Source organism: Desulfurivibrio dismutans (assembly GCF_029210385.1).
GTDB classification, from domain to species: Bacteria; Desulfobacterota; Desulfobulbia; order Desulfobulbales; family Desulfurivibrionaceae; genus Desulfurivibrio; species Desulfurivibrio dismutans.
Genome location: NZ_JARGDQ010000010.1, coordinates 1 through 57422 on the forward strand (window position 1 = coordinate 1; position 57422 = coordinate 57422).

Below are 57422 nucleotides of genomic sequence, written 5' to 3' on the forward strand. Positions count from 1 at the left end.
ATGCAACGAGCCAAAATAACCATCATCGGCGCCGGCAACGTCGGCGCCACCGCCGCCCACTGGGCCTTGAGCCGTAACCTGGGCGATATCGTGCTGCTGGACGTCATGGAAGGCATCCCCCAGGGCAAGGCATTGGACCTGCTGCAGTCCGGCCCGGTGGACGGCTTCAGTTGCCGGGTGACCGGCAGCAACGACTACCGCGACTCGGTGGATTCCGACGTGGTGATCATCACCGCCGGCCTGGCCCGTAAGCCGGGGATGAGCCGCGATGACCTGCTGGCCAAGAACGTGGAAATCGTCAAAAGCTGCGCCGAGCAGGCGGCCGCTTTCTCCCCCAACGCGGTGCTGATCGTGGTCACCAACCCCATCGACGCCATGGTTTACACCGCCTACAAGATCTCCGGCTTTCCCCGCCAGCGGGTGATCGGCATGGCGGGAGTCCTGGACTCCGCCCGCTACCGGACCTTCCTGGCCGAGGCCCTGGGGGTGGCGCCGCGCGACGTCAACGCCATGGTCATGGGGATTCACGGCGACAACATGCTGCCCCTGGTCAGGCTGGCCAACGTGGCCGGGGTGCCGGTGAGCGACCTGCTTGATGCCGAAACCATCGCCAGCATTGTCCATCGCACCCAGCACGGCGGAGCCGAGATCGTCAACCACCTGAAAACCGGCAGCGCCTTCTACACCCCGGGCCTGGCCGCCGTTGAGATGGCCGAGGCGATCGTCACCGACAGCAAGCGGGTAATGCCCTGCGCCGCCTGGTTGGAAGGAGAATTCGGCATCAGCGGCTGCTTTTTGGGAGTACCGGTGGTTTTGGGCAGCGGCGGAGTGGAGCGGATCGTCGAATTTCCCCTGCGGGAAGACGAACGGGCCGCCCTGGCCGAATCGGAAAAAATCGTCCGCGGCCAGATGGCGGCCACCGGGATCGGTTGACCGAGGACCGAGGACGCCAGGTAAACCATGTGGTCAGCAAGTTATCAAGGCCGCTGCCCACTGTCTTTGGCGAGAGGAACATGATTACCGCGCAATCGACCATAGAACGGCAACTGGCGCAGCTTGCAGCCGCCTCTTTCCATCCCCTGGATTTGATGCCCTATCAGGACCAGGCGGAAAAGCTGCTGGCCCTGGTCTTGAACGGCCTGCCCACCGCCCCGCCCGAGATCGCCGCTTCCCTGGCGGAACTGGCCGAGTCCCTGCGGCGGGTACCGTGCGCCGAGGCCAAGGTGCTGGTTTTTGGCGGCGGCACTGGTCTGTCCAATATCATCGGCGGCGACAGCCGTCACCCCGGCTGGCCGGCCGCGCCATTTACCGGCCTGAAGCAGCTTTTCCCCCGGACCCGGGCAGTGGTCTGCGTCACCGACGACGGTGGCTCCACCGGTGAGTTGCTCAAGGACCTGCCCCTGATCGCGGTGGGCGACCTGCGCCATGTCCTGCTCTCTTCGGTGAGCAAGGAAAAGCTGCAAAAACAATACGAGCTCACCGAGGACGAGGCCATGGCCACGGTGGCCAGGTTGCACCGGCTGTTCAATCATCGCTTCAAACTCCTGCCGGACAGCCCGGAGGCAGTGCTGGCCCAGTGCGGAGTGAAGCTCGCCGAACTGCCGACCTTCATGGAACGCTCCCTGTACTGGTTGCTGGCGGAAATTTTTAACAATGAACATCTGCATCCCCTGCGGCAGCGGGCCCACTGCCTGGGCAACCTGTTGCTGGTGGCCGCCATCTACCAGCAGCCGGCCATGGACCGGCCCGATAATCCGGCGGGACCAGTGACGGCAGAACGGCGACCGGCGGCCCCGGAAGCCGCCCGGGCGGATGGTGAGGCCTTGGCTGCCGTCGGCAAAGAACCGGCAGCGGTTGAGCCACCGCCAGCGGCCGTCCTGGGTGGCCTGCGGTTCCTGGCCGATATGCTGGGAGCCCAGCCGGATGCGGTGCTGCCCTGTACTACCACCCCGGCGACATTGAAAATCCGTTACGACAACGGGGTGCTGGTCAGCGGCGAGAGCAAATCAGCCCAGGCCGGTCGCCGCTGCCCGGTGGACCGGGTTTACGTGGAGTTCTCCCGCCAGCCCGAGGTGCCGCCGGAAGTATTCGCCGCCATTGCCGAAGCCGACATCATCCTCTTTGCCCCCGGCAGTCTCTTTACCAGCATTATCCCGGTGCTCCAGGTACCCGGCCTGGCGGCGGCGGTGCGAAACAACCGGCGGGCCCTCAAGGTGTTGCTCTCTAACCTCTGGGTGCAGGCCGGTGAAACCGACCTGGTGGCGGGCGAGGGTGATCGGCGATACCACGTTTCCGATCTGCTGCGGGCCTATGACCGCAATATCCCGGGCGGTATCGCCGGGCTTTTTCAGCAGACGATGGTGGTGGGCATGCGGGAGATCCCGGGCAGCATCCTGCAGAACTACGCCCTCGAGGGCAAGGTGCCCATCTACCTTGACCGGGAACGGGTGCGCCGGCAGGGAGTTGCCCCCATCGAGGCGGCCATCGCCTCCCAGTCCGATTTCGATGGCAGCCTGGTGCTGCAGCACGATCCGGCGGCGGTGGCCACGGCGGTGCGGGTGCTGTGGGGCCTGCAACGGGGTAAAAACGATGGCGGCAAGAAAATGGACGCCGATGAATTAAGCGATGCCAGTACCACAGAATCATACCCCCTGATGCTTAACCCCCGGCGACAAACCCCGGACCACCGCTGGCGGCAAATGCGGCAACGGTTGCGCCAACTCAAGCTTGCACCGCAATGGCAGCCGGTGCTGGCGGAAATCCTCTGGCGGCACCGGGACATCCTGCTGGCCCACCTTGATTATGTCGCCGGTCTGCAACTGGTGCCGGTGGATCAGTGGCGCCGCTGCCAGGAGTGGGACAACGTCTTTTCCTTCTACGAACCGGGCGACCGAACGATCCGGGTGCGGGCCGACATCAGCCCCGGCAGTCGCCATTTTGAAATTGCTTTTTTGGTGGCCTTGGGCCAGTCCCTGCTGGGCAACTACGCCGCCGCCAAGGAAAAGAGCCCGGTGATGGCCGGCAGCCGCCCGGTGGGCTACATCTTTTCCCTGACCATGCAGCCGGACAACGAGCGCCGCAGCTTTTTTACCACCGATGAACTGGTAACCTACCTGGAGCTGGCCCGCATGTGTCGGGCCGGCCGGGAACCAACACTCTTCACCCGGGTGGTCAACGGCAACGAGGGTTTCACCCCGCCGGGTCTGCTTTTCGGCCTCACCTACGCCTGGTACCTGGACAACCGCTTTGCCCCCCACATCGAATACAAGATGTCCATCACCGGTGCCGAAACTTCCGACCTGGTTCCCGAACAACTCCGCATCTCCGCCCGCCGCCAGGGCCTGATCGAATTCTTCCGCCAGCGGGTGTTCCGGCAGTAGTCGCCGTCAGAAGATGGTCAAAGGGTAAACAAAGTCTAGTCGTCTGCCAGAGACCAGCCGGTGGATCTTACAATAACTGCGTTAATCAGTTATTAAGCGTGGCCTGCGACAAGCCTGGCGCCGGCGGTGCAATTTTACCGGCGGCCGGTAAAGGTGGCCTGAACGATGGCGGGGCTTATTTGCCCCGCCGGCAGTCGGGCCAGAGGATGGTGTGGAGTTGTAACTGCAAACGGGCGGGCAGGGAGTCGGCCAGCAGCCAGGAGGCCAGGTCGGCCGGTGGCAGATGACTGGCCACGGGGGAGAAAATCAGGTGTGGATGTCCGGTCAGGTGGTGCTGGCTGATGATTTCTTTGGCCCATTCGTAATCGCGGCGGTCGCCGACTACGAACTTGATCTCATCCCGATCAGTGAGGCGGCGGAAATTATCCTGCTTTAATTGTTCGTTCATGCCGCTGCCGGGGCATTTTACGTCCATGATGCAACGCACCGCCGTCGGCACCCGGGCCAGGGACAGGCTGCCGTTGGTTTCCAGCAGCACCCGTCGCTGGTCGGCCAGTAAGGCGTCGAACAGCGGGTAAACCCCTTCCTGCTGCAAAGGTTCGCCGCCGGTGATCTCCACCAGTGGGGCCGGCGATTTTTCCGGTGTCAGTCGGCGGATTTCCGCCAGTACCGCCTTCAGGTCCATTTCCCGCCCCGGCTCTTCGTAGGTGTACCGGGCGTCACAGTACGAACAGCGCAGGTTGCAGCCGGCCAGGCGGACGAAGATACAGGGGTAGCCGGCCCAGCTTGATTCCCCCTGGATACTGTAGAAAATTTCGCTGACCTGCAAACTGGTTTGCACAGTCATCAGTCTTCCGAATAACTGACCCCGCAGGCGTCGGTTTCCAGTACCGTGACTTTGTGGGGGCGGTAGCGTTCGCTGCTGAGGCTTTTTTTCAATTCGGCGAAGATATGCCGGGCGATGTTTTCCGAAGAGGGGTTGTCCCGCTGGAAGGCCGGATGCTCGTTGAGATCCCGATGGTCCAAGTCGTCGGTGATCACCTTCAGGGCCGCTTTGAGGTCGCGGAAATCCAGGGCCATGCCCAGCTCGTCCAGCTCGTCGGCCCGCATGGTGACCTTGACCTTCCAGTTGTGGCCGTGGGGTTTTTCGCAATTGCCGGGGTAATTGCGCAGATGATGCCCGGAGGAAAAATGGGTGGTGGTAAACACTTCGTACATAAAGATCACTCCTTTTTCAGTAACCGTTCACCAGGAGTATTAAATACTGGTTTAACGGGCCGTAACCGTTCAGCAGTACCGCAGGTTCGGGCAAGCAGACAGGCGCCGCGTACCCCCTGTACGTAAGCCTGGCTGATCGCCCGAAGATGCGGTGCTGCTGAATGGTTACCCTTTTTCACCAAAGACCGCTTGCAAGGCGGCGGATTTTTGAATATGAATGGCTCTTCCTTTTTCGTCGACAGTTTTTATATAACCCAAGTCGATCGGAAAATACAGCAACAACCGGCACCACGATTTACCAGCATAACTTATTTGTCAAGGAGCAGTTGAGATGGCCGTAATCGTCCCCTTTCGCGCCGTGCGCTACAATCCGGAAAAAATCTCCAACATCGAGGAGGTGGTCAGCCCGCCCTACGATGTGATCGACGCCGGCGGTCAGGCGGCCCTGCTGGAACGCAACCCCTACAACATGATCCGCCTTGATTTGAGCAAAAACGTCAAGGGCGAGGGCATGACCGAACAGCGTTATGCCGGCGCCGCCGAGCTTTTCCGGCAGTGGCAGCGCCAGGCGGTGTTGCTCAGGGAGGAGCGACCGGCGTTTTATATCTACGAGGTGGACTATCGCCGCCCCGACGGCCGTACCCTCACCCGGCGCGGTTTCTTAAGCCGGGTGCAGTTGGCCGAATTTGCCGAAGGGGTGGTCAAACCCCATGAAAAAACCTTTGCCGGGGTGACCTCGGATCGTTTGCGCCTGCTGGACACCTGCCAGGCCCAGTTTAGCCCCATTTTCTCCCTTTATTCCGACCCGGCCGGCGAGATCATGCAACTGCTGGCCCGGGGCAGCACCGAACCGCCGCTGTATAGTGTGCCGGACCATAACGGCTGCGAACACCGGCTGCGGCTGGTCACCGACCCGGCGGTACTGCAGGCGGTGGGGGAAAAATTCCAGGACAAGGCGCTGTACATCGCCGACGGCCACCATCGCTACACCACCGCCCTGCAGTACCGGGCCCTGGTGCGGGAGCGGCGGGGCCAACTTGATCCGGCCGATGCGGCCAATCACACCATGATGTATCTTTGCGGCATGGAGGATCCGGGTCTGAGCGTACTGCCCACCCATCGCCTGCTGCGTCTGCCGGGTTACAAAACCAGCACCGATTTGCTGAATGCCCTGCAGGACTATTTCGAGGTAATGGAAATCAGCAACGGCGGCCGGGAAAGCCTGCTTGATGAAACCCTGGCCCGGATGGCGGAAGGGGAGGGCGGCAACACCTGTTTCGGCTTTTATCACCCCGGCGAGGACCGCAGCTTCCTGCTGACCCTGAAGGACGGGGTGATGGACCGGGAGGCGGCCCACCAGCCCCCGGCTCTGCGTGATCTGGATGTGGTGGTGCTTTCCGACCTGATCATTGACCGTCTGCCGGATCTGGACAAAAGCCGCTGCGTGCAGGGTGAGCTCATCGATTACTACAGCAACGCCGCCGAGGCCCTGGACGTGGCGGTCAAGGAAGCCGTCCTCGCCGCCGAAGCCGGCGGCCGGACGGAAGCCACCCCGGTGCTGTTCCTGATGAACCCCACCAAAGTGGACCAGGTCCGCCGGGTGGCCGACGAAAACCTGGTGATGCCCCACAAGTCCACCTTCTTCTACCCCAAAGTTCTCACCGGCCTGGCCATCAACCCCCTTTCCGACTAGGTAAACGTTCAGCAGTGCCGCAGGTTCGGGCAAGCAGCCAGGCGCCGCGTACCCCAGGTACGCAAGCCGGGCTGATCGCCCGAAGATGCGGTGCTGCTGAACGTTTACAAAGCGGCGGCGATGGCGTCGCCCATGTCCTCGGTGTTGACCGCCTGGCTTTTGTCGCTGGTGATGTCGGCGGTGTAGGTGCCGGCGGCCAGGGTGCGGCCCACCGCGTTTTCGATGGCGTCGGCGGCCTCACCCATTTGAAAGCTGTAGCGCAGCATCATGGCGGCCGACAAAATCTGGGCGATGGGGTTGGCAATGCCCTGGCCGGCGATATCAGGGGCCGAGCCGCCGGCCGGCTCATAGAGGCCGAAGCCTTCCTCGTTGAGGCTGGCCGAGGCCAGCAGCCCCATGGAGCCGGTCATCATGGCGCACTCGTCGGAGATGATGTCGCCGAACATGTTGCCGCAGAGCAGCACGTCGAACTGGTGCGGGTTGCGGATCAACTGCATGGTGGCGTTGTCCACGTAGATATGGTTCAGGGTCACGTCGGGGTAGTCGGCGGCCACTTCGGTGACTACCTCGCGCCACAGCACCATGGTGGTGAGCACGTTGGCCTTGTCCACCGAGGTCACCAGGTTGCGGCGCAGGCGGGCGGCTTCGAAGGCCCGGCGGGCGATGCGTTCGATCTCCCGGCGGGTGTAGACCATGGTGTCGTAGGCCTTTTCCTCCGGGCCGCTGCCCTCCCGGCCCTTGGGCTGACCGAAGTAGATGCCGCCGGTTAGTTCCCGCACCACCAGGAGGTCGAAACCTTCCCCGACAATGTCCGGGTGCAGTGGGCTGGCGGCGGCCAGCGAGGGAAAAACCTTGGCCGGCCGCAGGTTGCAGAACAGCCCGAAGGTCTTGCGCAGGGGCAGCAGGGCGGCCCGCTCCGGCTGCTGTTCCGGCGGCAGGCTCTCCCACTTGGGGCCACCCACTGAACCGAAAAGGATGGCGTCGCTGTTGCGGCACAACTCCAGGGTGGCTTGGGGGAGGGCGTGACCGTGGTAATCAATGGCGCAGCCACCGACATCGGCGTACTCATAACTTAAGGAAAAACCGAAGCGGCGTTGGGCGGCGTCCAGCACTTTGATCGCCTCCCGCATCACCTCCGGCCCGATGCCGTCACCGGGAAGAACCGCGATTTTTTTCATTGTAGCGTCTCCATGTTAAGTGTTATCTTCAAGTTTTAGCCTGTTTTGCAGGTTGTTTTATCCCGGCTCTGGTGCTCCGGTTTGGCGCCGGAGGTAATCCGCCACCGGCCGTTTGCCAACATACAGGATAAACATTGTTTTGTTCAAGCAGCTTGTGAAGCAAAAAACTTCCCGATTTTAATTGCTTTTCAGGGCAGTTTTGTGAGAGTATTGCGCAAGTAGTGGTGCGGCCTGGCCGCATGTGGGGAACGATATCGTAACAGTTAAATGGATGGAGGTGAAAGTTATGAAAAAAGCGTTAGGTTTGGCGTGTGGACTGCTGCTGCTGTTTGCTGCCGGTTGTGCTACCAATCAGGTTGATGCCGTTGACGAGGCCCGGTTTAACCAACTGGAAACCAGGGTTGATACACTGGAGAGCCAGATTAAAGGTTTGACCGGTAACACCGAGTCGATGAAGGCCGAAATGCGGGAGTTGTGGGATATTGCCGAAAAGGCTAGGGAATGTGCCGCCAATTCACGGGCAATTGCCGAGGATGCGGCCGACAAGGCGGAAAAATGCCTGGAGAGACAGGAAAAAGCCTTTGAGTTGCAGCAGATGAAGTAGTCTTAGTTGTTTTTGTGTCAACATTGGGGCGATCTGCCGGTAACATCAGGTAGATCGCCCTTTTTTATGCCGTGGTGTTTTGCCAGTGTTATTTTGCCAACCGGCCGATGGGTACGGGAATTCCTCTGCCCTGCCTGGCGACTTCAGCCACCTTGCCGCTCTCAACCTGGTTCAGCCATCCTTTCTTGCTCAGCATTTGTTCCGCTTCCTGCCAGTAATCCCGCCAGTTTTTGCCATCGTACCGGTCATGGTGAATTTCAAGGAAAATTTGTTCATCCTGGCGGCCGATTTTCACCGGCTGATGAATGATTTTCATCGGTGTACCGATAGCCGCCATGCGGAACAGCACTGGAATATCCTCAGGATAAAGCCGGGCACAGCCCAGGGTTGCTCGTCGGCCGATGGACCAGGGCCGGTTGGTGCCATGGATAAAATAGCTGCCGCCGGAAAGCTGCAGGGCATAAGCTCCCATGGGGTTGTTGGGGCCGGGAGGTATGATGGCCGGCAAGTGGGGGCGCTGTTCCCGGACTGATGGCGGTACCGTCCAACTGGGATCGGTCAACTTCCGGGTGATGGTGAAATCTCCCAGCGGGGTACCGCGGTCGGCGGTGCCGATGCCCACGGGGAAGGAAATCACCAGCCGGTCATTGGTCAGGGTATAGAAATAATACAACCGCTTTTCCGGGAGATTAAGTACCATGCCATGTTCATATGGTGTTTGCGGCAGCACCCGGGCGGTGGGCAGCATCACCGGAGCGCCATCCCCCGGCAGGAAAGGGTCCAGTTCCGGGTTGATCCTGGTGACCTCGCGGTAGCCCAGGCCGTGGTCCCGGGCGATTTCCAGCAGTGATTCGCGGCCTTGTACCCGGTGTTCCCGCATTTGTCCCACCACCGTCCAGCGTTCCGGGTCATAGGACTGGCTGGTAGCGGCTGAAAGAATGGGCGATGGTAAGTCTTCCCGCATCGCCGTTTCGCCGGCCGCCCCCGTTGATGCTTCGTGATCGCCTGGATCACCTCCCGCTGCTTCGGATTGAAACCCGTAATCAACTGCGGCTGAGGCGTTCAGCGGCCGGTTGAAGTCGGCACAGGCGACGGATGCGAAGCATAACAATAAACAGCTGATGGTGTGTGATAAGCGAAGCATTGTTTTTTAACTTTTTCTACGATCGGGATAGCAGTTCAGTAAAGGCTTGGTCGATTTCCGGAAACCGGAAGACAAAACCATGTTGTTGTAAAACCTCCGGGATTACTCTGGTACCGCTCAGCAGAGCCGTGCTCATCTCACCCATCATCAGGCGCAGGATGAATCCCGGCACCGCCAACAGGGTGGGGCGCTTTAACGCCCGCCCCAGGGCTTTGGTGAACTCGGCGTTGCTGATGACTTGCGGGGCGGCGCAATTGACCGGGCCGGCAATTTCCCGGTGGTGACAGAGAAAAGCAAAAATCGCGGTCAGATCATCCAGGTGGATCCAGGGAAAGGGCTGCTGGCCGCTGCCCATTCGGCCGCCCAGGCCCAGGCGAAAAGGGGGGAGCATTTGATTCAGAGCGCCGCCGACCCGGCCCAGCACCACTGCCAGCCTGGCGATTGCCACCCGATGGCCGTGCTCGGCGGCTTTCATGGCCTCATGCTCCCAGGCCGTACATACTTGGGCGAGAAAGTCATTGCCCGGCGGGGCTTTTTCCGTTTTCGGCCGGTCATCGTGGCTGCCGTAGTAGCCGGCGGCGCTGGTGTTGATCAGGGTCATGGGGGTGGGAGAGCTCTGCATGGCCGCCACCAGATTTCGGGTGGAGAGAACCCGGCTGTCCATGATCTGTTGCTTGACCTTGGCCGTCCAGCGGGTAAAAACGCTGGCGCCGGTAAGATTGATGATCACCTCGGCGCTTGCCGCTTCTTCCTGCCATTTGCCCGGCCGGGTCGGGTCGCCTGCCACCACCTTGATCGGCGCCGGCAGGCGGTCTGCCCGGTCCGGGTGACGGACCAGCACCCGCAACTGGTGATTTTCCTGCAACAGGCGAGGAATCAGGGCGCTGCCGACAAAGCCGGTGGCGCCGGCTAAAAAGATTTTCATGGTGCAACCTCCGGAAAAACGGTCATGCCGGTAATGGGTGTTGCTGGCCGCCCGCTGGCGGTTTTACGTCTTAGCATTCTAGCGGCACCAAGTTCCGACGGTCAAGCACAGGGGAGTGGCAAGGGGGAAAAAGAAAGGGTTACGCGGGGGCGCAACCCTTTTTTATTTGGCTGGGGGATAGGGATTCGAACCCCAACAGGCAGAGTCAGAGTCTGCAGTCCTACCATTAGACGATCCCCCAATATCGCGAACGGGAAACGGTACTTATAAAAAAACTGGCCTGGTCTGTCAAGAGTAAAACCGGTCTGCGGGCACTTCCTCGCGGTTTGCAACGTGTTTTACTTCTTGATTTCGTTGGTCGACTTAGTCGGTGGCATGATCTTTTGCAACTCTTCCAGGAGTTTGTCGATCTGGTAAGGCTTTTGAATAAAACCGGCCAGCTCGCCACCGTGGAAGCGCTGGACGATTTCCTGGGCACTGTAACCACTGGCCAGCAGAACCGGAATATCCGGCTGGATTTTACGCAGTTCCTGGAAGGCCTCCGCGCCGTCCATCACCGGCATGTTCATGTCCAGCACCACGCAGTCGATCCGTCCCGGCTGCTGCTTGAAAATGTCCACCGCCTCTCGGCCGTCGCCGGCGGTCAGCACGTCAAAGCCCTTGGCACGGAGGATGGCGGCGCCGGTATCACGTACCATCTCTTCATCATCAACCAGCAGGATGGTACCGCTGCCCCGCCAGTCCGGGTCGATGCGCGTCTCTGCCGTCACCGCTGAAGACGCTTGCTCGGCATCTTTGGCTATGGGGAACAGGACTTTCATCACCGTGCCCCGGCCCGGTTCGCTGTATACCCGGATAGCGCCGTGGTGGCCGCGGATAATGCCCAGGACGGCCGCCAGCCCCAGCCCGCGGCCGGTGAATTTGGTGGTGAAAAAGGGATCGAAAATGCGGGCGGCGGTTTCAGCATCCATGCCGCAACCGTTATCTTCCACTTCCAGGAAGGCATATTGTCCCGGCGGCAGTTCCTCGTTGAAGTTCTGCCGGAAATATTCTCGGTCGCAGGTCACGCTTCCGGTGCGGACGGTTACCTCCCCTTCGCAACCTTCAAGAGCCTCCGAGGCGTTGGTAATCAGGTTCATGATCACCTGCCGGATCTGGGTGGCATCGCCGGTGACGGGCAGGGGCGAAGATGCCAGCTGATAGTTGATTTTGGCCTTCTTGTCCACCGAGACGGCCAGCATTTCGGCCAGCTCCCGGGTTACCTCCGACAGGTCAAGCTGTTGGGAGACCAGTTGGCCCTTGCCGGAACAGGCCAGCATCTGCCGGCAAAGTTCGCCGGCCCGCTGGGAGGCTTTGATGATGTCGGCCAACTGTTTTTGGGCCGGGGCGTTCTGGGGTAGTTCTTGTTTGGCCAGTTCCGCATTGCCGACGATGGGCACCAGCAGATTGTTGAAGTCATGGGCGATTCCGCCGGCCAGCACGCCGAGGCTTTCCAGTTTCTGGACATGCAGGATCTTTCTTTCCATTTCCTGTTTTTCCTTTTCCGCCGCCATCCGCTCGGATATCTCCCGGCGCAACTGTTCGGTCATGGCGGTGCGCTGTTGTAACTGCTCCTGCATGGAGTCGTGATAACGATGCAGCTTGGCGGCCAACTGATTGTAGCTCTGCGCCAGCGACCCGATTTCATCATTACCGGCGTCCGCCAAGGTGGGCAGTTGCACGCTGTCGTCTTTTTGCCGGCAGACCTTTTCAAAATTGGCGGAGATAATGGCCAGCCGGCTGCCGATCAGCTTTCTGACCAGCACAAAAACGGCCCCCAGCAGCAAAAACAGGGAAACCGCAATGATGACCAGATCGCCGATGATGGCGGCCCACATTTTGGCCCGGATCTCATCAATGGGAATCCCCACGGTATCGGTGGCCACCACCTGGCCCAAAGGCCAGTTGAAGCCGGTTTCCATTCCGTAACGGGCTACCAGGGAGGGAGGAGCATCCGCCGGGGCGCCATGGCATTTGAGACAATCTTCCTCGGTCCGGCGGGGCTTGAAGTGGGCCAGATACTGCGTATCGTTTAACCGCACGGTTCCCTGCCATGATTCGGCCCCGGGATTAAGGTTGAAATAATCAATTATCGCCAGTTCTTCCGGGGTGGCCCGGTTCAGAGGATTGCGGGGGTCTTCGGCGGAAAATTTGAGAATAAGTTCGGGAAAATGGTAATTGACGTCGGCAAAAATGGAGCGGGAAACATAGGAGGTGGACATGGTTTCGGGGATGAATTCCTCCCGGCCCACCAGTTGGTACATTACCGGTCTGATTTTTTCATCCACATACCGGCGGATGGAGAGATTGAACTGCAGCGCCAGAGCCGCCTGCTGGTGCACGCTGTCATCGATGAAGCGCTTAGCCAAAGAATGCGTTCGCTGCAGCAGAAAGGCGCTGCAGACAAGGGTGAAAAGCGCAATAATCAGAAAAAGCTTGGTGCCGATGCTCTTCATCGCTTAACTCCCCGGCGGGCTGAATATCGGTCGCCGATCCTCTCCGGCCCGCTCCGTAACAGAACCGGAGGCGGGCCGGGGGAGGATTTTTTGAATACCGGTAACCGGCGGCTGCCGGCGCCTGAAGGGGCTTAAAAATCCTTGAAATCATCGTCGTCGAAGGGGATGAGCTCTTCCGACTTGCTGCGTTTTTCCCCCTGTTTCCGGCTGGCGTCGTCGCCGGTCGATTTGGCCGGCTGGGAGGTTTTTCGGGTCCGGCCCTTGTCGTCATGGGCCTTGGCGGCATCAGTTTTGCCGGGCAGCTTGGGCGGCGTTTTGGGGCTGCGGCGGCCCGATGATGGTCCGGACCGCCTTTGTTCACGCCGACCGGCGGCGCTTACATCCTCCACGGCGGCACCCACCAACTCCAGCAGATCGACCACGTTGGCCTCCATCTGGGCGGCCATGGCGTTGAGTTCTTCCGAGGCTGCCGCCGATTCCTCGGCATTGGCCGCCACCCGCTGGACCACGGTGTCCATTTCTCCCATGGCGGTGTTGAGCTGGGAGATCCCGTTGTTCTGTTCGTTGCTGGCCGCCGCGATTTCGCCCACCAGGGTGGCGGCTTTGGCGGTGCTTTGGGATACTTCGCCGAAGGCTTCATTGGTGCGGTCCACCAATTGGCTGCCGGCGCTGACCTTCTGCACCGTGCCGTCGATGAGTTGGGCGGTGTTCTGGGCCGCTTCCGCCGCCCGCATGGCCAAATTTCGCACTTCATCCGCCACCACCGCAAAGCCGGCTCCGGCCTCACCGGCCCGGGCCGCTTCCACCGCCGCGTTCAAGGCCAGCAGGTTGGTCTGGAAGGCGATCTCGTCGATGGTCTTGATGATCTTGCTGGTTTCCTCGCTGGCCTTGCTGATTGCCTGCATGGAACCGGTGAGTTCGGTCATCGACTGCTCGGCCCGGCTGACCACCTGGCCGGCCTCCCGCATCAGGTTGTCGGCGGTGGCGGCGTTGTCGGCATTCTGCTTGGCCATGGAAGAAATTTCTTCCAGCGAAGCGGATGTTTCTTCCAGCGAGGCGGCCTGCTCCGAGGATCCTTCCGCCAACTCCTGGCCACCGGCGGAAACCTCGTTGGAGGACGCCGCCACCTGGGTAGCACCGTTGAACATCTCCCGGGCGATATGGTTGACCGGCCGGATTACCGCGATGGTCAGGGCGCTGTAATTGATTACCACGATCAGCACCAGAATGATGGCGGCAATGCCCCCCAAGATAAGAAATACGTTACGCATGCCGTCTACCACTGCGGTGGTGTCGTTGGCAAAGACCATCACGCCGATCTGCTGGTCGCGGTAATCCCTGACCGGAAAGGAGGCCAGAGAATGATTGTTGACCTGGCTTATGCTTAGGTCGCTCCGTCCCTGATCAAGCAATTCCCGGGTGACCAGGCGGTGGGTTTCGCCGCCGCTGGTGTCGGAAACCATGACGTAGCGGTTGTCGACCACCGGATGTTGCCGGCTGTCTTGCAGTTGTCGGGCTACGGAAAGCAGATCGCTGTTCATGTAAAGCAGCATGTGCTGCCCCGGGCCGGCAGCGGCCTCAAAAAGTTCTTCAAAATTGGCCAGCATCTCCACCGAGCCCAGTTGCCGTCCGTCGGCGGCACGAATGGGGGCCACCCCCCGGACCACGAAGCCGCCCCGACCGACTTCAATGCCGGTCACCGGTCGGCCGCTGCGATTGACCTCCATCACGGTGGGGCGAAATCCGGAAATATCATCGGAAATATCAACCCAAGCGCCGTCCTGTTGCACTTGTCGCTCCCTCCACAATCGCACCAGGCTGCGGCCGTTGGGGAGGTGGAAGTGGAGCTGCATGGGCGTACCGGCGGTGGCGGAAAAGCCTTCCAGCGCTCCCGCCAGTTCCCGGCGAAGCATCTCCCTGGCTTCCTGGGCGTAGGGGTCGTTGGGATTATCGATGTTGCCCTGGTGGGCGATGGCATAGGCTTCCAACACCTCCGGGAAACGGGTAAAGACGGCGGCCTTTTCCAGGGCGTCCTGGCCGGCCCGGGCCACGGCCCTTTCAATCTCGCCCTGTTTGTCGATGGCGGTGCTGCTGATGAAATCCCCGCTCAGCCGGTCCAGTTCCCGCTTGACCAGAGGGGCGGCCAGCAGGGAGGAAATCAGCACCGAGGCCAGCAGGGGAATCAGCATCTTCTGCTTCAGGGAAAAGTCAAAGCCCTTTACCATGGTCATGTTCCTCCTCTCATGTTTTAGGTTTTCTCTCAAGAGCCCACATAAAGAAAATATCATTTAGGTGTGACAAGCGGCACTGTTGTTACAAGGGATATACCCGGTTGCGGCCGGCCCGCTTGGCGGCATACAGGGCTCTGTCCGCCGAGTTTACCAGCGATTCGGCTTCGGCTTCGGTTTCGGTACAGGCGGCCGCCCCGATACTGACGGTGAGCCTGATTTCACGCTGGTCGCAAGTAATAAAACGCAGTTCTTCCACCCTGCGGCGCAGGCGCTCGGCGGCTTTTCGGGCCGCTTCCAGGTCGGTGTCCGGCAGGATCAGCGCCAGTTCTTCCCCCCCGTAACGGCAGACCCGGTCGATGGTCCGGGCCTCTTTTTGCAGCAACCGGCTCAACTGGCGAAGAATGGCATCCCCCGCCCGGTGGCCGTACGTGTCGTTGACTTTCTTGAAATGATCGATGTCCAGCATCAGCAAAGCCAGGGGGAGGCCGGTGCGCTGGTGGCGGGAAAGTTCTTCTTCCAGCAGGGAGTAGAACTGGCCGTGGTTGTAGAGGCCGGTCAGAGGGTCGTAGATCGACAGGCGGCGCACGGTTTCGTAAAGTCGGGCGTTTTCGATGGCCAGCCCCACCTGGTTGCCCACCGCCAGGAAGGTTTCCAGTTCGGCCTGCTTGATGACCCGGCCAGGGGGCAGGTAGTAGAAAAACACGCCTACCACGCGCTCCTTGGACCGCAGGGGCAGGATCAGGTGGCCATGTTCCGGCATGGGCCCAGGATCGATGGTGCGGCGGGGGTCAACAACGCACCGTTCACTGATGACGATCTCGCCCCGGGCAGCCAGTCCGCAGAGGCACTTGCCGACCTGCATTTTACGGTGGGCAACGATGAACCTGTCGCCAACGCCACGCTGGGCGGCCAGTCGCATGGAGCCGTCCGGTTCCACCAGGAAAATGCCCAGCGGCCACTGCTCATCCAGTTCGATCAGCCGGGCCATGGCGTCCATGATGCGCCGGAAGAGTTCATCCTGGACCAGGGTTTCGCTGATGGCCGCCGAAACCTGCTGCAGGGTGGTCAAGCGCCGGTTGCGCCGGGCCAGTTCCTCCTTGTTGGCCTGCAGGTCATCCAGGGCCTTGAGCCACAGCTCTTTCATTCGCTGACCCTGGCGGATGCCCTGGCGCAGCAAACGGTTTTCCCGCTCCAGGCGGGCCAGGCGCCATTCCGGCGAGGATTTATCCGGTTTGTGGTCGGTGGGGTCGGTCATCGCTCACTCAGCCCGGCGTAGATGATGTCGGTGCCGCAACGCAGATTCTGCAGATACTCAAGCGCCTCCGGCACCATGGTCGGGCCGATGATGGAGCCGTGCTGGGGCAGGATGGCATCGATGGGCAAACCTTGCAAGCGCCGGGCAAAGCCGCGGGCCGCCAGGTTGGAGGCCATGTATTCGGTGTGGAAAAGATCCAGCGCCGGAATATGATCGGCAAAGGAGTCAACCACCAGTTGCCAGTTGAGATCGATGGCGGCCCAGATATCGCCGGAAAAGAGCAGGCGGGCGCCGGCGTCGTAGGTGGTAAAGGCCCCGGGAAAGTGGAGAAAGGGGGCGGGGATGAAGCGCAGGGAGCGGCCGGAGGGCAGCAGGTACTCGGGGTTTGCTTCGACGTCGTAATAATCGTACGGCGGCGGATCGTAGTGGGGCAACAGCACCTGGGTACGGGGGGTGGTCAGCACCTTCATCGCCGGGTTGACCGCCAGCCACTGACCCATGGAGGCCGCCACATCGGGGTCCTGGTGGCAGAGAATCATGCCCGCCAGGGACTGCGGCGGCATGATCTGGGTTACCCGCCGGTAGACCTGATCGAACAAATGGCGGCTGCCGGGGTCCACCAGCAGGCCGTGGTCGCCGTCCCGGATAAGGTAAATGTTGCTGCGAAAGGAGGTGTCTTCCGGTACGCCCAACCAGTATACCGCATGTTCCCCTTGCCGGTACAAAACGGTGGGTTCATCCAGGCGCTCCAAGGCTTGCTGCAGATTGAGACCGTTGCCGGCGGATTGATCGGGCATGGGGCACGCATGATTTGTTCAAGTTAAGGGTAGCTGGGACAACTATCAATTAAGTTGATACTACCGGAAAAGCGTGCCCGGGACAACCGCTTTCACCCGGTTGTTCCAGTGGCTGGTTCCGGACCTCCGAATTCCCGCAATTCATCCAGTCGCAGCAGTTGGTCGACGGTCGGCAGCACCCGGGAGTGGCTACCGTTACGGAGGACCGTTGACGATAACCGAACAATTGACTATGATAGCAGTCATTAAGTGATTTGATGATCATCAAAGTAGTCATTATTTAGCCGATGGAGACCGAGATGACTGCAACCAGAACCTACTCCAAATATGCGCGTGAGGCGATGTCCTTGTTGGGCAAGCAGATCCGCCTGGGACGCAAGCAACGCCGATGGAGTGAGCACGAGTTGGCGGAGCGGGCGGGGATTGCCAGGGCTACCCTGCAGAAGATCGAGAAGGGTGACCCGGGTTGCGCCGTCGGGCTGGTGTTCGAGGTGGCTGCACTGGTGGGCGTGACGCTGTTTGAACCTGATTTGCCCGGACTGGCTGACCGGCACGAGCGCCTGGATGATAAGCTGGCACTGCTGCCCAAAGCGGTGCGTAAAAGCCCTGCGGTGGTAATTGATGAGTTCTGAACTGCGCGAGGCCTACGTCTGGGTATGGCTGCCCGGAGCCACCGAGCCGGTGGTGGCCGGGCGCCTGGCCGCCGCCGGCGGGCAACTGGTGTTCAATTACGGCCAGAGCTATCTGGCCCGGGACAACGCCATTTCTCTGTATGAGCCGGAACTGCCGTTGCAGTCTGGGGTATTGCCCCTGTTGCCCGGCCTTGGTATGCCCAACTGCCTGCGCGATGCGGCGCCGGACGCCTGGGGCCGGCGGGTGGTCATCAACCGCCTGTTGGGCCTGCGGGGAGCCAGGGCGGACAGTGCCCAACTGGATGAGTTGACCTACCTGCTGGAGTCGGGCTCCGACCGGATCGGGGCGCTTGATTTCCAGCGTTCACCCACCGAATATGTTCCTCGCCGTGCCGCCAACGCAACGCTGGATGAGCTGTTGGCCTCGGCGGAGCGGGTGGACAGGGGTATTCCGCTGACGCCGGAGCTGGATCAGGCCCTGTACCACGGCAGTTCCATCGGCGGCGCTCGCCCCAAGGCGCTGATTGAAAGCGGGCAACGGAAGTTCATCGCCAAATTTTCTTCCACCACTGACCTCTACAACGTGGTCAAGGCGGAGTTTCTCGCCATGCGCCTGGCCGAAAAAGTGGGCCTGAATGTCGCTGCGGTCAGTCTGGTGCGGGCCGCGGGCAAGGATGTACTGCTCATTGAGCGTTTTGACCGGATTGCGGCTGGCAAGACCTGGCAACGAAAAATGATGGTTTCCGCCCTCACCCTGTTCGGTCTCGACGAGATGCTGGCGCGCTATGCCGGTTACGAAGAACTGGCGGAAATCGTGCGCCACCGCTTTACCGGGCCCGCCGACACCCTGCGCGAATTATTCGCCCGGCTGGTATTCAACATCCTCTGCGGCAACACCGACGACCATGCCCGTAACCACGCTGCTTTCTGGGATGGCCGGATGCTGACCCTGACTCCGGCCTATGACCTCTGCCCCCAGGCACGGGCCGGCAACGAGGCAACCCAGGCGATGTTGATTTTCGGCGAGGAGCGTCACAGCCGTATTTCGGCCTGTCTTGCCGCCGCCCATCACTTCCTGCTCTCGCGCCAAGAGGCGCTGGGCATGGTTGAGAGCCAGTTGCTTGCCCTGGGAGCGCACTGGGCTGAAGTGTGCGAGGCGGCAAAACTGCCCCCCATCGACCGCGCCCTGCTCCAGGGACGCCAGTTCCTCAACCCCTATGCCTTCGATGACCTGGAGGGTGATGCCGCTTACCTGGCTGGACTGGCGGCGCAGATACGCGCCGACGGTGAGGTATAGGCAGATATTTTCACTGAATCGAAGAGATCAGCGGTTCAACTTCGGCAGTGCCCAGGATATAGTCGATATTAAGCAGGATTTTAACTTTGCCCGCCAACTTGGCCATGCCCATGATGTGGTCGGTATCGTTAAAGTTGGCGACTCCCAGGTTGGGGGGCGGTTCGATATTTTCTTCCTTGATGTACAAAACCTCCGAAACCGAATCCACCACCAGCCCCACCACCATTTTTTTGCTTTGCCCGTGGTTGATCTCCACCACGATGATGCAGGTTCGTTGGGTGTTGTCACCTTGGTTTAGATCAAATTTCTGTCGCAGGTCGATTACCGGTACCACCTTACCCCTGAGATTGACAACCCCTCTCATGTAATCAGGGGATTGGGGGATGCCGGTGATGGGCATCAGGCCGATGATTTCCCGGACCTGGAGAATGTCTATACCGTAATCTTCCCGGTCCAGGCTGAAGGTTAGAAATTTACCGTCATTGTTTTGATGCAGGGCATTCTGACTGGCTGAGTGGTTACTTTCTGTAAATGTCATGACAATAACTCCTTGGGGTCTTGATTGTTCTCCTGTTTCCGGCGCTCGACGGTAAGCTGGTGCTGCACGGCAGCCTGCCGGTCCCGGGCTTTTTTCCCTTCCACCAGGGTCATCAGCTCAGCGACAAAGTCGGTCATCTGGTGGGCCATGGCGGAAAGCTCTTCGGCCGCGGCGGCGGACTCTTCGGCATTGGCGGCGGAGCGCTGCACCACGGTGTCCATTTCGTTCATGGCGGCGTCGTGTAGGCCCTGGCCGATTCGGGTCAGGGGGCGGGAAATTGAACGGGTAATGATGAAGGCGGCTAAAATGCCCAGCAGAATTGCCCCGACGCTCAAGCTCAGCACCAGGCTGCGGCCGCCGAAAACCATCTCCTGGGCGAAATTGCCGCCGCTGGTCATCTCCCGTGTCTCGTGTTCCACCATTGCTGCCACCGCCGCGATCAGTTCGTTCTGGGCCGGTCGGATGGTGTTCAGCAGCATGTTTTGGGCGCCGCTCAATTCTTCATCGGTGGCCAGATTCAGGTAGGTATTAACCATCTGGTAATATTCATGGTAGTTGTTGCGGGCGCGGCTCAGCACTTCTTGACCTTCCCGGGAGGAGGTGTCTGCTTCGAAAGCCGCAAATCGTTCCTCAATGGTCCGGTGGGCGGTGTCAATGTGGGCCAGCTCTCCATCACGTTCACCTTCATCAAGGATGTAGATGAGGGGCAGATTGCGGGCGATGAGGTTGATCTCGTCAATCACCTCGTTGGCTTCCTCGGTTTTGGGAAACCGGACCTCCACCACCTCGTCGATGACCTCCTGCAAGGTGCCCAGACGCATGGTGGTAAAGATGGCCACCACCGCCAGAAAGACGATGATCAGCCCGAAACCGGTTCCCATTCGGGCCCCTATTCGCATATTTTTGGTTAAGTCCAATTTGTCGGTAAGTTCGTTCATCATGTTCCTCCTTGCAGATGGACTACGGCCATCATCTGCTCAAGGCCGTAGAGGTAAATTGGATATCTGTCGTTGACGTTAAATAATTACCAGGCTGCCCGTCCATGCCCTTAACCACGTATTGTGATAGGCCAATGGTACGTACGGACCCATGGGTAGTTTTTTCTGGTTGTGGTAGGTGTTTTTACGTATGGTTTGTGTGATTTATTGTTTTTTGGTCGTTTTTGGTGGTGGTTCCTGGGTATGATCGCGTTGGTTTGGCCCTGTATATCTTGACTTTTTTCGTTAAAACTGATTACTGGAACATCACTCATTCAGTGGTGCGACTGTGTTTAAAGGGGTTTACCTGCGGACGGATGGGGCTGTGTGGCAAATGGGGGAAATCGAGCTTGTGGTGGGGGGAGTTTGCGAATAACCGCGTGAGCCCTGATAGACGCCAAGGTCCAGGCTGAACGGGCTTGAGGGCCTTTGATGATGAAAAAGAAGATCAGGCTGGTGGCAGCCGATAGTCAACCCTTGATCCTGGAAGGGATCAGACGAATGGTGGCCAGTCAGGCCGACCTGGAAATGGTTGGCGGGGCGGCCGACGGCCGGGAGTTGCTGCGGCTGGTCAAAAAACTGAAGCCGGATTTGGTTCTCCTGGATCTTTCCATGCCCAATCTGGACGGCCTGGAGGCTCTGCCCCTGCTCAAGGAAGCGTTGCCCACGGTCGGAGTGGTTGTGCTTTCCACGCACGACAAGGAAACTTACGTCCAGCAGACATTGGCCGCCGGTGCCCTGGGGTATGTCCTTAAGACCGACAGTGACGCTAGAGTTCTTGAGGCCCTGCGCCTGACCGCCGCCGGGCAGTATTTTATCAGTCCATCCTTGCGGGAAGAGGTTATCAAAACGTACCTGAATTCCACCGGACGGGAGGAGGTCCCGGAAACCTCCGCCTATGACACCCTGACGGCCCGCGAACAGCAGGTGTTCCGGCTGGTGGTGGGGGGCCGTATCAGCAGGGAAATTGCCGCCACCCTTGGCATCAGCCCACGAACGGTGGAAAAACACCGGGCCAACATTATCCGCAAACTGGAAGTGCGTGATACTTCGGCCATGATCCGCTACGCCATCAAGGTCGGGGTGGTGGACCCCGATCTGTGGGACCATTGAGCGGGGTCCAGCCTCAATCCCTCTGCTTTGTGCCGCAGCACCTGCCTTTCGTTCAGGCCGCGCTGGCCATTTCCGCGGCTTGGGCCAGTTCCTGTTCCCCCAGCACCCGGTCGATATCCAGCAGAATCTTGACCTTGTTGCCGACCTTGGCAATCCCGGCGATGAAACGTTGGTCCAGTTCGGTGCCGAAGGAGGGGGCGGGTTCAATGTCGCCGGTTCTGATGTTCAGCACCTCGGAGACCGAGTCCACCACCAGCCCCATCGCCAGCGGAGTGCCGTGCCGACCGCTGATTTCCACCACCACGATGCAGGTGCGGTCGGTGGGCTCCTCGGCGGCCATGCCGAAGCGCCGACGCAGGTCGATAACCGGGATCACCTTGCCCCGCAGGTTGATCACCCCCCGAAAATGTTCCGGCGTGCGAGGAATGGCGGTCACCGGCATCAGCCCGATGATCTCCCGGATCTGGATGATGTTGATGCCATATTCCTCCAAGCCCAGGCTGAAGGTCAGGTACTTGCTGATCTGGTTGCTGTTGGCCGCCAGGGCCTGTCGATCGTCATTCTGCCGCTCGGCATAGGTGGTGGTGGTCATGGTGGTTCTCCTTGTGGGTCACGGTTGCAAACGTTTTTTATCTTTTTTCCCTTGTCCAGAATTTGGTTGATTGAAGGCAGCATCCTCGACCGGGGCTGCACTGCGGGGCAGCCAGACGCTGACCGTGGTGCCTCGCCCCGGTTCGCTGGTTACCGCCACGGCGCCGTCGGCCGCCTTGACGATGCCATGCACCACCGCCAGGCCCATGCCGGTGCCTTCCCCCCGGTTCTTGGTGGTGAAGTAGGGCTCGAAGATCTTATCCTTGATGGCCGGGTCGATGCCCTCGCCGTGGTCGGTCACCGTCAGCAGCAGGTAGTCCCGGTCGGCTGCCAGTTCGGCCGGTAGCGCCGCGTGCCGTTTCAGTTGCCACTCAGCCAGGGAGATGGTAACGATTCCGCCGTGCCGGCGGGTGGCGTGGGCGGCGTTGGTGGCCAGGTTGATGATCACCTGCAGCATTTGAGTGGGGTCGGCCTCCACCGCATCGTGGTCGGTGTCAATCCGGTAATGTAGTTCAACGCCGGCGGGCAAGGCCGAGCAAAGAAATTTGACCCCCTCCTTGATTACCCCGCCCAGGTGCAGGGGTTGCGGTTCATGGGGTTGCCGCCGACTGAAGTCGAGGATCTGTTTGACCAGTTGCCGGGCCCGCAACGCCGCCTGGCGGATCTGCTGCAGGTTGCGGTGGACGGGATCTTCCGGGGCCAGCCGCGCCAGCGACATCTCGGTCCGCATGATGACGGGAGTGAGAATATTGTTGAAATCGTGGGCGATCCCGCCGGCCAGCACCCCGATGGACTCCATCTTGCGGGCCTGAAAAAGTTGGGCCTCCATCTGTTTACGTTCGCTGAGATCGCGGAAGACCACCACCGCGCCACGGCCGGCCGCTCCGGTGTCCGGCAGCGGGGTGACGGTAAGTGAAACCGGGAAACCCTCGCCGTTGCGGCGCCAGAACCATTCCTCCTCCGCGTGGCGTTTTGCACCGTCCTGCAAGGTTTGCCAGACCGGGCAATCGGTTGCCGGGTAATCCGTACCGTCGGGCCGGTGATGATGAAAAAGCCGATGCTGGTTCCGGCCCAAGATTTCTTCAGCGGAAAAACCCAGCATTTTCAGGGCCGCCGGGTTGATAAAGGTGCAGTGCCCCGCCGCGTCGACCCCGTAAACTCCCTCGCCCATACTGTCCAGCAGCAGAACGGCATCGATTGATTTCATGTAAATTTTCCGTGATGGTTCAAGAGGGCTTCCAGTTGTCCGGCGGGCAGGGCCCGGGCGAAGATCCAGCCCTGGTAAGAGGTGCAGTGGTGCCGGTGGAGAAATTCCAGTTGCTCTTCGCTCTCCACCCCTTCGGCCACCGCTTCCAGGTTCATGCTGGCGGCCAGGCCCAGCACCGCCTTGACGATGATGCGGTTGCTTTCATCCAGGGTAAGGTCGCTGATGAAGCTGCGGTCGATTTTGAGCTGGCTGATGGGCAGCGATTTCAGGTAGGCCAGGGAGGAATGGCCGGTGCCGAAATCATCCAGGGCCAGGCTCAGGCCCAACTCGCTTAGGCTGTGGAGTTGGCGGGAGGCGGCGTTGATGTTGTCCATGGCCGCCGTTTCGGTGATTTCCAACTCCAGCCGGTGGGCCGGGGCGCCGGTGGCGGCCAGGATGTTGGCCAGGCGGTTGACCAAATCCGGCTGGCGGAACTGCTGGGGCGAGAGGTTGACCGCCATTTTCAGCTCCCGCCCGGCGGCGTGCCAGTCCGCCAGTTGCCGACAAGCGGTGTGCAGCACCCAGTCACCCAGGGGGACGATAAGGCCGGTGGCCTCGGCCATGGGGATGAAACGGTCGGGTCCGACCTGGCCCAGCTCCTCGTCGTGCCAGCGCAGCAGGGCTTCCACCCCGATGATCCGGCCGTCGGCCACCGCCACCTTGGGCTGGTAGTGCAGTTCCAACCGGTTTTGCTCCAGGGCCGTTTTAAGTTTGTGGTGCAGCACCAGGTCGTCCTGGTGGCGGCGGTTGAGTTCCCGGGCGTAAAATGAATAGGTGCCGCGGCCGGCCTTTTTGGCCTGGTACATGGCCATTTCCACGTGGCGCAGCAGGGTTTTGTCATCATCGCCGTCGTCGGGGAAGCAGGCGATGCCGGTGCTGCCACTGATTAAGATGTTCGGCGTGCTGTCGGTGTGGACGGGGGTTTCCAGGGCGGCCAAAAGCTGCCGGGCCACTTCGGCGCTTTCCCGGCATTCCTTGATGTTCGGCAGCAGGATGACGAATTCGTCGCCACTGAAGCGGCCTACGGTGCCGTCGCCGTCGGCCAGGGTTTCTTGCAGGCGCCGGGCGATAACCCGCAGCACCTCGTCGCCGGCGGCATGGCCGAAGTTGTTGTTGATCGCCTTGAAGTTATCCAGATCCAACTGCAGTACCGCCACCGGCCGTTCTTCTTTGGCGGCCCGGTGCACCGCCTGGCGCAGGCGGTCCTGGAACAGCTCGCGGTTGGGCAGGCCGGTGAGCCGGTCGTGGGTGGCCTGGTGACGCAGTTGCTCCATGGCCTGGGTCACTTCCCGTTCAGCCTTACGGGTGACGGTGTAAAGCAGGGTCAACAGGGCACCCAGCAGGATGGCCGCCATGGCCAGATTGGCGATGACGGTTTGCCGGAAGGCACCCATCAAGGCGGTGGCGTCGTAAAGAATCACCAGGTCGGCCACGTCGCGGCCGGCGGCGTCGTGCTGATGGATGATCCCGCCCCATAAGCGTTCATTGCGATGGGGCAAAAAGAGCTTGGCTGGGCCGTCAAAGTCATTGTGGCCGGTGCGCAACCACTTTTGCAGGCCGGCGGGCAGCCGGGAAGCGGTCTGATGGGCAATGACCAGGTCGGGATAGTCGTCCCAGTTGCCGCTGAAGGCGAACTTTTCCCGGCCGGCGGTGAAATTCTCCTGGCTGGTGTATTCCTTGCGCAGCACGCTGACCATTTGCACCTGTAAAATATTGGCCATTTCCTGTAGCAGGTGTTCAGTTTCCATGCCAAGCTCAATGAAGCCCAGCAACTCGTCGCCATCGTACCAAGGGATGACGTAGCGCAGGGTCAGGGTGGCCGAGGAACCGAGTTCCAGGCCGTGGGCGGCTTGGCCGGTGGTGGCGGCCTGGAGCATGGTATGGCGGTTGATGGTGCCGCCGGTTTTGCTCGGATTGTACGGGCGCAGAAAGACCGACCGGTCCGGCTCCACCAGGTAGAAATGAGTGATTTTGAAATCCTCGAGCATGGCGGCGGCCAGGGGTGCGGTCAAATGCAGCAGCAGTTCCCGGTCGCGGCGGCCCCAGGCGGCAGTCAGTTCGAGGTTTCGGCTCAGGTGCTTGGCGTGGGCCTGCAGGATCCGGGTCTGCTGGCTAAGCAGGTGGGTCCGGTAGTCACGGCCCTGCTCCATGAGCCGGGACATGCTGGCCCGCGATTGGCTTTTGGCCAACTGGTACTGGAAAAAACCCCAGAACACCAGGCCCAGCAGAATGGCGATGGCCATGGGGGTCAGAATCCAGGTTTTGAAACGGGCGACGGACATTGGCGGATTCCTCTTCAGGCCGTAAATTCCTGGCCGGCCACCCGGAACAGGGTGTGGAACTCCAGTTCGTTGAAAAGGTTAAAAATGGGATCAGGCAGGTTAACCACAGCCAGATTGCCGCCGGAATTGGCCAACCATTTGTAGAAGAGCAGGAGTTTACCGATCCCGGCGCTGCCCACCCGCCCAACACCGGCAAAGTCGAGTTCCACCTCGCGGATATCGGCCAGGTCCAGGCTGCGGAAGTGGTCCCGCAGGCGGACAGCGTTTTTCTCGTCCATGGTGCCTTGCAGAATGATTCTGATCTGGTTGCCTTTGCGAAGCGTACTGATTTCCATGGCGGTTCCTCCTGGGTAAGTTGATTCGAATGGCTTGCTTGGCAAAGGAAACCTGCAAGGGGTGTGCCATGGTAGCAAAGAAATTATTTTTTCTAAAAAAGAATATAATTACAGTAAGATAATAAAATAACGGGGAGCTGCCGGGGGGAACTGAGTGGTGGTTGCAAGAGGGTTTTGGCATGGGGTGCCAGGCTTTGGCATTTCATGCCAAAATTTGGCGTGAAAGGACAACGGAGTAGTACTTGCGGCACAACCCTGCCCTGCATCATGGTACTGTTTGTTGCCGTTCCTTTGGGGGAACCCGCAAAAGACCCGCCGCCGCAAGGGGTGCTTGCGCGGCGGCGGGTTTTTTTTTGCGGTGCGGTCGCCACTCCTCGCCGCCTCGCTTTGAGGTGCTCGGGGTTATACGAGATCGTCGATTGATACGCGAAGAATGGCGGCGATGCGCTTGAGCGTATCAATGCCGCCCTCGCGGGCACCGGTCTCAATCTGCGATAGATAGGAGGTGCTGATGCTTGCCCCGGCCGCAAGGTCGCGAGCGGATACCCCCCGATACTCGCGCCAGACCCGGATCTTGTTTTCCCCATCAAGGATGCGGTTCGCCATTTCGGCGGGGAGCAACTCCTCTTCGCCCGCCGCCAGCCGACGCTGAAAATGGTGAATCGTCGCGACGTCTTCGCGATCTTCGATGGTGTCGAGCATGGCCAGGTAATCGGCCTCGGGGATTACAACCAGGCGCTCTCCCCCGGTGGTGGTGATGATCTGTTCGTGCATGATCGTCTGCTCCTAATCATAGGCGACGCCACGCGGCGCGACCTTAATGACGGCGATGACTTCGCCGGTTTCCGAAAAAATAACCCGCCAGTCGCCAACGCGGAGACGAAGGTAACCAGCAGCCCCTTTCAACGCCTTGATATTGTTGGCCAAACTCGCCGGCTTCGCGGCATATTGCTCGATCTTGGCTCGAACCAAACGGGCGGCGTCGGCGGGCATTCGACTCAACGTCTTCAAAGCATCCCGGCTGTAGGTGATTTTTTTCATCTCGATAATATTAGCTAACAGCCAACATGAAGTCAAGAAATATAGTTGCTATCAGCCATCACTACCCGAAGATTTCTCTGTCACCGCGTGCTGGGATTGCCCCCGTCATCACGGCTCGGTTACCGTTCCCCGCCGCCGTTTTTGGCGTTCTGTTGGGTCATGGAGGAGATTTCTTCCAGGGGGGCGGAGGTTTCCTCACTTTGGCGTCGGATGCGAACAATGTGGCAGTCAGAGGGGCCGGTTAAGGGGCATAATTCGGCGGGTTCTCGTGGCCAGGCACTTTCGCGGGTGGTGGTAGCAAAAATATCTTATTTAAGCCGGTGCTTGCGCAGCAGCCGGTAGAGCTGGGACAGGGACAGACCGGAGAGGGCGCAGGCCTGTTGCATGTCCTTGTTGGTCCGGCTCAGCAAGGCGGCAAGATAATCCTGTTCCAGTTCTTTGATGGCCGCCTCGCGGGCCGCCTGCAGCCCTGGCAGCGGTTGGCCGTCGGCAAAACGCCGGCCGTTCGGCTCGGCGGCGGTTCGATCGGGCGGAGCCGACAAGGTTGCCGAGGTTGACGGGGATGCCGAGGATGACGAGGATGACGGGGATGACGGGGATGACGGGGTCGGCGGGGATGGGGAAACCGACGAGGCGGCGGCCGGATAGAGCGGCGCCTCGGTGGCCTGATGTGGCCTGTGCTGGTGAGTTAGGGACCGGGCTTGATCCTGGCCGGGCAAAAGATTGTCGGAGGCGGCCCCCGCTTCCATTCGGCAATCATTCTGTACCTCGAGGGACTTGGCCCTGGCCCGGATCTCGGCGGGCAGATGAATGCTGTAAAGGATGGATTCATCACCGGCGTGGGCAAAAGCGGTGGTGATGACGTTAATCAACTCCCGGACGTTGCCCGGCCAGTCGTATTGCTGCAGGGTGGCCAGAAACTGGGGGCAGAGACCCTTCACCGGCCGTTGGTTGTAGCGACACAGCTTGGCCAGATGGGCCATGGCCAGGTCGATCACATCCTCGCCCCGCTCCCGCAGGGGCGGCAGTTGGCAGTTGAAACCCCGCAGGCGGAAGAGCAGATCCTGGCGAAAGGTTTTATGGGCCACCATCTCTTCCAGGTCGCGGTTGGTGGCGGCCACCAGGCGGAAGTTGCTGACCCGTTCCTTGGCGCCGCCCACCGGGCGAAAGCGCTGTTCCTGCAGCACCCGCAGGAAAACCTTTTGTGCCGCAAGGGGCATTTCCCCCACCTCGTCAAGAAAGAGGGTGCCCTGATGGGCCTGGGCCAACCAGCCCGCTGCGGCTCTGGTTGGCGCCGGTGAAGGTGCCCTTTTCGTGGCCGAACAGGATGCTTTCCACCAGGGTGGGGGGCAGGGAGGCGCAGTCCACGATGACGAAGTTGTGGCCGGCCCGTTGGGAGTTTTCGTGGATCAGCCGGGCAAAGAGTTCCTTGCCGGTGCCGGTCTCACCGGTGATCAGCACCGGGGCATCGGTGGCCGCCGCCTTGCCGGCCAGTTCCAGGCACTGGTTGAGAGCCGGACTTTTACCGATAATTTCCCCCCGGTGCAGGGCTTTAGCGGCGTTCTGGCCGTTTTTACGGCGGCGGTACTGCAAGGCCCGGTTCAGCGACAGTTCCACCGATTCCACCGACAACGGCTTGCGGACGTAATCCCAGGCGCCGTTGTGGATGGCCTGGGAAGCGCCGGCGCTGGAGCCCTCGCCGGTGATGATGATCACCTCGGGAGCGGTTTCATGGTTGCGGATGGCGCCGATGGCCTCCAGGCCGCTGCCGTCGGGCAGGTTGACATCGAGAAAGACCAGATCGGGCCGGGCCTGCTCCAGTTTACCCATGGCCTCCTGCAGGCGCAGGGCCACCACCGCTTCGTGTCCCTGGGAAGAGACGAAGTCGGAGAGCACGCTGCAGATCATCGGGTCGTCGTCAACCACCAAAATTCGAGCCATTAACATTTCCCCCAAATGTCGATATGCGATGTTACCTGATATTTTCAGGTAACCGGAACCTTATTGTTCATGGAAGCCGTTGCCCCGGTGCAGCTGCCGGTTATCCAGCACCCGGCGGATTTCCGTGGCCAGTACCTCCTGGCGTAAGGGCTTCATGATCAGGGCCGAGATGCCCATGGCCACCGCCGCCGCCTCGTCGATGCGGCTGCTGTAGCCGGTGCAGAGAATAATCGGCAGATCCTCCCGGATCACCTTGGCGGCGGCGGCCAGTTCGGTGCCCTTGAGCTTGGGCATGCTGTAGTCGGTGAGCAGCAGATCGAAGTTTTGGCCCTGCTGTTGGCGCAGCATTTCCAGGGCCTCGATGCCGTCATCGGCGGTGGTGAGCCGGTAGCCGATGCCGGTAAGCCCCGCCACGGCGGCCTCCAGCACCGCCGGTTCGTCGTCCACCAGCAGGATATGCTCACCTTTGCCTTGCGGTATCACCGGAGAGTCCGGGGTAACATCGACCTCGCCGCCCAGGCCGGGCAGAAAGATTTCAAAGTTGGTTCCCCGGCCGGGAGTGCTGGCCACCATGATGCGGCCGCCATGTCGGCTGACAATGCCGTGGACCACCGGCAACCCCATGCCGGTACCCTGGCCCTTTTCCTTGGTGGTGAAGAAGGGGTCGAAGAGCTTGGGCAAATGTTCCGGTTTGATGCCGCTGCCGGTGTCCTGCACCGTCAGCTTGAGCCAGTGCTGCTCCTGGTCGGCCCGCCGGAGGGCTCCGGGGTGGGAAGCCGCATCTTCCGAGGTGGCCGGGATCAGGGTGCAGGTGCCGTTTTCGGTGGTGTTCAGGGAAAAGGTCCGGTTCTTACCGCTGATGTCGGCAACTCCTTCTGTTGCTTTTGGTGTCCTGGGCGGTGGTCCGTCGGCCTCGTCCAGGCTGATGGTCAGGACTCCTTCCTGGTCACCCATGGCATGAATGGCGTTTAAGGAAAGATTCATGAGTACCTGCAGCAGTTGGGTGGGGTCGGCGGCCAGGCTGTCGCGGTCGGTGTTGATCCGGTACTGCAGGTTGATGTTGGCCGGCACCACCGACTGCAAAAACTTGACCGCCTCCTTGACGATCATGCTCAGCTTCACCAGCATGGGTTCATGCTGGCCCTGGCGGCTGAAATCCAAAATCTGTTTGACCAGGTTGGCGGCCCGTTCCGCTGCCAGGCGCACCTGCTCCAGGCTGTTGGTCAGTTGCGGGTTATCCCCGGCGTTTCTTAAAGCCAGTTGGGTGTGCATCATGATGGGGGTGAGAATATTGTTGAAGTCGTGGGCAATACCGCCGGCCATCAGGCCCATGGCACTCATCTTGTCGGTTTGCAGCTCCCGCTCCTCCATCTGCTTGCGCTCGGTGACATCCAGCACCGTGCCCATCATCCGCATCGGTTGCCCGGCTTCATCGCGTTCCACCTCCGCCTGTTCGTGCACCCAGCGTTCGTTGCCGTCGGCCAGCACCAGGCGATGTTCGATGCTGTAGGGTTGTTTGCCGGCCAAGGCCTCGTTGACCGCCTGTTGTACCGCTTGCCGGTCTTCCGGGTGCACGTAGTTAAGAAAGGCGTCGTAGCTGGCCCCGAATTCTTGCGGTGCGACCCCGAAAATCCGGTAAACCTCGTCGGACCAGTTCAGGGTGTTGTCGGTGATGTCCCATTCCCAACTGCCCAGATGAGCGATGCGTTGCGCCTCAAGCAGGCGGGCGTGACTCTTGCTCAGGGCCTGTTCCGATTCACGTTGTTGCTGTTGAACTTTTTCCAGCAGGTTGTATGGCCGGTGAATGTTTTCAATGAAAATCGCCCGGTAGAGCAGCAGGTAGCCCGCCACCTTGTACAGATGGCCCAGGAGAATCGGCCCGTCGCTGATGGTCTGGTAGATGGTGAAAAACAGGCCGCTGGCCGCCAGCAGCAGCAGCGCCGGAGCCAGAAAAACCCTGATGGAGGGCGAAAAACGATGCCGGTAGCGCCACAGCAACGCCAGGGTGAGCAGGTGCAGGACGATAAAGAGCCATTCCAGGGCCACCTTGAAGGTGGTCAGTCCGGTTTCGGGATGATAGGTGGCCGGTATCCATTCGGGGCGAAAAACGCCGATGAAGCCAAGAATAAAGGTGTAGGTCAGGCAGAGACACAAGGCCGTGCGCCGGCGCGGTTTGCGGTGCGGCCAGAGCAGGGGGGTGAGGACAAAGGCCAGCAGGGCCGCGGCGGCCAGCAGGCGGGCGCCCAGCCACAGCACCACCGTCTTGTGCATGGTGTTGGGAGTTAAAAAATCTCCCATGCCGGGGTAGGAGACGGTGTGCAGCAGGTCCAGCATGCCTACCCCGAGAAAGGCGCAGGCCAGGATAATGCCGCCGCCGACACGCTGACGGTCCAGGGTATGGTAGCCCACGGCAAAGATCAGCAGGGCGACGGCGATGGCAAAAATTTCGCAGGCGGCGTGCACGGCCAGGTAGACGGGCTCGGACATAAAGTCGGGGGGTTGGAACGCCCCCGCCCAGACCAGCACCGCAAAGGCCGCCAGCAGCAGGACCAGCAGATGACCAAAGTGCACCGTTTTACGGTTATCATCTGTGATGGCCGGCAAAAAAATCGGCAAACCCTCCTCCTGTTCCCCAGGTTTGACGCAAACTTGTACCACTGATAACTGCTATTGAAATCCCCTGGTTACGATATCGGCAAACTTAAGCCGGGTCAACATTAATTAATGTGTTATTTTGTAAGGCCGGCGGTTGATTGGCTGTTGCCGGGTGAGGGATGAATAATTTTCTGGAATCACCGGGCGCATTCGGCTAGATTCAAAATTCTGTCCGAGATGCCGGGTTTTGTTATTTGGATATTTATATGGAGATATTTCGATGATGGCTGTACTGGCCGGTCGTCAGACCGGAAAAACAAAATTCATCGGTGGCCGTCGACTGTTGTTGTTGCTGGTGGTTGGCTCACTGCTTTTTTGGACTGCCTGTGGTAAAAGTGAACGGCGCTTGCAATTGGGTGACCCGGCGCCGGATTTTACCGCTACGGATCAGTACGGTAATACCATCCGGCTGGCCGATCTGGCCGGCGGGCCGGTGGTGCTGCGTTTCTGGTCGGTGGATTGCAAGTACTGTCGGGCCGATACACCGATTTTCAATGACTACTACCGGCGCTACCAGGACCAGGGGCTGACGGTTATTTATATCAGCCTCAACGAAGATCAGGAGATGGTCCGGCGTTTTATTGCCGATTTGGAGATCGAGTTTCCGGTGATCATCGACCAGGGGGGCCGGATTGCCGAAAAATACCGGATCAAGTTGGATCCCCAGGCGGTGTTCATTGATCCCGATCACAAGCTGGCCACCGCCGTGCTGGGGGGCGTTGGAGAAGAGGAAATGGCAAGACTGCTGGGAGGTTATCTGCAATGAACAGACACATGATTTTTTCGGCGGTGGCCGGCCTGGTGCTGGCATTGCTGTTACTGTTGCCGGCCGGCGGCCTGGCCGGCGAGGAAGAGGCTGCAACCGGCCGGGGAGCGGAGTTACCGCCGCCGGTGGAAAACCTCAGTCAGCGGGAGAAATGCCCGGTCTGCGGCATGTTTGTCGCCCGTTACCCGGAATGGATCAGTCAGTTGCACTTGGACGATGGCAAAGCCCATCATTTTGACGGCATGAAGGATCTGCTGGCCTACTACTTTAATCCGGAAAAATTCGGTGGCCGGGCCGATGCCGTAGTTAAGGCGATCTGGGCCAAGGATTATTACACCCTGCAGTGGGTGGAGGCCAGTCAGGCCTGGTTTGTGGTGGGCAGTCGGGTGCATGGCCCCATGGGGCATGAATTTATTCCCCTGGCCTCGCGGGAAGCCGCCGAGGCCTTTATGCGGGATCACCAGGGCGAGGAGATTATGACCTTTGACGAGATCACCGCCGAGCGGGTCCAGAACATGCGCACCGGCCACCGTATGGGCCGGTAAACGCCCGGCAGCACCGCATCTTGCGGCGATCGAGGCGGCTTGCGTACTTGGGTACGCGGTGCCGCCTCGCTTGCCGCAACCTGCGGCACTGCCGTGCGTTTACCTTTATCTTGGGGGGCTGGGCAACGTCAAATTTGCTTGGCGTCTGGACGGTTGCCGCGGCCCCCACCCCCCCCTGGCCACAACCAAAATTTTACTTTTTTCAGTTCGTTTCATGAAGGAGGTTCCATGCGTCCTGTTGCCGGGATTGGATTGGTTTTGCTGGTTTTGCTGTTGCTGGTCGGGGGGCTGTTGGGTCATGGACGGGAGCTGGCGGCCCGGCAGGCGGCGGTTGGGCCGCGCCTGGCGATTCTGGTGGCCGGTATGGGGCTTACCGACCTTTGTTTGTCCACCGAGGCCCGTTATACCCGGCATCCGGCGGTCAGTGATCCCGTTGCCCCTTTTATGAGTCATCCCGGGGCCATCGAACATTTTCCCACCGGTTCCTTCTGGGCCCCGCCTCCGGCTTACCGGCGTCAACCATGAAATGTTTTCTTGCCAAACAGTTCAACCTGCTGGATTTCGCCTTCTCTTCGCTGTGGCGGCGGCGTCTTAAAAACGGGGCGGTGCTGCTGGTCTTTGCCGGGGTAATCTTTCTGGTGGCCTCTTTTCATCTGGCTACTACGGCGCTGACCGCTACCGCCGAGCGGCTGCTGGCGTCGGCGCCGGATATCGTCATTCAAAATATGGCCGCTGGCCGGCAGGAGTCGGTGCCGCTGGCTTACGAGCAGGAACTGGGCGGGCTGTTCGGTATCAAAAAAGTGGTCCCCCGCATCTGGGGCTATTATTTCGACGAGATCAGGGGGGCCAATTTCACCGTGCTGGGGGTGGACCCGGCCCGGATGCCCCTGGGGGAGCATTTGGGACAAACTTTGGCGGTTGGGGTGTTCCCGGGCGCCGGGGTGAGCGGGGAGGGGGCGGCCGCCGGTAATGCGCAAGTAGGTACGGCAACTGGAGATGGTGCAGCCGAGCCGGTCGACCAGGTTGCCGCCGGGGTGGCGCCGGCGGTTCTGGGCAGCCTGGTCAGTGCGTCCTTGGAAGTCGGAAAGGGTGACTATTTCTCCCTTTTTCGCCCCGATCTGTCGTTGAAAACCTTTGCCGTCAGCGGCCTGTTCCGGGCCGATGGCGACCTGCTCAGCGGTGATTTGATCGCCCTGCATCTTGATGAGGCCCGTGATCTCTTTCAAATCCCCTCGCATCTGGCCACCGATCTTTGCGTTTATGTCTACAACCCGGCGGAGATCAACAATATGGCCCGGCGCATCGCCGAGGCCCTGCCCGACACCCGGGTGCTGACCCGGGAGCAGATTCAGCGCACCTATCAGGCGGTGTTCGGCTGGCGCAGCGGTTTTGCCGCCGTGTTGCTGCTCGCCGCCCTGGCCGCCTTTGTCATCCTGGCCTGGGACAAGGCCTCCGGATTGTCGCCGGAAGAGCGGCGGGAGGTGGCAATTTTAAAAATCGTCGGCTGGGAAACTCCGGACGTGTTGGCCTTGCGCTGCTGGGAGGCCCTGCTGGTGGCCGGTTTTGCCTTCCTGCTGGGGGTTATCGGCGCCTGGATACACGTGGTCTATTTCGATGCCGGGCTTTTCCGGCCGGTGATGGTGGGATGGTCGGTGATTCACCCCGGCTTTGCCCTGGTGCCTCGGATTGAGGCCCAAGACGTGCTGCTGCTCTTCAGCCTCACCGTGCTGCCCTATCTGGCCGCCACCGTGATTCCCACCTGGCGTTGCGCGTCAGTACCGGCAGAAGACGCCTTATGATGCGTAATTGTCCAGCAGCACCGCAGATTGCGGCGATCGGCCCGGCTTGCGTACCCGTGGTACGCGGCGCCGGTCTGCTTGCCGCAATCTGCGGCACTGCTGAACGATTACGGAGCGAAGATGAAACTTGGTTGAAAGATTTTCTATGATGCTGGTTGAACTGGAGCGGGTTAATAAGATTTATAACAAGGGCAAGGCCAACGAGGTTTGGGCCCTGCGGGATGCCGACCTGCGGGTTGGGGAGGGCGAGATGGTGTGTTTGCGGGGGCCCAGCGGTTCGGGTAAGAGCACCCTGCTGGCCATCATCGGCTGTGTCTTTCCGCCCAGCAGCGGCCGGGCGGCCATTGCCAGGCGGCAACTGGCCCGGCTGCCGGATCGTTTTCTCACCATCCATCGCCGGCAAACCATCGGCTTTATCTTTCAGCGTTTCAACCTTCTGCCGGCCTTGAGCGTGCGGGACAATATCACCTTGCCGTTGCTCCCCCTGGGGGTTTCCCCCAGTGAATGCCGCCGGCGCGCCGGGGTGCTGCTGGAGCGCCTGGGGATTGCCCACCGGGAGAATTTTCCCGTGCGCATGCTTTCCGGCGGCGAGCAGCAGCGAGTGGCCATCGCCCGGGCCCTGATCAACGACCAGCCCCTGGTACTGGCCGATGAACCTACGGCCCACCTGGACAGTGCCTTGAGCCGGGAGTTCATGGCCATCATGGCCGACCTCAAGGCCGCCGGCAAGACCATTATCGTTACCTCCCACGATCCGCTGGTGGCCGAACATCCGGTGATCGACCGGGTGGTGGAGGTCCATGATGGGCGAGTGTTGCCGGCAGCCGCCGGCCCGCCGGCCGGTGACTCTTCGGTAACTGATCACGGGTGCCACGGTGTAAGCGGTCACGGGGTGCCGCAAGATGGGGTGCCCGGTGATCGCTTGCACTCCCCGTCTTCGGTGGGAGGTGGCGGCTGATGCTGCTCAACACCTGGTCGCTGGCGTTAAGCCTGGGCAGCCTGCTGGTGGTTTTTCTGCTGACGGTGGCGGCCATCAGCGCAGTGCGGGTGCTGCGCCACTGGAACCCGGCCAGCGATGACGAACGACAGATCAGCCTGGAGAGTGAAATCTGGCTCTCTTCCACCCTGGTGGCCTACGCTCTGATCATTCAGATCATCAGTCTGGTGCTGCTGGCGCTGGCCGCCGACGAGTTTGCCGGGGTGATCACCGGCGCCATGTGCGCCACCGGCACCCTGCAGGTCAACGAATTCGGCCTGCCATCCCTGCTGGTCAAACTGGCCGGGGTCTTTTTTTACGGCTTCTGGCTGGTGCTTCATCGCCTGGATGTAAGTTCCGAGCATTATCCCCTGGTCAAGGTCAAATGCTGGTACCTGCTGGCGCTGCTGCCGCTGGTGGCCGTCGATATAACTCTGCAGTCCATGTATCTGCTCCATATCCATCCCGATGTCATTGTTTCCTGTTGCGCCGTGGTGTTCAGCGCCGGGGCCGGAGACGGCCAGTTTTTTGTGGAACTGGCCGGTGACCGGCTGGTGCCCTGGTTCTATGGCGCATTGGTGGTGCTGGTCCTGCTGGGCGGCGTTCTGGCCTGGCGTTTGCGGCCTCCGGTCGATCATTGGCAGGGGGCGGCGACCATACCGCCCCCTGCGCCGTTTCCCGGTTTTCGTTCCTTTTCGCTGTTGGCAGCCCTTTATGGCCTGGCCTGGCTGATTTTTTTGCCCCTGGCCCTGCTGACCATTACCACCGTGATTTCGTCGTACATTTATGCCATGCCTTTCCATAATTGTCCCTTCTGTATCCTCAAACAGGAGTACGCTTATATCGGTTTCGCCATTTACGGCACCCTGCTGGCCGCCGCTTTTTTTGCCCTGTCCGCGCCTCTGGCCGGGTTGCTGATTGGTCGCTTTTCCGGCTCCGGCACCTCGGCCAGGGAGGACCGCGAGGGCTTGATTGTGCCGCGTTATCAAAGCCTGGCGGTACGGTGGTCGCTGTTTTTGCTGCTGCTGTTTGCTTTTTTCTCCTCTTTTCATTACCTGCGCTATCTTGTCATGGGTGGTGAGGTTTGAGCGGATATGATAGTCTGCCCCGGCAGCACCTGTTGAAGATGTGCCCGTATGGCAACCACTGTTAACCCCCTGAGCAACAAGAGCCAAAGATGACCGATTCCAAACTTCATGTCCTGATACTGGCGGCGGGCAAAGGCACCCGGATGCGCTCAACCCGGGCCAAAGTGCTCCATGAGATTTTTTTTGCCCCGATGATCGTCCACGTCCTGGAGGCGGTGGCCGCCCTTGAACCGGCCTCCACCTCGGTGGTGGTGGGCCATCAGCGGCGGGAGGTGATGGCGGCCCTGGCCGGTCGGGACCTTGAGTTTGTGGTCCAGGAGCAGCAGAACGGCACCGCCCACGCGGTGCTGGCCGCTGCCCCGGAATTGCGGGAGCGTGCCGGCACCCTGCTGATTCTCTGCGGCGACACTCCCCTGGTAACCCCGCAAACCCTGCAGGATATGCTGGCAGCCCACCGGCAGCGGGGCGACAAGCTGTCGGTGATGACCACCCGGATAGCGGATCCTTTTGGTTATGGCCGGATTGTCTGCGACCGGGCCGGCCGCCTGGAGCGCATTGTCGAAGAAAAAGACGCTACCGCCGAACAGCGGCTGATTAAGGAGATCAACGCCGGGATTTACTGCGCGGAGATCGACTTTCTCTTTCCGGCCCTGGCCCGGGTGGGCAACGACAACCGCCAGGGGGAGATGTACCTTACCGATATTGTGGAAATCGCCGTCCGCGAAGGCCTGCGGGCCCACAGCTACTGCTGTGCCGATCCCGATGAACTGCTGGGGGTCAACTCCCGGGTGGAACTGGCCCGGGCCCACGCTCATTTGCAAAGACGCCGCAACCACGAACTGATGCTCGCCGGGGTAACCATGTATCAGCCGGAAACCATTCAGGTTGCTCCCGGGGTCAGCATTGGCCGAGACAGTGTTATCCATCCCCACGTTACCATCAGCGGTTCCAGCCGCATCGGGGTTGGTTGTACCATCAACTCCTTTAATTTGTTGCACAACTGCGATTTGCCCAACGGCGCCGAGGTGGCCCCATTTCACCGTGAGTAAAGGAATTGCTTTGGTTGCAAGGTCTGTTTGGTGACTTTAATTATCGTTGACAGCCACCAGTTGCCTGTTGTAATTATCAACAGATTGTAATTTTTTTTGACGAGTTGTTAGTCCATTAACTCTGAAATCCGTCGGTGGCCTTCACCAAACCATGGGTTAGGGGCTGGCCGCAGCGGTTTGCAGACAGAGGAGGGAGCACATGCAAAAGTACAAGGGAAGAGAACTGTTATCGGGCCTCGCACTGCTGCTGGGGCTGCTTTTGTTGCTCGGCGGCTGTTCGGGCGACAAAAACTCGGAGGAAGCCTGTCGCTATGACGCGCTCATGGCCCTGAACCAGGGTAACTACGACAAGGCTTTGAACCTGCTGGACAAATCTGCCTGCCGGTCGGCCTTTTCCGAAGAGGAACTGCTGCTGAACCGGGGCGCCGCCTACATCGGCCGGGCCGGCTACGATATCCTCGATCTGGTTAAAGAGATTGTCAATGTCGATGACGATGATGGTGCCAAAACCGACGCCCGTTTGATCGAAGCCTTTGCCAGTCGGGCCAGCGGTAGCGGGATGAATGACCTGGATCGGGCCACCGGCGCTTATCGGAAAATGCTGCTGGATGAAACGCTGGTTGGCGATACCATCAGGGCGGCCTGCAAAGAGGCCGAACAGCGGAACTTAAGCGATTACCAGAAAGATGCCTGTTTTAACAACGGTTTGCTGTCGGCGGCCAAGGCCGCGGCCACTTTCTCTCTGCTTTTCGGGGGTGAAGAGGGGCTTGAGGAGCTTAAGGCCTGGTTGGATAAAAGTGACGACCTGGCCTGCAGTGTTGATCGTAATCAGGATGACAGGGCTGATCAGGGGCAAATCACCTCCTGTGCCCTTAAGGTCGCCAAAGACCCCACTGATGATTGTGGTAGTGCCACCATTAATGGGGCAAAAGGGGCAGGCCTCACCTTTACGCCGGAAAATGGTGATCCAGTGAGCCTGATCCCCGTCAAGGTTGATATCACCATCGACGGCAACTGTCTTGACGAGGTAGCAGACCAAACGGGAGTCGTTGGTAACAAGTTCAGCCGTTACCGGATGCTTTCCGAGGTGGACGCCGGTTCCGGTGTTTATACCGTGGCCATTGTCGATACCAAGGGGTTTTGCCGGGAGGACATGACTTCCTGTGATAGTCCGGATTACGCCGCCGATATTGCCAACAACACCTGCTGGCCCTGCCCGGTAATTAACGATGACGGCGAACTGCTGACCATGACCGACACCCTGGTAACGGCCCTCAATGAAGACGTTGACTCTCTCATCGAGATGCTGCCCCAGGATGAACGCGAAGATGTCGAAAAAGACGTGGGCGAGTTTCGCGCCGAGATTTGTGGCGCCCCCTGCGATGAAATCACTGAAGATATGATCATAGATTACCTGTTGCGGTAATTAGGAGGCAGAGATGAAAAAAGTTTATTCTTTTTCCAAGGTCGGCGTTGCCGCTTTGATGGTTGCCGCAGGGGTCTTGGTTTCCGGCCAGGCCATGGCCAGAAGCAGCTATGATTACCCATATCTATATAAAGATTCCCGGGTGATGGGCATGGGCGGGGCCAGTGTGGCGGTGGGGGGTAAAAACAGCTCCGTTTTTACCAACCCGGCTGGGATTGGTCGCCTGGACGGCGGCTTCACCGTTGATTTGGTGCCGGTTACTTTCAGCTACGGCAAGACCGCCAAGGATTTCGTCGATGACATGGATGATGCCATGGATATCGATGACGATGATGAGCAACTCGATGCCGTGCTTGATGTGTTGGGCGATTATCGGGGCAAAAACGGCCATTTCGCCCTGGAAACCTTTCCCGCCGTGGGCTGGCGCGGGCAAGCGGTGGCCCTCAATATCGGCTATCTGGGGTCGGCCAAGGTTGATATGAGAAGCCATCAGGGTTACGGCAGCGAAGGGTTGCTGGAGGTGGACGGCCGCCTGGTGCATGGCCCGGTGTTCGGCGGCGCTTATGAACAGTCCAACATCCGGGGGATTACCACCTACGGGGCCTCGGTCAAATTTCTTTCCATGGAGCGCCTTGATCGTTCTTATTCCGCCCGGGGTATCATCGACCTGGTGGACGATGATGATTACGAACTGGAAGACGATCTGGAAGACGGCAGCGCCGTCGGTTTTGACCTGGGAGTCATGCATGATTTTCAGCGTGAGCACCCGTTAAGCCCCACCGTCGGACTGTCCGTGCTGAATTTTGGTGATACCAGCTTCGGCAAAGCCGGTACCATCCCCATGACCGTCAACCTGGGGGTGTCGGTCAGTCCCGAGATTCGCTATTTCAACCGCCTGGTACTGGCCGCTGATTACGTCGACCTGTTCAACAACTACGAAGAGGACAGCGACTTCATGAAGCGGGTGCGCCTCGGCGCCGGCCTGCACATCTGGGACCGGCGCTGGTCAACCCTGGAAGTGCAGGCGGGACTTTACCAGGGCCATTATACCTTCGGCGCCGACCTGCGACTGGCCATCCTCAGTCTCGGTTTTGTCACCTACGCCGAAGAGCTGGGGGCCTATTCCGGCCAGGATGCTGACCGGCGCTACATGCTCAGGATGAATATCGGTTGGTAACCAGGCTGCTGTTGCCGCTGTTCACTTAACAAAAATCGGCGCCGCCATGGTTTGGCGGCGCCGATTTTTGTTTTCGCTGGTTGGTGTTACCCAACGAGCTTGTTTTGGTGGGACGGCGTTACCGCCTAGAAAGTAAAACCGGTCTCCAGGAAGGGGCCGCTTACCTTCAGGCTGCCTTCGATATCCCGGGCGTCGATCTTGATGTCCTGGTACCGCCAGCCGGCTGCCGCAAAAACCGGGCCGGTAATTTTGGCCTTGAGGCGGGCCACCAGGTCAAGGTAGCGATTACCGCTGTAAGTTATGTAACGCCCTTCCAGATCCAGGCCGAAGCGGTCCACCGGCGAGATCTGAACCCCGGCATAGAGCATGGGTACCGTCAGGGTGGCGCTTTTGGATTCCTTGAAACCGGTGTCCGGCTGGTCGATTTCGGCCTTCAGAGAGACAAAACGAAGGTTCAGGCCCAAATCGATGTTGACGGTGCCCAACGTGGCCAGCCCCGTCAGTGGCACCCCATAATAGAGTGCTACGTCGTACTGGTCCAGGGTCAGTTTAGATTTGAAATCCACATCGGCGTCAAAAGTTTGGTCGCCGAACTGAAAATTCACCGATTTGTCACCTTTGCCGGAAAACTCCATGGGCGTGGCCTGCAGGTAGATGTTGGGGATGATCGGCAGTTCCAGTTTGGCACGCCCCAGAAAACGGCTTTCCCGGTCAAATCCCGCATCCCGCTTCAGATCAACCAGGTCGCTGGACGAATCGATCTCGTAGCCAATATCACCGGACGGGCTCTGGGACCATACCCCCACCGCCACCTCAAATCCCAGTGCCAGGGCCTTGGCCGGCAGCGCTAACAGTATTATCGCTGCCAGCAGGCAGGTTGTTTTCTTCATCATTACCTCCTTAATACAAATTGATGGTAGATTTCGGCGGATGCCAGGGAAAAGGCCTGCGGTTCCCGCCCGTCCAAGAAGTTCCTCTCGCTCCTGATCATACCGGTTTTCAAGGTCTCAGTCGAGGGTCTTTGTTGTTGGCGCCCGACGACTTTTATGTTGCCCGGTTGACTGGTGAAAAACCTTGACCGGTGCGGTGGGCCAAGGTAGATTGCATCACTGTCGTGTTTTCTTAATAACCTGCGGCAGGTGTCCGGTTTTTCGTGCTTGTTGTTGCTTGAGCAGGTGCCTGTCTCCATTCTGGAGTATTTATCATGAGTCATGAAGAAAACCTTAATCGTCTGGAAAGTATTGTTAACAACCTGCTTGCCAAACTGGACAGTGTGGCGGCGGAAAAGCAACAGTTGCTGGAGCAGTTGCAGCAGCTCGGTGCCGAAAAGAGCGAGCTGCAGCAGGAGGTGGCCCGCTTGCGTGAGGAAAAAGACCAGGTGCGCCACCGGGTCAGCGACATCATTGAATCCATTGAGCAATGGGAAAAGAAAGCATCCGGATCATCCGGACCTGAGGCTGCTTAACCTTTGCTATTGCTAAGCGCCGCAGTTTTTGGTAACCCTTAGCTAACGGGAGTGGAGCTTGGAACGCTTGGTTAAATTCGAGGTGCTCGGCCAGGAGTTTCCACTATATACCGACGCTCCGGAAGAGGATGTCCAGGAGATACTGCACCTGGTTAAAACGCAGCTGGAAGAAGCCAGCCAGGGAGGCGGTTCCCGGGGGTTACCGGCCAACAAGGCCGCCATTCTTACCAGCCTGAACATGGCGAGCCAATATGTTCGCCTGAAAAGAGAATTTGCCGAGTACCGGCAGTTGGTTGAAAGCTCCTTTGCGCGGTTGGCGGACCGTATCGAAGAAACCGCGGTCGCAACGGAGTGATGAGGAAACCGTTTTTCCCCTGCCTTGTTGGTGTTTGGACGGATAATTTCGAGCCAACATTGACATTGAGGGTGACCTAAGCTGTTTCCGGCAAGGAAGTCGGCTCCGGCCGAATTCCTTAAACGAGACGCAGGTATCGCCCACCTAACTCAGTTAGGTTCGATGTCACCGCCCGAGGACGGCAATGGCGGGGGATTTTTTGCAGTTTCAGCCCGGTGGCCGGGTTCAGACCGAGGCCGGGTTTTACATATGTTGTGCTTGGGAGAGAGAGGAAGAAGTGTTTTTTAAGCGTGGCGGCCGAAGTTGGTAACTGGTCGCGACGTCCGGCAATATTCAGGGCACGGTGGAGCGGGTGTTGTTCTTGGATGGTTTTCCGGGGAGCCCCTCTTAGGCACTATGTGCACCGTGGTTTTTTTGAACCCTGTTATCCAGGTTTTACTTTAATTACATGATGCCGAGGTGGACGGGAAGGGCAGTGGCGCGTTCCCGCCACTGCCGGTTCCGCGCCATTATTGGGAAACCGGCCCGCTCCTGCCTCCGTGCCACCGTGTATTAAAGTAAGGCCGGTTAGCCGCTTTCCTGTCTTTTTTTCTTCCTCCTCTCTTTATATTTAGTGGCCTTGTTCCACACTCTTCGTATTTTTTGCGAAGCTGTCCACTTTAACCAAGGGAGGATTCCCGTGTCCGATAGTATAATTGTAGCCTTAATCGCCGGGCTGGTGGCTCTGGCTGTCGGGGTGGCCGCAGGGTTTTACCTGCGTAAATTCATCATCGACAGCCGCCATGAGGACGCCGAGGCCCAGGGGCGCAAACTGGTGGAAAACGCTCTGGCGGAAGCCGAGCGAATCAAAAAGGAAGCGGTGCTGCAGAGTCGGGATGAGTGCCTGCAGCTTAAACAGGAAGCGGAAAAAGAGATCCGGGAGCGTAAAAAAGAGGTTTCCGAAGAAGAAAAACGGCTGATCCAAAAGCTCGACCAGATAGAGCGTAAGATCGAGCTGCTGGACCAGCGGGAGATGGAGCTTTACAAAAGAGAGCAGAATCTGACCAAAGAAGAAGAAAAACTGGCCGGGCGTAACCAGGAAATTGACCGCCTGGTGGAAGAGCAGCGCAGCCAGTTGGAAAAAGTCGCCAGTCTAAGCCGGGAAGAGGCCAAGCAGAAACTCATTGAAAGTATTGAGAGCGAAGCCCGGATGGAAGCGGCCAAGGCGGTGGTCAGGATTGAAAACGAAATGAAAATGAAGGCCGATCGCAAGGCCAAAAACATCCTGGCCCTGGCTATTTCCCGCTATGCCGGGGATTACGTGGCGGAAAAAACCGTCTCCGTTGTTCCCTTGCCCGGCGATGAAATGAAAGGCCGCATCATCGGCCGGGAAGGTCGCAATATCCGGGCCATTGAAGCGGCCACCGGAATCGATGTGATCATCGATGATACTCCCGAGGCGGTGATCCTGTCCGGCTTCAACCCGGTGCGTCGGGAAGTGGCCAGGATCGCCCTGGAGCGCTTGATTGCCGACGGTCGCATTCATCCGGCCCGGATTGAAGAGGTGGTCAACAAGGTGGCGGAAGAATTGGAAGTGGGGATGCGGGAAGCCGGGGAACAGGCCACCTTCGATGTCGGCGCCCACGGGGTCAACCCCGAACTGATCAAGCTGCTGGGGCGGCTCAAGTACCGGACCAGCTACAGTCAGAACTGTTTGCAGCACTCCCTGGAGGTGGCCTTTCTCTGCGGGGTTATGGCCTCCGAGTTGGGGCTCAATGTCAAGCGGGCCAAGCGGGCCGGTTTGCTTCATGATATCGGCAAGGCGGTGGATCACGAGGTTGAGGGCTCTCATGCCAGCATCGGGGCTGATTTGGCCAAAAAGTATGGCGAGTCGCCGGAGGTGGTGCATGCCATCGCCGCCCATCACGAAGATGTGGAACCGGACGGGATTATTGACATCCTGGTGCAGTCCGCCGATGCCCTTTCCGGGGCGCGGCCCGGGGCCCGTAAGGAGATGCTGGAATCTTACGTTAAACGTCTGGAGGACCTGGAGAAAATCGCCAACGGTTTTAAAGGGGTGGATAAATCCTACGCCATTCAGGCTGGGCGGGAGATCCGGGTGATCGTGGACTCGATCAAACTCAGCGATGTCGAGGCGGCCATGGTGACCAAGGATATTGTCAAAAAAATCGAAGAAGAGTTGACCTACCCGGGCCAGATTCGGGTCACCGTGATTCGTGAAAGCAGAAACGTAGAGTACGCCAAGTGAACATCGACCAGCAAGTTACCTATCTTTCCCGGGGGGCGGTGCAGGTGGTCTCTCCCGAAGATCTGCGCAAAAAGCTCCTGCGGGCCGAGGAAACCGGCGAACCTCTGCGGGTTAAGGCCGGTTTTGATCCCACCGCGCCGGATCTGCACCTGGGTCATACGGTGCTGGTCCAGAAGATGAAGCACTTTCAGGATATGGGTCATCAGATTCTTTTTCTGATTGGTGATTTCACCGGTCGCATCGGTGATCCCACCGGTAAATCGGAGACCAGAAAGCCATTGAGCGCCGAAGATGTGGCCCGCAATGCCGAAACCTATAAAGAGCAGGTTTTCAAGATTCTGGATCCCGACAAAACCCGGGTGGTGTTCAACTCCTCCTGGCTTAACCAGCTTTCCTCGCAGGATTTCATCAAGCTGGCGGCCCAGCTCACCGTGGCCCGGATGCTGGAGCGGGAGGACTTCAAACAGCGTTTTACCAATGAAAAGCCCATCGGCGTGCATGAATTTCTCTATCCTCTGATCCAGGGTTACGATTCCGTGGCCTTGCATGCGGATATCGAACTTGGCGGTACCGATCAGCTGTTCAATTTGCTGACCGGTCGCGATTTGCAGCGGGTCTGGGGCCAGGAGCCGCAGGTGGTGATTACCATGCCCCTGCTGGAAGGCCTGGACGGGGTCAACAAGATGAGCAAGTCGTTGGGTAACTACATCGGTATTTGCGAAAGCCCCGATGATGTTTACGGCAAGACCATGTCCATGCCCGACAGCCTGATGTTCCGTTATTATGAACTGCTCAGTGATTTCAGCCCCGAAGAGATAGCCCGACTCAAGGCGGAAATGGAGGCCGGTCGGGCTCATCCCAAGGAGATCAAGCAGCAGCTGGCCCGTGAACTGACCGCTCGTTTCCATGATTCTGAGGCCGCCCAACGGGCCGCAGCCAATTTCGACAAGGTTTTTAAACAGCATGAACTGCCGGAGGATCTGCCGGAAATCACCCTGCCGGCCGCTGACGAGGCCGTCTGGTTGCCCCGTTTGCTGGTGCAAGCAGGTCTGGTTAAGGGCACCGGCGAGGCCCGGCGGATGATTTCGCAGCAGGCGGTCAGCGTCAACGGAGAGAAGGTGGCCGAGGTGGAAGCAACCGTCGCTGCCGCCGGTGAAGTTTTGCTGAAGGTGGGCAAGCGCCGTTTCTGCCGGGTGCGGTTCAGTTAGGCTGCCAGATATTAAGGAGAGCTGATCATGAATAGAGTTCAGTGTCGTCGGGGCCGGACCGGCCTCAACCGTCGCGATTTTCTGGCCCTGATGTCGGCTTCCGCTTTAAGCTTCACCTTGGGGGGCTGCGCCGTCAACCCGGTCACCGGGCGCCGGGAATTGATGCTGTTGTCCGAAGACCAGGAGGTGGCCATTGACCGAGAGCATGCCCCGCACCAGCTGTCTGCCGATTTCGGAGTCTCACAGGATGAAGAGCTGAATGATTATATCGCCTCCCTGGGTCAGGAATTGGCGGTGCGCTCTCACCGGGCTGGCATGCCTTATTCCTTTCAAGTGGTGAATGCCAATTATATCAATGCTTACGCTTTCCCCGGGGGTACCATCGGGATAACCCGGGGCATCATGCTGGAAATGAATGATGAGGCTGAACTGGCGGCCCTGTTGGGCCATGAAATCGGCCATGTCAATGCCCGTCATGCCGCCCAGCGGATGACCAGGGGGATGATCGCCCAATTAACGGTGGCCGGGGCCACGGTGGCAGTAGCCACCTCCGAGGACCGTCAGGGGCTGGCGCCGCTGGTGCAGACTTTGGGAGGGCTCAGCGCCGGCGCTTTGCTGGCCCATTACAGCCGGGAAAATGAACGGGAGGCCGATGACCTGGGCATGGAATATGCCTCCCGGGCCGGGCAAAATCCCGCCGGCATGGTGGATCTGCACCGGATGCTGCTGGAGCAGTCAAAACGTAAACCCAGCGCCATCGAACTGATGTTCTCAACCCACCCCATGAGCAGTGAACGAATGGAGCGGGCGGAGCGGATGATGGAGCAGCGATACCGCAGCCAGCATGAGCGGTCCCGGCATGATGAGCGATACCAGGCCAGCATTGCCGGTTTACGCCGCCTGGCCCCGGCCATCAAAGAACAACAGGAAGGAGAAAGGGAGATGGGCCGGGAAAAATTTGCCCAGGCTGAACCTTATTTCCAAAAAGCCCTGCAACTGGCGCCGACCGATTACACCGGGCTGGTCCTGATGTCCCGCTGCCAGTACGGTCTGGGCAAAAAAGAAGAAGCCGTCCGTTTTGCCGACCTGGCACGCGAAACCTATCCCGGCGAGGCTCAGGCCCTGCAGGTGGCTGGTATTGCTCGCCTGGGTCTGGGCAACAATGAAGTCGCTTATCAGCATTTCACCGCCTATGATGAGCTGCTGCCTGGCAACCCCAACAGCAATTTTCTCAAAGGGGTGAGTCTGGAAAACATGGGACGGCGGCAGGATGCGGCTCAGGAATATGTGGAATATCTGCAGATGGTGGGGGAGGGAGGCCAGTCTGCTTATGCCCGGCAACGGCTGACCGAATGGGGGGTTCTGGAAAAACGATAGCGATATGCGCCACTTATCCGATGCCCATTGGCTGCAGCAGAACGACTCCCTGCGTCGGGACAACCCTTTCCTCTGGTATCTGACGCTGCTGGGCCCATTTTTGTTGACGGTCGCGATCATAGCTACCCTCTACCTGCTCCATGGCTGGCCATATGTGCGGGGGCTGCTGCTTAGTGCCCTGGCCGTATTTTTCTTTTTCGGCCGCTTTGTCATTCTGGGTGGCAACGCCACCGATGGCCTGGAAGATGCGGCCCGTTTTTTTTCCCCGGGGGAACTGGCGCTGCTGGTTTTTTATATGGATGCCATGGTCGCCTCCCTGCTGGCCTTTCACATCGGTTTTCTTTTTCGCCTGCCGTTTTTCGGCGATCACTTGCGCCTCCTGGTTGAAGATGGTCGTTTTATTCTCCATGCCCATCCCTGGATGAAAAGGGCCACCTTTATCGGGATTGTGGCCTTTGTCACCTTCCCCCTGGCCGCTACCGGCAGTGTGGGGGGGTCGATTTTCGGCCGCCTGCTGGGCATGACCCGGGCGGCTACTTTTCTCGGGGTGATCACCGGCAGCCTGGTGGGCTGCTCGGTCATGTATTTCGGCGCCTCTCTGATCAACCACTACCTCGACCGCAACAACCCCTGGCTCACCATGGGAGGAATACTCTTTGTGGTGGCGATAACCCTGGTGCTGAACTTTCGTTATCGTCACATCAAAAATCAATGGCAGCAACATTACGGTAATAAATAATTCTTTTTCTTTTCCCGCTCGTTTATGCTAGCTTTTCGAGTTTGCTGACGGCATGCCTGCCCTGGGTTATACCGACGGCTAGCATCGGCGGATCAGCCGGGTGACCGCCCTGGGGTAGCTCGGGGAAAAACAATATCACAAAAACATGAGGAGCATGCTAGATGGACATTCAAAAGTGGTCTTTGCGGGGCAAGATCGTCTTGCTCGGTGTTGTCTTGCCCACCATCCTGATTATTATCCTTTTTCGCCTGTACCTTGCCGATTCCCGCGAGAACACCCTGGAAGCCTTTACCGACAAGGCTCGGGCAATCTGTTTGACCGCTGAATCAACCCGTGAAGAAATGGAAGCCAAATGGCGGATGGGGCTGTTTTCCGTCGAGCAACTCAGGGAATTTGCCCAGCGCGGGGAACAGGACAAGATTCTGGCCGCAGTGCCGGTGGTGTCGGCTTGGAATGCCGCCATGCGCAAGGCCGACGAAGGTGGGTATACCTTTCGGGTACCAAAATTCCAACCCCGTAACCCGTCCAACGAGCCCGATCCTTTGGAGGCCCGGGCCCTGCGGACCATGGCTGAGCAAAATCTGGATGAATATTATGAAATTGATGAGTCCACCAACTCGGTGCGCTATTTCCGGGCGGTTCGTCTCACCGAAACTTGCCTGTACTGCCATGGTGATCCTGCCGATTCGCGCCGTCTATGGGGTAACGACCGGGGTGTAGATCCCACCGGCGGCCGCATGGAAGGCTGGCAGGTCGGTGAGCTCCACGGGGCGTTTCAGGTTATCCAGTCCTTGGATGAAGCAGATCTCCAGTTACAGCAAACGGTGGGTAAAGCTGCCTGGATTGTAGCGGCCGGCCTGGTGCTGATGGCAATCATGTTTGCCACCCTGGTTCTGCGGGTGGTCTCCAATTCGGTGATTAACCCCATTTCCAGGATCGTTGAAGAGTTGAGCGGCAATGCCGGCAATCTGCTGGACGCCGCCACCCAGGTTTCTTCCGCCAGCCATGAGCTGGCCGACGGGGCCAGCAGCCAGGCGGCCAGCCTGGAGGAAACCTCGGCCTCCCTGGAAGAAATGTCTTCCATGACCCGCCTGAATGCAGAAAACGTCAAGCAAACCAGCCAGATGGCCGAGTCGGCCCGCAACTCGGCGGAAACCGCTCAGCGCAGCATGGAGAAAATGGGCGAGGCCATCGGCAATATCAAGAAGTCCGCTGATGAGACGGCGGTTATTATGAAAACCATTGATGAGATCGCCTTCCAGACCAACCTGCTGGCCTTGAATGCGGCGGTGGAGGCGGCCAGGGCCGGTGAGGCCGGCGCCGGTTTCGCGGTGGTGGCCGACGAGGTGCGTTCACTGGCCCTGCGTAGCGGGGAGGCGGCTCGCAACACCGAACAGCTCATTGAACAGTCGCAGAAGAATGCTGATCATGGGGTGGAATCGGCGGCCGAGGTGCGGGAAATTCTGGTCCAGATTGTCGACGGGGTGAACAAGGTCAGCCAGTTGGCCAAAGAAATTTCGGTGGCCAGCGATGAGCAGGCCCAGGGGGTTAATCAGATCAACCAAGCGGTGGCTCAGGTTGATAAGGTGACCCAGGGTAACGCCGCCATCTCTGAGGAAGCGGCTTCTTCCAGCGAGGAGCTTTCCGGCCAGGCCAATGAGTTGAATCGCTTGATCGGTGAACTGGGTATCATTGTTGGGCTTTCATTGCCCTCACAGGGGAGAGAGCGGCGGCTCAGTCGCAGCGCCGGGCGATTGCGGCCAGCCAAAGCGGTGGCTGGTAAGCCTGAGTTGCCGGCCCCGGCGGCCGACAAAGCCGGCAAAGGTAAAGCTACCGGCGCCACTGCCGATCATCGTAAGGGGCAAAACACGACCGCAGCTCCGGCCGCCGGCGCTGCGGCGGGCTCCCGCCGCAGCAAAAAATCCGAAGAGGTGATCCCCTTCGACGACGACGATTTTGAAGATTTTTAAGTTGATGGCCTTGCAAAAACAACCAAGCACGTTGGTCGGCGGTGCGAAAGCAACCAGTTACAAAGCGTTTCCGGTCGGCGGCGCGGCTTTTTGCGACGCCGACAAGGTTACCGCTTCAATGTTAACTTAACTAAAAAGGTCTGGGTTATGAAACAAAAACACATTCTCTTACCTCCCGACCAGCAGGTCAAAAGCTGGTATAACGTCATTGCCGATATCCCCGGCGGTCTGGCTCCTCCCCTGGATCCTGCCACCGGCCAGCCTATGGGGCCGGACAAGATGGGGGCGATTTTCCCCATGGGGCTGCTGGAACAGGAGATGAGCGGCCAGCGCTGGGTTGATATTCCCGAAGAAATTCTTGATATCTGGCAGATCTGGCGGCCCTCCCCCCTGATTCGGGCCACCTTCCTGGAGGAAGCCCTGGGGACCAAGGCGAAAATATATTATAAGTACGAAGGGGTTTCACCTTCCGGCAGCCACAAGACCAACAGTGCCGTGGCCCAGGCTTATTACAATAAGCGGGAAGGGGTCAAGCGGCTGGCCACCGAAACCGGCGCCGGCCAATGGGGCTGCGCGCTCTCATTTGCCGCTCACAAGTTTGGCCTGGATTGCAAGGTGTACATGGTGCGGGTTTCTTACGATCAGAAACCCTACCGCAAGGTGATGATGAACACCTACGGAGCCGAGATCGTCCCCAGCCCCAGCCCGGACACTCCCACCGGCCGGGAAATTCTGGCCAAAACCCCGGATACCCCGGGATCTTTGGGGATTGCCATCAGCGAGGCTCTGGAAGACACGGTAAGCCGGGATGACACCAAGTACGCCCTGGGGTCGGTTCTGAACCATGTCTGCCTGCATCAGACGGTAATCGGCTTGGAAGCCAAGCAGCAGCTGGCCATTGCCGGAGATTATCCCGATGTGGTCATTGGCTGTTGCGGTGGCGGTTCCAACTTTGCCGGCCTGGCGGCACCTTTCCTGCCCGACAAGCTGGAGGGGAAAAACATCCGTTTGCTGGGGGTGGAACCGGCTTCCTGCCCGACCCTCACCAAGGGAAGTTTTGCCTATGATTTCGGGGATGTCTCCCAACGTACGCCGCTGTTGTACATGTACACCCTGGGGCACGATTTCATTCCCCCGGGGATTCATGCCGGTGGGTTACGCTATCACGGCATGGCTCCGGTGATCAGCGCTCTGATGCGGGAAAATCTAATGGAGGCCACGGCCCTTAACCAACTGGAGTGTTTTGAGGCCGGGACTCTCTTTGCTCGCACCGAGGGTATTATCCCGGCGCCGGAGTCCTGCCACGCGATCCGGGCGGCAATCATTGAAGCCACTCGGGAGCCGGACAAGCCCCAGACAATCCTTTTCAACCTCTCCGGCCACGGCCTGCTTGATCTGGCCAGTTACGAAAAATACTTCGCCGGAGAACTGATCAACTACGAGATGCCCGACGAGGCCATTGCCGAGGCCACCAAAAACCTGCCCAAACTGTAAACGTCCAGCAGCACCGCATATTGCGGCACGGCTGAACGTTTACGGGGCGGCCCGCAGTTTTAAACCGGTACGGCCTCCCCCCCACACAAACCAAAAAACCGCGTTTGATCCCAGTATATTGGGACCAAACGCGGTTTTTTTTATTGGGGCAACCATCCAGGTCGCCTTTTTCTGTTAAGCTCAGGAAAAGCCTTTTTTGCTGGCGCAGCCGGTAAGGGCGCCGGCGGGAACACCTGCTCCTTTACCTGAAGAAACCCGGTAACTGGCGGCGGAAATGGTTTTCTGCGTTCGCCGGCTGCCGCATTTGGTGCATTTTACCCCGGCGGGAACCTGGCAGTTGGAGACCATGAGTTCAAACAAGGCCTGACAGTCCTGACAGCGGTATTCATAAATGGGCACGGTTATCACCTGTTGTCTCTTTTGCAGATTAATCTTGTCTTGGGTTACGAAAAAATAACGGGCACCGGGATAACTTGGCTCCCGGCGCCCGTGGTTTGTTTCCCGGCGCGGGTGCCGGGACAAATTAGGTTTATATGGTTGTAACCGTTCAGCGGGGCTGCTGAACGGTTACTTATGGTTTATTTTGCCGGTTCCAGGGCCTTGAACATGCCCTGCAGCCGCTTCCAGCCCTTCTCCACGTCACCCTGGGCCAGAGCCATCAGCTCATCGGCCATGGTCGGGTTCATCAGCTTCAGAGCCCGGTAGCGGTTCTCGTTCATGGCGTAATCGGCAAACTTGATGCTGGGAGCCTTGGAATCAAGGTGCAGCGGGTTCTTGCCCTCATCCTCCAGCAGCGGGTTGAAGCGGTATAGCGGCCAGTGTCCGCATTCAACCGCCTTCTGCTGCTGCTCCAGGCCCTTGGCCATGTTGATGCCGTGGCCCACGCAGTGCGAGTAGGCGATGATCAGCGAGGGACCGTCGTAGGCCTCGGCTTCGGCAAAGGCCTTGACCACCTGCATCGGGTTGGCGCCTAGGGCCACCCGGGCGATGTAGACGTTGCCATAGGTAGCGAAGATCATGCCGATGTCCTTCTTGGGCATTTTCTTGCCGCCGGCGGCGAACTGGGCGGTGGCCGCCCGCGGGGTGGACTTGGACATCTGGCCGCCGGTGTTGGAGTAAACTTCGGTATCCATCACCAGGACGTTGACGTTCTCGCCGGAGGCCAGCACGTGGTCCAGGCCGCCGTAGCCGATGTCGTAGGCCCAGCCGTCACCGCCGATGATCCAGACAGATTTTTTCACCAGGTAATCGGCCACCGGCAGCAGGCGCTTGGTGATGACCGAGTTGTCATCGGCTAGCTTCTCCTTGAGCTTGGCCACCCGGTCACGCTGGGCTTCGATCTCGTCCTGGGTGGTCTGGGAAGCCTTGATCAGATCGTCGGCCATTTTCTTGGTGATCAGCTTGGCGGCCACCGCTTCTTCCAGCAACTCCACCGCCTGGGCGCCCAGCTTGTTCGCCGAGTAGCGCATGCCAAGGCCGAACTCGGCGTTGTCTTCAAACAGCGAATTGGCCCAGACCGGCCCGCGGCCGTCCTGGCGCTTGCAGTAAGGGGTGGTGGGCAGGTTGCCGCCGTAGATGGAGGAGCAGCCGGTGGCGTTGGCTACCATCATGCGGTCGCCGAACATCTGGGTGGCCAGCTTGATGTAGGGGGTTTCGCCGCAGCCCGCGCAGGCGCCGGAGAATTCCATCAGCGGCCGTTTGAGCTGGCTACCCTTGACGGTGGAGATGTCGATGTCGGCGTCCTTTACCTCCGGCAGGCAAAGGAAGAACTTGACGTTGGCGGCCTCCTGCTGGCGCAGCTTGTCGGTGTTGTCGATCATCTTCAAAGCCTTCTTCTTGGCCGGGCAGACCTCGACACACAGGGTGCAGCCGCAGCAGTCCTCGGTGAAAACCTGCAGAGCGGTTTCCTGGCCCTTGAACTGCTTGCCCACCGCATCTGCGGTCTTGAAGGTTTTGCCCTTACCCTTGAGATCGGCCTTTTTGACGATCTTCATGCGGATGGCGGCATGGGGGCAGACCAGAGAGCAGCGACCACACTGGATGCAGTTTTCCGGTAGCCATTCGGGCACATGCACGGCGATGTTGCGTTTCTCGTACTGGGTGGTGGCGGTGGGCCAGGTGCCGTCGGCGGGCATCTCGGAAACCTTGACCAGGTGGCCCTTGCCGGCGATCATCTTGGCGGTGACCTGCTTGACGAACTCCGGCGCCTCTGCGGGGACCACCGGCGGCAGCTCATGCCCGTCGGCCTTGGTCGGCACCTTCACTTCCTTGATGTTATTGACCGCCGTGTCCACCGCGTCATAGTTCATCTTGACGACCTTATCGCCCTTCTTGCCATAGGTCTTCTGGATGGCGTCCTTGATCCGGTCGACGGCCTCCTTCTTGGTGAGGATACCGGAGATCAGGAAGAAGGCGGTCTGCATGATCATGTTGATCCGGGCGCCCAGGCCGATGGCCTCGGCCAGCTTGATGGCGTCGATGACGTAGAACTTGGCCTTCTTCTCGATCAGCTGCTGCTGGACTTTTTTGGGCAGTTGTTTCCAGACTTCCTTGGGTCCGTACGACGAGGTGAGCAGGAAGGTGCCGCCGTCTTCCAGGTTGGCCAGCATGTCGTACTTGTCGAGGAAGGTGAAGTTGTGGCAGGCGATGAAGGTGGCCTTGTCGATAAGATAAGGGGCGGTGATCCGGTTCTTGCCGAAGCGCAGGTGGCTGACGGTCATGGAGCCGGACTTTTTTGAATCGTAAACGAAGTAGCCCTGGGCGTTGTTGTCGGTTTCGGTGCCGATGATCTTGATGGTGTTCTTGTTGGCGCCCACGGTGCCGTCGCTGCCCAGGCCGTAGAACATGCAGCGGTGGACGTCCTTGCCTTCAATGGTAAACGAGCGGTCGTAGTCCAGGCTGGTGAAGGCCACGTCGTCGTTGGGGCCGACGCAGAAGTGGTTCTTGGGGGCCCAGGCGGTCATGTTGTCGACCACTGCCTTGACCATGGCCGGGCTGAACTCGGCCGAGCCCAGGCCGTAACGGCCGCCCAGGATCAGGGGCTGGCAGGCCGGGCGGTTGCTTTCCACCGCCTCGCCCACGGCGGCGCGAACGTCAAGATAGAGCGGCTCGCCGGCACTTCCGGGTTCCTTGGTGCGGTCCAGCACGGTGATCCGTTTCACGGAGGCGGGCAGGGCGTTGACCATGGCCTTGGTGTCGAAGGGGCGGTAGAGACGAACCACCACCAGGCCCACCTTGGCCGATTCCTTGGCGATCAGGTGCTCAATGGTGGCGCGGACGGTTTCCGAACCGCTGCCCATCATGACGATGACGTTTTCGGCATCGGGGGCGCCGAAATAATCGAAGAGGTGGTAGCGGCGGCCGGTGAGCTCGGCAAAACGGTCCATGGTCTCCTGGACGATGGCCGGGCAGGCCTGGTAGTACTTGTTCACCGTTTCCCGGCCGGTGAAGTAAACGTCGGGGTTCTGGGCCGTACCGCGCATCATCGGCCGGTCGGGGCTCAGGCCCCGCTGGCGGTGGGCGGTGACCAGGTCTTCGTCGATGATCGCCCGCATGTCCTCATGGCTGAGCTGTTCCATCTTCTGGATCTCGTGGGAGGTGCGGAAACCGTCGAAGAAGTGGACAAACGGCACCCGGGACTTGAGGGTGGCCTGGGTGGCGATCAGGGCCATGTCCTGGGCTTCCTGGACGTTCTGGGAGGCCAGTTGGGCCCAGCCGGTCTGGCGGACGGCCATCACGTCGCCGTGGTCGCCGAATATGGAGAGCCCCTGGCAGGCCACCGAGCGGGCGGTGACGTGGAAGACGGTGGGGGTCAGTTCACCGGCGATTTTGTACATGTTGGGCATAATTAAAAAGAGCCCCTGGGAGGCGGTGAAGGTGGTGCACAGGGCGCCGGTGGTCAGCGAGCCGTGCAGGGCGCCGGCAACGCCGCCTTCCGATTGCATCTGGGTTACCACCGGCACCGAGCCCCAGATGTTTTTCTGGCCGGCTGCGGCCTTGGTATCGGACTCGGCGGCCATGGGGGTGGAAGGAGTGATGGGGTAGATGGTGATGATTTCACTGGTGGCATAGGCTACATGGGTGCAGGCCTGGTTGCCGTCGATGGTGACCATTTTACGCGACATTTCTTGACTCCTTGGGGTTTTGGTTTGGCGGTGGTAAAGGTGTGTCCCTATTGGTTGAACTGTCTTGTTTTTAAATGTGGGGTTTTGCCGGCGCACGGCAAATCACGCTAGTCTAAACGAATTGCCGTTTCATTTCCAGAAATATTTGTTGCTTACGATTTTTTGTAGACCAGTTCGGGCGGGTTCAGCACCACCTTGGTGTCCGGGGGGACCGAGTGGGTCAGCCAGATGTTACCGCCGATGACCGAGCGAGCGCCGACGATGGTCTCGCCGCCCAAGATGGTGGAGCCGGCGTAAACGGTGACGTCGTCTTCCAGGGTGGGGTGGCGTTTGGTGTGGCGTTCCAGCTCGCCGGCCTCGTCCCGCCTGAAGGCCAGGGCACCCAGGGTGACGCCCTGGTATAGCTTGACCCGTTTGCCCAGTACCGCGGTCTGGCCGATGACCACCCCGGTGCCATGATCGATAAAGAAGCTCTCGCCGATCTGCGCGCCCGGATGGATGTCGATACCGGTGATGCTGTGGGCGTGTTCGGTCATGATCCGGGGCAAAATCGGTACTTCCAGGCGGTAGAGTTCGTTGGCGATGCGGTAGATGGTGATGGCGTGCAGGCCGGGGTAGCTGAAGATAATCTCGTCAAAGCCGGCAGCGGCCGGATCACCCTGGTAGGCTGCCTGTACGTCGCTGGCCAGCCGTTGGCGCAACTGCGGCAGGCGTTCCAGGAAAAGGAATGCCTTTTCCTGGCCCGCTTCCTCGCAGTGCTGGCAGATTTGGCCGTGGCGGGTGCACTCATGGCGGATGGCGTTGGCGATCTCTTCCGCCAGGCAGTTGAACAGCCCGGATATCTCTAGGCCAATCCGGTATTCAAGGTTGATCCGGTCGATGCCCTTATTGCCGAAATAACCGGGAAAGATCAGCTCCCGGCAGGTTTTGAGGATAGCCACGGCCTGGCTGCGGGAGGGCAGGGGCTCGGCGGCGATATGCTCAAAACAGGTATGGGAGTTGCAGGTGGCCACCATCTGGGCCACCACCTCCGGCAGGTGGGAGCGGAAATCGGCCGCTCCGGCGGGTTCCTTGCTCGGGCACTGGTCGTTGGCCAGAGGAATCTCGGGAGTTTTGGGTGTTTTTTTCCTCATCCTTTCTCCAGCATGGTTTTAATGGTGGAAATTTCATCCTGGCTGGGAATGAAAACGGTCAAATTATTGTTCCAGCGGCTTACGTAATGGCGGGTGAGCAGGGTTAGTAAAGCGTTTTTCAATTGAGCCAGGGTATTGTAATCGTGCAAAAAATATTCGCCATAACTGTTTTCGCTGATGATGGTTGAGGGCAGAGTTTTACTGCCCTTGACCGGTTCTTTGAAAAAATTAACCACCACTAGGGCCCGGAGAATATTTTCCTGTTCCACCAGATGTTGTGGTGGAATCTTGGAAAAATCAACCAAGGGAAAGGTGTCCAGCATTTTATCCGTCAGGATTTGGATATCTGCCAGATCGATGGGAAGAAAGTTTTTGGTTAGATGAAGCTTGGTGTGGCGGGCCAGTATACCGTTGACCATCAGCCAGGTGATCAGGCGAATCAGGTGGTCATCGCGGCGAATGGCCGCTCCCACCTGTTCCCGGATGGTGTAATGAGCCAGTTCCCCCTGGAAGGCGTAGTAAAAAAAACGCTCTTCGTACTTGGTGATGTGGATGGTAATGTCTTCCATGGCCATGTGGTAGCGGGAGACACTGCGAATGTAGTCGATTTTGTGGGGTTTTGTTTCGTAAAAGGTGAAAAGTTTACGCCCCAGAGTGGCGATATCGCGTTCAGAAATGGTCAGTCCCACTTCCGGATCGATTTCTTTGAAAACTCGCCGCAGCCGCTTGTAGGTTTCCGCCAGATAACCATGCACTCGGGTGCCGAAAGTCAGCAAATCACGATACTGCCAGTAACGGAAGTTGAGAAAATGCTGCCGGTTGGCGGGCATGATGTCCCAGGCCTCCATTTGGGTCATGATGGCTTGATGATGACTTTTCTCTCCCAGTTTGGCCTGTTTCTGTGATTCCACCATC

49 protein-coding genes, 1 tRNA gene and 1 other RNA gene (1 of these 51 running past the window's edge) are annotated in these 57422 nt (G+C 59.5%); 25 read left to right on the forward strand and 26 right to left on the reverse strand.

Annotated elements, in window-relative coordinates; all coding sequences use genetic code 11:
• Both mdh and P0N66_RS11115 read left to right on the forward strand, forming a co-directional pair.
• Complete coding sequence (gene mdh, locus P0N66_RS11110) at nucleotides 1-933, forward strand: malate dehydrogenase (protein ID WP_275805383.1); 933 nt, start codon at nucleotides 1-3, stop codon at nucleotides 931-933.
• Nucleotides 934-1013: 80 nt separating this feature from the next.
• Complete coding sequence (locus tag P0N66_RS11115) at nucleotides 1014-3380, forward strand: gluconeogenesis factor YvcK family protein (protein ID WP_275805385.1); 2367 nt, start codon at nucleotides 1014-1016, stop codon at nucleotides 3378-3380.
• 175 nt (nucleotides 3381-3555) lie between these two features.
• Here P0N66_RS11115 and P0N66_RS11120 read toward each other — a convergent pair whose 3' ends face one another.
• Together P0N66_RS11120 and queD are read right to left on the reverse strand one after the other, a co-directional pair.
• Nucleotides 3556-4227, reverse strand: a complete 672-nt coding sequence (locus P0N66_RS11120) for a radical SAM protein (RefSeq protein ID WP_275805387.1) — start codon at nucleotides 4225-4227, stop codon at nucleotides 3556-3558.
• A complete protein-coding gene (queD, locus tag P0N66_RS11125; protein ID WP_275805390.1) occupies nucleotides 4227-4598 on the reverse strand; it encodes a 6-carboxytetrahydropterin synthase QueD in 372 nt (123 codons plus the stop codon). Before queD ends, P0N66_RS11120 begins: the two co-directional genes overlap by 1 nt.
• A 331-nt stretch (nucleotides 4599-4929) precedes the next feature.
• Between queD and P0N66_RS11130 the strand changes: the two genes are divergently transcribed.
• On the forward strand, nucleotides 4930-6291 hold the full coding sequence (locus P0N66_RS11130) for a DUF1015 domain-containing protein (RefSeq protein ID WP_275805392.1): 1362 nt from the start codon (nucleotides 4930-4932) through the stop codon (nucleotides 6289-6291).
• Nucleotides 6292-6395: 104 nt separating this feature from the next.
• Here the strand turns inward: P0N66_RS11130 and leuB are convergent, their stop codons facing one another.
• A complete protein-coding gene (gene leuB / locus P0N66_RS11135) occupies nucleotides 6396-7469 on the reverse strand; it encodes a 3-isopropylmalate dehydrogenase (protein ID WP_275805394.1) in 1074 nt (357 codons plus the stop codon).
• A 286-nt stretch (nucleotides 7470-7755) separates the two neighbouring features.
• Here leuB and P0N66_RS11140 point away from each other — a divergent pair, with 286 nt between their 5' ends.
• Complete coding sequence (locus tag P0N66_RS11140; protein WP_275805396.1) at nucleotides 7756-8073, forward strand: alanine-zipper protein; 318 nt, start codon at nucleotides 7756-7758, stop codon at nucleotides 8071-8073.
• Between the two features lie 88 nt (nucleotides 8074-8161).
• Here the strand turns inward: P0N66_RS11140 and P0N66_RS11145 are convergent, their stop codons facing one another.
• The 7 genes from P0N66_RS11145 to P0N66_RS11175 all read right to left on the reverse strand — a co-directional run bounded on the left by P0N66_RS11145 (nucleotide 8162) and on the right by P0N66_RS11175 (nucleotide 16920).
• The gene (locus P0N66_RS11145) at nucleotides 8162-9037 is read right to left on the reverse strand and encodes a L,D-transpeptidase (RefSeq protein ID WP_275805398.1); all 876 of its coding nucleotides are present in this window, start codon (nucleotides 9035-9037) and stop codon (nucleotides 8162-8164) included.
• A gap of 196 nt (nucleotides 9038-9233) precedes the next feature.
• Nucleotides 9234-10142: a TIGR01777 family oxidoreductase gene (locus P0N66_RS11150; RefSeq protein ID WP_275805400.1), complete on the reverse strand. Its 909-nt coding sequence runs from the start codon at nucleotides 10140-10142 to the stop codon at nucleotides 9234-9236.
• A 167-nt stretch (nucleotides 10143-10309) separates the two neighbouring features.
• Nucleotides 10310-10383, reverse strand: a tRNA-Gln gene (locus tag P0N66_RS11155).
• 97 nt (nucleotides 10384-10480) lie between these two features.
• A complete protein-coding gene (locus P0N66_RS11160; protein ID WP_275805401.1) occupies nucleotides 10481-12637 on the reverse strand; it encodes a c-type heme family protein in 2157 nt (718 codons plus the stop codon).
• 131 nt (nucleotides 12638-12768) lie between these two features.
• Nucleotides 12769-14868 carry a methyl-accepting chemotaxis protein gene (locus tag P0N66_RS11165; RefSeq protein WP_275805403.1) on the reverse strand — a complete coding sequence of 700 codons (2100 nt, stop codon included), beginning with the start codon at nucleotides 14866-14868 and terminating at the stop codon, nucleotides 12769-12771.
• An 82-nt stretch (nucleotides 14869-14950) separates the two neighbouring features.
• A complete protein-coding gene (locus P0N66_RS11170) occupies nucleotides 14951-16123 on the reverse strand; it encodes a GGDEF domain-containing protein (protein WP_275805405.1) in 1173 nt (390 codons plus the stop codon).
• Nucleotides 16120-16920, reverse strand: a complete 801-nt coding sequence (locus tag P0N66_RS11175) for an oxygen-binding di-iron domain-containing protein (protein WP_275805407.1) — start codon at nucleotides 16918-16920, stop codon at nucleotides 16120-16122. Before P0N66_RS11175 ends, P0N66_RS11170 begins: the two co-directional genes overlap by 4 nt.
• A 299-nt stretch (nucleotides 16921-17219) precedes the next feature.
• Between P0N66_RS11175 and P0N66_RS11180 the strand changes: the two genes are divergently transcribed.
• A complete protein-coding gene (locus P0N66_RS11180; protein WP_275805409.1) occupies nucleotides 17220-17552 on the forward strand; it encodes a helix-turn-helix transcriptional regulator in 333 nt (110 codons plus the stop codon).
• Nucleotides 17542-18849 carry a type II toxin-antitoxin system HipA family toxin gene (locus P0N66_RS11185; RefSeq protein ID WP_275805411.1) on the forward strand — a complete coding sequence of 436 codons (1308 nt, stop codon included), beginning with the start codon at nucleotides 17542-17544 and terminating at the stop codon, nucleotides 18847-18849. Before P0N66_RS11180 ends, P0N66_RS11185 begins: the two co-directional genes overlap by 11 nt.
• A gap of 10 nt (nucleotides 18850-18859) precedes the next feature.
• Here P0N66_RS11185 and P0N66_RS11190 read toward each other — a convergent pair whose 3' ends face one another.
• The gene (locus P0N66_RS11190) at nucleotides 18860-19387 is read right to left on the reverse strand and encodes a chemotaxis protein CheW (protein ID WP_275805413.1); all 528 of its coding nucleotides are present in this window, start codon (nucleotides 19385-19387) and stop codon (nucleotides 18860-18862) included.
• The gene (locus tag P0N66_RS11195; RefSeq protein WP_275805415.1) at nucleotides 19384-20328 is read right to left on the reverse strand and encodes an MCP four helix bundle domain-containing protein; all 945 of its coding nucleotides are present in this window, start codon (nucleotides 20326-20328) and stop codon (nucleotides 19384-19386) included. The genes P0N66_RS11190 and P0N66_RS11195 overlap by 4 nt, the downstream gene beginning before the upstream one ends.
• 468 nt (nucleotides 20329-20796) lie before the next feature.
• On the opposite strand from P0N66_RS11195, the gene P0N66_RS11200 reads away from it, so the two are divergent.
• On the forward strand, nucleotides 20797-21477 hold the full coding sequence (locus P0N66_RS11200; protein WP_275805417.1) for a response regulator: 681 nt from the start codon (nucleotides 20797-20799) through the stop codon (nucleotides 21475-21477).
• A 52-nt stretch (nucleotides 21478-21529) separates the two neighbouring features.
• On the opposite strand, the gene P0N66_RS11205 is transcribed toward P0N66_RS11200, so the two are convergent.
• From P0N66_RS11205 to P0N66_RS11245, 9 genes are all read right to left on the reverse strand, one after another.
• Nucleotides 21530-22069 carry a chemotaxis protein CheW gene (locus P0N66_RS11205; protein ID WP_275805419.1) on the reverse strand — a complete coding sequence of 180 codons (540 nt, stop codon included), beginning with the start codon at nucleotides 22067-22069 and terminating at the stop codon, nucleotides 21530-21532.
• A gap of 18 nt (nucleotides 22070-22087) precedes the next feature.
• Nucleotides 22088-23275 (reverse strand): two-component system sensor histidine kinase NtrB, encoded by a 1188-nt coding sequence (locus P0N66_RS11210; protein WP_275805421.1) that lies wholly within the window; start codon nucleotides 23273-23275, stop codon nucleotides 22088-22090.
• Complete coding sequence (locus P0N66_RS11215; RefSeq protein ID WP_275805423.1) at nucleotides 23272-25596, reverse strand: bifunctional diguanylate cyclase/phosphodiesterase; 2325 nt, start codon at nucleotides 25594-25596, stop codon at nucleotides 23272-23274. Before P0N66_RS11215 ends, P0N66_RS11210 begins: the two co-directional genes overlap by 4 nt.
• A gap of 14 nt (nucleotides 25597-25610) precedes the next feature.
• Nucleotides 25611-25931, reverse strand: a complete 321-nt coding sequence (locus P0N66_RS11220; RefSeq protein ID WP_275805426.1) for an STAS domain-containing protein — start codon at nucleotides 25929-25931, stop codon at nucleotides 25611-25613.
• A gap of 402 nt (nucleotides 25932-26333) precedes the next feature.
• Nucleotides 26334-26705, reverse strand: a complete 372-nt coding sequence (locus P0N66_RS11225; protein ID WP_275805428.1) for a helix-turn-helix domain-containing protein — start codon at nucleotides 26703-26705, stop codon at nucleotides 26334-26336.
• A gap of 12 nt (nucleotides 26706-26717) precedes the next feature.
• The gene (locus tag P0N66_RS11230) at nucleotides 26718-26972 is read right to left on the reverse strand and encodes a type II toxin-antitoxin system RelE family toxin (protein ID WP_275805430.1); all 255 of its coding nucleotides are present in this window, start codon (nucleotides 26970-26972) and stop codon (nucleotides 26718-26720) included.
• 308 nt (nucleotides 26973-27280) lie between these two features.
• A complete protein-coding gene (locus P0N66_RS11235; RefSeq protein ID WP_275805431.1) occupies nucleotides 27281-28240 on the reverse strand; it encodes a sigma 54-interacting transcriptional regulator in 960 nt (319 codons plus the stop codon).
• Nucleotides 28206-28913, reverse strand: coding sequence for a sigma-54-dependent transcriptional regulator (locus P0N66_RS11240; RefSeq protein ID WP_275805433.1), 708 nt, complete (start codon nucleotides 28911-28913; stop codon nucleotides 28206-28208). The genes P0N66_RS11235 and P0N66_RS11240 overlap by 35 nt, the downstream gene beginning before the upstream one ends.
• A 60-nt stretch (nucleotides 28914-28973) precedes the next feature.
• Nucleotides 28974-31529, reverse strand: a complete 2556-nt coding sequence (locus P0N66_RS11245) for an MASE3 domain-containing protein (protein ID WP_275805435.1) — start codon at nucleotides 31527-31529, stop codon at nucleotides 28974-28976.
• 259 nt (nucleotides 31530-31788) lie between these two features.
• On the opposite strand from P0N66_RS11245, the gene P0N66_RS11250 reads away from it, so the two are divergent.
• The 9 genes from P0N66_RS11250 to P0N66_RS11290 all read left to right on the forward strand — a co-directional run bounded on the left by P0N66_RS11250 (nucleotide 31789) and on the right by P0N66_RS11290 (nucleotide 40394).
• Nucleotides 31789-32334, forward strand: coding sequence for a peroxiredoxin family protein (locus P0N66_RS11250; RefSeq protein WP_275805437.1), 546 nt, complete (start codon nucleotides 31789-31791; stop codon nucleotides 32332-32334).
• Complete coding sequence (locus P0N66_RS11255; RefSeq protein WP_275805439.1) at nucleotides 32331-32879, forward strand: nitrous oxide reductase accessory protein NosL; 549 nt, start codon at nucleotides 32331-32333, stop codon at nucleotides 32877-32879. Before P0N66_RS11250 ends, P0N66_RS11255 begins: the two co-directional genes overlap by 4 nt.
• Nucleotides 32880-33107: 228 nt before the next feature.
• Entirely contained in the window at nucleotides 33108-33404 is a 297-nt protein-coding gene (locus tag P0N66_RS11260) for a hypothetical protein (protein ID WP_275805441.1), read from the forward strand.
• Nucleotides 33401-34678 (forward strand): ABC transporter permease, encoded by a 1278-nt coding sequence (locus P0N66_RS11265; protein ID WP_275805443.1) that lies wholly within the window; start codon nucleotides 33401-33403, stop codon nucleotides 34676-34678. The genes P0N66_RS11260 and P0N66_RS11265 overlap by 4 nt, the downstream gene beginning before the upstream one ends.
• Nucleotides 34679-34823: 145 nt before the next feature.
• The gene (locus P0N66_RS11270) at nucleotides 34824-35636 is read left to right on the forward strand and encodes an ABC transporter ATP-binding protein (protein WP_275805445.1); all 813 of its coding nucleotides are present in this window, start codon (nucleotides 34824-34826) and stop codon (nucleotides 35634-35636) included.
• Complete coding sequence (locus tag P0N66_RS11275) at nucleotides 35636-36742, forward strand: hypothetical protein (protein ID WP_275805447.1); 1107 nt, start codon at nucleotides 35636-35638, stop codon at nucleotides 36740-36742. Before P0N66_RS11270 ends, P0N66_RS11275 begins: the two co-directional genes overlap by 1 nt.
• Before the next feature lie 89 nt (nucleotides 36743-36831).
• Entirely contained in the window at nucleotides 36832-37791 is a 960-nt protein-coding gene (locus P0N66_RS11280; protein ID WP_275805449.1) for a bifunctional UDP-N-acetylglucosamine diphosphorylase/glucosamine-1-phosphate N-acetyltransferase GlmU, read from the forward strand.
• A 199-nt stretch (nucleotides 37792-37990) separates the two neighbouring features.
• Nucleotides 37991-39217: a hypothetical protein gene (locus P0N66_RS11285; RefSeq protein WP_275805451.1), complete on the forward strand. Its 1227-nt coding sequence runs from the start codon at nucleotides 37991-37993 to the stop codon at nucleotides 39215-39217.
• A gap of 13 nt (nucleotides 39218-39230) precedes the next feature.
• A complete protein-coding gene (locus tag P0N66_RS11290) occupies nucleotides 39231-40394 on the forward strand; it encodes a PorV/PorQ family protein (RefSeq protein ID WP_275805453.1) in 1164 nt (387 codons plus the stop codon).
• Between the two features lie 125 nt (nucleotides 40395-40519).
• Here P0N66_RS11290 and P0N66_RS11295 read toward each other — a convergent pair whose 3' ends face one another.
• Nucleotides 40520-41287, reverse strand: coding sequence for a TIGR04219 family outer membrane beta-barrel protein (locus P0N66_RS11295; RefSeq protein ID WP_275805455.1), 768 nt, complete (start codon nucleotides 41285-41287; stop codon nucleotides 40520-40522).
• A 311-nt stretch (nucleotides 41288-41598) separates the two neighbouring features.
• On the opposite strand from P0N66_RS11295, the gene P0N66_RS11300 reads away from it, so the two are divergent.
• The 9 genes from P0N66_RS11300 (at nucleotide 41599) to P0N66_RS11340 (ending at nucleotide 51250) form a co-directional block, all read left to right on the forward strand.
• Nucleotides 41599-41859, forward strand: coding sequence for a DUF904 domain-containing protein (locus P0N66_RS11300; RefSeq protein ID WP_275805457.1), 261 nt, complete (start codon nucleotides 41599-41601; stop codon nucleotides 41857-41859).
• 58 nt (nucleotides 41860-41917) lie between these two features.
• Entirely contained in the window at nucleotides 41918-42214 is a 297-nt protein-coding gene (locus P0N66_RS11305; RefSeq protein ID WP_275805459.1) for a cell division protein ZapA, read from the forward strand.
• Between the two features lie 13 nt (nucleotides 42215-42227).
• A non-coding RNA gene (gene ssrS / locus P0N66_RS11310) (6S RNA) lies at nucleotides 42228-42412 on the forward strand.
• Between the two features lie 481 nt (nucleotides 42413-42893).
• Nucleotides 42894-44462: a ribonuclease Y gene (gene rny, locus P0N66_RS11315; protein WP_275805461.1), complete on the forward strand. Its 1569-nt coding sequence runs from the start codon at nucleotides 42894-42896 to the stop codon at nucleotides 44460-44462.
• Entirely contained in the window at nucleotides 44459-45670 is a 1212-nt protein-coding gene (gene tyrS / locus P0N66_RS11320) for a tyrosine--tRNA ligase (protein ID WP_275805463.1), read from the forward strand. The genes rny and tyrS overlap by 4 nt, the downstream gene beginning before the upstream one ends.
• A gap of 27 nt (nucleotides 45671-45697) precedes the next feature.
• Complete coding sequence (locus tag P0N66_RS11325; RefSeq protein ID WP_275805465.1) at nucleotides 45698-47047, forward strand: M48 family metalloprotease; 1350 nt, start codon at nucleotides 45698-45700, stop codon at nucleotides 47045-47047.
• A gap of 4 nt (nucleotides 47048-47051) precedes the next feature.
• Nucleotides 47052-47786 carry a small multi-drug export protein gene (locus tag P0N66_RS11330; RefSeq protein ID WP_275805467.1) on the forward strand — a complete coding sequence of 245 codons (735 nt, stop codon included), beginning with the start codon at nucleotides 47052-47054 and terminating at the stop codon, nucleotides 47784-47786.
• 161 nt (nucleotides 47787-47947) lie between these two features.
• Entirely contained in the window at nucleotides 47948-49756 is a 1809-nt protein-coding gene (locus P0N66_RS11335) for a methyl-accepting chemotaxis protein (protein WP_275805469.1), read from the forward strand.
• Between the two features lie 147 nt (nucleotides 49757-49903).
• Nucleotides 49904-51250: a TrpB-like pyridoxal phosphate-dependent enzyme gene (locus P0N66_RS11340; RefSeq protein ID WP_275805471.1), complete on the forward strand. Its 1347-nt coding sequence runs from the start codon at nucleotides 49904-49906 to the stop codon at nucleotides 51248-51250.
• Nucleotides 51251-51430: 180 nt separating this feature from the next.
• Here the strand turns inward: P0N66_RS11340 and P0N66_RS11345 are convergent, their stop codons facing one another.
• The 4 genes from P0N66_RS11345 to P0N66_RS11360 all read right to left on the reverse strand — a co-directional run.
• On the reverse strand, nucleotides 51431-51649 hold the full coding sequence (locus tag P0N66_RS11345) for an FmdB family zinc ribbon protein (protein WP_275805473.1): 219 nt from the start codon (nucleotides 51647-51649) through the stop codon (nucleotides 51431-51433).
• 179 nt (nucleotides 51650-51828) lie between these two features.
• Nucleotides 51829-55374 carry a pyruvate:ferredoxin (flavodoxin) oxidoreductase gene (nifJ, locus tag P0N66_RS11350; protein ID WP_275805475.1) on the reverse strand — a complete coding sequence of 1182 codons (3546 nt, stop codon included), beginning with the start codon at nucleotides 55372-55374 and terminating at the stop codon, nucleotides 51829-51831.
• A 152-nt stretch (nucleotides 55375-55526) separates the two neighbouring features.
• Complete coding sequence (gene epsC, locus P0N66_RS11355) at nucleotides 55527-56507, reverse strand: serine O-acetyltransferase EpsC (RefSeq protein ID WP_275805477.1); 981 nt, start codon at nucleotides 56505-56507, stop codon at nucleotides 55527-55529.
• On the reverse strand, nucleotides 56504-57422 hold the 3' portion of the coding sequence (locus P0N66_RS11360) for a class I adenylate cyclase (RefSeq protein ID WP_275805479.1). Its footprint extends 1058 nt past the window's final position; 919 of the gene's 1977 nt are visible here — the last part of the coding sequence; its start codon lies off the right edge, out of view — the gene reads right to left on this strand; its stop codon occupies nucleotides 56504-56506. The genes epsC and P0N66_RS11360 overlap by 4 nt, the downstream gene beginning before the upstream one ends.

Bases quoted from the DNA above. Each gene is read 5' to 3' on its own strand.
- nifJ (WP_275805475.1), bottom strand. From the start codon at position 55,374: ATGTCGCGTAAAATGGTCACCATCGACGGCAACCAGGCCTGCACCCAT.
- P0N66_RS11325 (WP_275805465.1), top strand. From the start codon at position 45,698: ATGAATAGAGTTCAGTGTCGTCGGGGCCGGACCGGCCTCAACCGTCGC.
- P0N66_RS11295 (WP_275805455.1), bottom strand. From the start codon at position 41,287: ATGATGAAGAAAACAACCTGCCTGCTGGCAGCGATAATACTGTTAGCG.
- leuB (WP_275805394.1), bottom strand. From the start codon at position 7,469: ATGAAAAAAATCGCGGTTCTTCCCGGTGACGGCATCGGGCCGGAGGTG.
- P0N66_RS11250 (WP_275805437.1), top strand. From the start codon at position 31,789: ATGATGGCTGTACTGGCCGGTCGTCAGACCGGAAAAACAAAATTCATC.
- P0N66_RS11210 (WP_275805421.1), bottom strand. From the start codon at position 23,275: ATGAAATCAATCGATGCCGTTCTGCTGCTGGACAGTATGGGCGAGGGA.
- P0N66_RS11205 (WP_275805419.1), bottom strand. From the start codon at position 22,069: ATGACCACCACCACCTATGCCGAGCGGCAGAATGACGATCGACAGGCC.
- P0N66_RS11275 (WP_275805447.1), top strand. From the start codon at position 35,636: ATGCTGCTCAACACCTGGTCGCTGGCGTTAAGCCTGGGCAGCCTGCTG.
- P0N66_RS11270 (WP_275805445.1), top strand. From the start codon at position 34,824: ATGATGCTGGTTGAACTGGAGCGGGTTAATAAGATTTATAACAAGGGC.
- P0N66_RS11170 (WP_275805405.1), bottom strand. From the start codon at position 16,123: ATGACCGACCCCACCGACCACAAACCGGATAAATCCTCGCCGGAATGG.
- P0N66_RS11260 (WP_275805441.1), top strand. From the start codon at position 33,108: ATGCGTCCTGTTGCCGGGATTGGATTGGTTTTGCTGGTTTTGCTGTTG.
- P0N66_RS11200 (WP_275805417.1), top strand. From the start codon at position 20,797: ATGATGAAAAAGAAGATCAGGCTGGTGGCAGCCGATAGTCAACCCTTG.
- P0N66_RS11175 (WP_275805407.1), bottom strand. From the start codon at position 16,920: ATGCCCGATCAATCCGCCGGCAACGGTCTCAATCTGCAGCAAGCCTTG.
- P0N66_RS11130 (WP_275805392.1), top strand. From the start codon at position 4,930: ATGGCCGTAATCGTCCCCTTTCGCGCCGTGCGCTACAATCCGGAAAAA.
- epsC (WP_275805477.1), bottom strand. From the start codon at position 56,507: ATGAGGAAAAAAACACCCAAAACTCCCGAGATTCCTCTGGCCAACGAC.
- P0N66_RS11225 (WP_275805428.1), bottom strand. From the start codon at position 26,705: ATGCACGAACAGATCATCACCACCACCGGGGGAGAGCGCCTGGTTGTA.
- P0N66_RS11335 (WP_275805469.1), top strand. From the start codon at position 47,948: ATGGACATTCAAAAGTGGTCTTTGCGGGGCAAGATCGTCTTGCTCGGT.
- P0N66_RS11290 (WP_275805453.1), top strand. From the start codon at position 39,231: ATGAAAAAAGTTTATTCTTTTTCCAAGGTCGGCGTTGCCGCTTTGATG.
- P0N66_RS11195 (WP_275805415.1), bottom strand. From the start codon at position 20,328: ATGATGAACGAACTTACCGACAAATTGGACTTAACCAAAAATATGCGA.
- mdh (WP_275805383.1), top strand. From the start codon at position 1: ATGCAACGAGCCAAAATAACCATCATCGGCGCCGGCAACGTCGGCGCC.
- P0N66_RS11165 (WP_275805403.1), bottom strand. From the start codon at position 14,868: ATGACCATGGTAAAGGGCTTTGACTTTTCCCTGAAGCAGAAGATGCTG.
- P0N66_RS11240 (WP_275805433.1), bottom strand. From the start codon at position 28,913: ATGGCTCGAATTTTGGTGGTTGACGACGACCCGATGATCTGCAGCGTG.
- P0N66_RS11230 (WP_275805430.1), bottom strand. From the start codon at position 26,972: ATGAAAAAAATCACCTACAGCCGGGATGCTTTGAAGACGTTGAGTCGA.
- P0N66_RS11285 (WP_275805451.1), top strand. From the start codon at position 37,991: ATGCAAAAGTACAAGGGAAGAGAACTGTTATCGGGCCTCGCACTGCTG.
- P0N66_RS11300 (WP_275805457.1), top strand. From the start codon at position 41,599: ATGAGTCATGAAGAAAACCTTAATCGTCTGGAAAGTATTGTTAACAAC.
- P0N66_RS11180 (WP_275805409.1), top strand. From the start codon at position 17,220: ATGACTGCAACCAGAACCTACTCCAAATATGCGCGTGAGGCGATGTCC.
- P0N66_RS11330 (WP_275805467.1), top strand. From the start codon at position 47,052: ATGCGCCACTTATCCGATGCCCATTGGCTGCAGCAGAACGACTCCCTG.
- P0N66_RS11160 (WP_275805401.1), bottom strand. From the start codon at position 12,637: ATGAAGAGCATCGGCACCAAGCTTTTTCTGATTATTGCGCTTTTCACC.
- P0N66_RS11115 (WP_275805385.1), top strand. From the start codon at position 1,014: ATGATTACCGCGCAATCGACCATAGAACGGCAACTGGCGCAGCTTGCA.
- P0N66_RS11340 (WP_275805471.1), top strand. From the start codon at position 49,904: ATGAAACAAAAACACATTCTCTTACCTCCCGACCAGCAGGTCAAAAGC.
- queD (WP_275805390.1), bottom strand. From the start codon at position 4,598: ATGTACGAAGTGTTTACCACCACCCATTTTTCCTCCGGGCATCATCTG.
- P0N66_RS11280 (WP_275805449.1), top strand. From the start codon at position 36,832: ATGACCGATTCCAAACTTCATGTCCTGATACTGGCGGCGGGCAAAGGC.
- P0N66_RS11140 (WP_275805396.1), top strand. From the start codon at position 7,756: ATGAAAAAAGCGTTAGGTTTGGCGTGTGGACTGCTGCTGCTGTTTGCT.
- P0N66_RS11145 (WP_275805398.1), bottom strand. From the start codon at position 9,037: ATGCGGGAAGACTTACCATCGCCCATTCTTTCAGCCGCTACCAGCCAG.
- P0N66_RS11215 (WP_275805423.1), bottom strand. From the start codon at position 25,596: ATGTCCGTCGCCCGTTTCAAAACCTGGATTCTGACCCCCATGGCCATC.
- P0N66_RS11220 (WP_275805426.1), bottom strand. From the start codon at position 25,931: ATGGAAATCAGTACGCTTCGCAAAGGCAACCAGATCAGAATCATTCTG.
- P0N66_RS11150 (WP_275805400.1), bottom strand. From the start codon at position 10,142: ATGAAAATCTTTTTAGCCGGCGCCACCGGCTTTGTCGGCAGCGCCCTG.
- P0N66_RS11190 (WP_275805413.1), bottom strand. From the start codon at position 19,387: ATGACATTTACAGAAAGTAACCACTCAGCCAGTCAGAATGCCCTGCAT.
- P0N66_RS11265 (WP_275805443.1), top strand. From the start codon at position 33,401: ATGAAATGTTTTCTTGCCAAACAGTTCAACCTGCTGGATTTCGCCTTC.
- P0N66_RS11185 (WP_275805411.1), top strand. From the start codon at position 17,542: ATGAGTTCTGAACTGCGCGAGGCCTACGTCTGGGTATGGCTGCCCGGA.
- P0N66_RS11255 (WP_275805439.1), top strand. From the start codon at position 32,331: ATGAACAGACACATGATTTTTTCGGCGGTGGCCGGCCTGGTGCTGGCA.
- P0N66_RS11120 (WP_275805387.1), bottom strand. From the start codon at position 4,227: ATGACTGTGCAAACCAGTTTGCAGGTCAGCGAAATTTTCTACAGTATC.